This window comes from Pseudomonas sp. MF6396 (assembly GCF_002018915.1).
GTDB lineage: Bacteria > Pseudomonadota > Gammaproteobacteria > Pseudomonadales > Pseudomonadaceae > Aquipseudomonas > Aquipseudomonas palmensis.
Genome location: NZ_MVOK01000001.1, coordinates 1 through 54,190 on the forward strand (window position 1 = coordinate 1; position 54,190 = coordinate 54,190).

Genomic DNA, 54,190 nt, shown 5'->3' on the forward strand with positions numbered 1-54,190 from the left:
CCCGAACTCAGTAGTGAAACGATGCATCGCCGATGGTAGTGTGGGGTTTCCCCATGTGAGAGTAGGTCATCGTCAAGATTAAATTCCGAAACCCCTATCTGCATCTGCAGGTAGGGGTTTTGTCTTTGTGGCCTGTTCTGCGCCAAGGCTGGCTCCTGCGCGGTTGTGCTCCCACAATTGGGGCAACGACACTAGAATAGGCCCCGACGTTTTTACTCAGAACCCTTCTATGCCCGACCCTGACGATCGCGATTCACTCGCAGGCTTGCCGCTGGATCAATTGGTGGCGTGCCACGAATGCGACCTGCTGCTGCGCAAGCCCGAGCTCAAGACGGATGAAAAAGCGCAATGCCCGCGCTGCGGCTATGAGTTGTACGCCCATCGGCACAATGTGGTCGAGCGCAGCCTGGCCCTGGTACTGGCGGCCTTGCTGCTCTACGTGCCGGCGAACTTTCTGCCGATCATGCAACTCCATCTGTTGGGCCAGAACTCCGATGACACGGTGTGGAGCGGTGTGATCGGCCTGTACAACAGCGGCATGGGTGGCGTGGCGGTGGTGGTGTTCCTGTGCAGCATGGCCATTCCACTGCTCAAGCTGCTGTGTCAGCTGGTGGTGTTGCTGACCATCCGCTTGAACAGGGGCCGCAGCTACGGCCTGCTTCTTTACCGTTTTTATCACCACATGCGCGACTGGGGCATGCTTGAGGTCTACCTCATGGGCGTACTGGTCGCCATCGTCAAGCTGGTGGATATGGCCGAACTCAGCCTAGGGCTTGGCTTGCTGTGCTTTGTCAGTTTGTTGCTGGTTCAGGTCTGGCTGGAAGTGGTGATGTCCCCCCACCAGATCTGGGTAGCCTTGTCGGGAGAAGATGTGCATGCGGGCGATTGACGCAGGAATACTGATCTGTACCGAGTGTCATGAGCTCAACCGCCAGGAGGCGGACGCCAGCAGCCAGACCTGCACACGCTGCGGGGCGCTGGTGCATGCACGCCGGCCCAACAGCCTGGCCCGCACCTGGGCGCTGCTGATTACCGCGGCCATCCTGTACATACCGGCCAACGTGCTGCCGATCATGACGGTCAGCACCCTGGGGCAGGGCAGCCCCGACACCATCATGTCCGGCGTCATCACCCTGATGCAGCACGGCATGCTGCCGATCGCGGCCGTGGTGTTCATCGCCAGTATTCTGGTACCCACCTTCAAGCTGGTGGGCATCGCCCTGCTGTTGTACTCGGTGCAGCGCCACCAGCCGCTGTCGGCACGCCAGCGCATCGTGATGTATCGCTTCATCGAATTCATCGGCCGCTGGTCGATGCTGGATATCTTCGTCATCGCGATCCTGGTGGCGGTGGTGAATTTCGGCCGGATTGCCAGTGTCGAAGCCAACCTGGGGGCCGTCGCCTTTGCCAGTGTGGTGATTCTGACAATGCTTGCTGCAGTAACTTTCGATCCCCGACTGATTTGGGATAACACGGAGTCGGATGACGACCATGAGTGATTTGCCTACGGCTAAAACCCGCCCAGCTTCGAACTGGTCGGCCATCTGGATTCTGCCCCTGATCGCATTGGTGATCGGTGGGTGGCTCGGCTGGCAGGCCTACCGTGAAGCGGGGGTGAACATCGAGGTTCGCTTCGAGAGCGGCGAGGGTATCGTCGCCAACAAGACCGAGGTGGTCTACAAGGGCATGTCGGTGGGTAAGGTCAAGAGCCTGGTACTTGACGACAAAGGCCGCAACAAAGGTGTCATCGCCACCATCGAGATGAACCAGGTGGCCGAGGAGCACCTGCGCAAGAACACTCGCTTCTGGCTGGTCAAGCCAAACGTGAGCCTGGCGGGGATCACCGGGCTGGAGACGCTGGTATCAGGCAACTACATTGCCGTGAGCCCGGGCGATGGCGAGCCGAGCAAGCGTTTCAATGCGTTGAGCGAAGCACCGCCGATGTCCGACAGCGTGCCCGGCCTGCATCTGACCCTCAAGGCCGATCGTCTGGGGTCGCTCAACCGTGACAGCCCCGTGTTCTACAAGCAGATCCAGGTTGGCCGGGTGAAGAGCTACAAGCTCTCCGACGACCAGGGTACGGTCGAGATCAAGGTGTTCATCGAGCCGGGCTATGCCGACCTGGTGCGCAAGCACACGCGTTTCTGGAACGCCAGCGGCGTGAGCATCGATGCCAACCTGTCGGGCGTGAAGGTGCGCAGCGAGTCCCTGGCCAGCATAGTTGCCGGCGGTATCGCATTCGCTACCCCCGAGCACCGCAAGGACAGCCCGCCCACCGACCCGAACCTGCCGTTCCGTCTTTTCGAAGACTTCGACGCCGCCCAGGCGGGTATCCGGGTCAAGGTCAAGCTGAGCGACTTCGAGGGCCTGCAGGCGGGCCGTACGCCGGTCATGTACAAAGGGATACAGGTAGGTTCGCTGAAAGCCCTGAAGGTCGATGCCGACCTCTCCAGCGCCATGGCCGAGCTGACCCTGGACCCGCTGGCCGAGGACTACCTGGTCGAAGGCACCCAGTTCTGGGTGGTCAAGCCGTCGATCTCCCTGGCGGGTATCACCGGCCTGGAGGCGTTGGTAAAGGGCAACTACATTGCTATCCGTCCCGGCGACAAGGGCGCCTCGCCTCAGCGTGAATTCGAAGCCCGGGCCAAGGCCCCGCCCCTCGATCTGAAGGCGCCCGGCCTGCACCTTGTGCTGTTCAGCGACAACCTGGGCTCGCTCGAGGTTGGCAGCCCGATCCTGTATCGGCAGGTAAAGGTGGGTAGCGTGCAAAGCTACCAGTTTTCCAGGAAGCAGCAGCGCCTGCTGATTGGCGTGCACATCGAGCCCGAGTACGCCAACCTGGTCAATGGTTCGACGCGTTTCTGGAACGCCAGCGGCATTACCCTGACTGGCGGCCTGTCGGGCATCCAGATCAAGAGCGAGTCGCTGCAGAGTCTGATGGCCGGTGGCATCGCCTTCGATACGCCGAAACAGAATGTACCGCTCAAGCGTCGTATCCCCACCTTCCGCCTGCTGGCCAACCAGGAAGCGGCGGATCGCAAGGGCACCAGCATCACCATCAAGGTGGACCGTGCGGACGGCCTCAAGGTCGGCACCCCCATACGCTTCAAGGGGCTGGATGTCGGCAAGGTCGAAGCGGTGGACCTGGCGGAGGACCTGCAGTCGGTGACGCTCAAGGCGCAGATCACCGAGGTGCCCGAGCGTATTGCGCGTGTGGGCACGCAGTTCTGGGTAGTCAAGCCGGCGCTGGGTATCGTCAAGACGGCCAACCTGGAGACGCTGGTCACCGGTCAGTACCTGGAAGTGCAACCGGCGGCGAAGAATCAGGGCCCGCAGCGCAACTTCGTGGCCTTGCCCGAGCCACCGGACCTGACCGCTCGCGAGGCTGGCCTGCCGGTGGTGCTCAGCGCTGCTCGACGCGGGTCGATCAAGGTCGGTGTGCCGGTCACCTACCGTGAAGTGCCGGTGGGCAAGGTCACGGGGTACGAACTGGGGCAGACAGCGGATCGCGTGCTGATCCATATCCTGATCGAGCCACGCTACGCCTCGCTTGTGCGCGGTGGCAGCCGTTTCTGGAACAGCAGTGGCTTCGGCTTCGATATCGGCCTGTTCAAGGGCGCTACGGTGCGTACCGAGTCGCTGGAGACCCTGATCGAGGGTGGCATTGCCTTCGCCACGCCAGACGGCGACAAGATGGGCAACGCAGCGTTGCCGCAGCAGACCTTTGCCCTGTTCGACAAGGCCGAGGACGAATGGCTGCAATGGGCGCCGAAGATCCCGCTCGGCAAGTAGGCAAGGCATAGCCCTTCGCCGACCAGGCCGTCTCCTGCAGGAGTCAGCCTGGTCGGCGCAGGGAGCGGCCCTGTCTTCCCGGCATCATCAAATCGCAGGCAATAAAAAACCGACCCTAGGGTCGGTTTTTTAACAAGCGTCGCTTAGGCAGCTGCAGCAATCTTCAGTGCCTTGATGTGGCCATTCAGACGGCCTTTATGGCGAGCAGCCTTGTTCTTGTGGATGATGCCTTTATCGGCCATGCGGTCGATAACTGGAACAGCCAGGATGTAAGCAGCTTGCGCTTTTTCGGCGTCTTTTGCGTCGATGGCCTTGACTACATTCTTGATGTAGGTGCGAACCATGGAACGCAGGCTGGCGTTGTGGCTGCGACGCTTCTCAGCCTGTTTTGCACGTTTTTTGGCGGAAGGTGAGTTGGCCACCGTCGAGCTCCTCGAAAGACTTGGTAAATAGCAAACAAAATAGGCCGCGAATCATGCCGATGAGTTGATCGGTTGTCAAGGGCGCTTGTTAGGTTCCGCTGAGCGGTCGATTCGCTGGAGGGGATGATTCCCTTCTGGCGCATGACCTGTAAACTCGGGAGTTTTGCTCTGTCTGCTTTGCGCGGCGGAGTATCGCATACTTGGATGCCGTTTAGGCCTCTCCTTCATCCATATGGCATGAAAATCTTTCGATGAATCTCCTCAAGTCCCTGGCTGCAGTCAGTTCCATCACCATGGTGTCGCGCGTGCTGGGCTTTGTCCGCGATACCATCCTGGCGCGCATCTTCGGCGCCGGTGTTGCCACCGACGCCTTTTTCATTGCCTTCAAGCTGCCCAACCTGCTGCGGCGAATCTTTGCCGAGGGGGCGTTTTCCCAGGCGTTCGTGCCGATCCTGGCCGAATACAAAAGCCAGCAGGGCGAGGAGGCGACCCGCACCTTCGTGGCCTATGTCGCCGGCCTGCTGACCCTGGTGCTGGCGGTGGTCACGGCGCTGGGGATCCTGGCCGCACCCTGGGTGGTGTGGGTCACCGCGCCGGGCTTCGTCGACAGCGCCGAGAAGTTCGAGCTGACCACCGACCTGCTGCGCGTGACCTTTCCTTATATATTGCTGATCTCGCTGTCGTCCCTGGCGGGCGCCATCCTCAACACCTGGAACCGTTTCTCGGTACCGGCCTTCGTGCCGACCCTGCTCAACGTCGCGATGATCTTCTTCGCGCTGTTCCTCACCCCGTACTTCGATCCGCCGGTGATGGCCCTGGGCTGGGCGGTACTGGCCGGCGGCCTGTTGCAGCTGCTGTACCAGCTGCCGCACCTCAAAAAGATCGGCATGCTCGTGCTGCCCCGCCTGAACCTGCGCGATACCGGGGTATGGCGCGTGCTCAAGCAGATGCTGCCAGCCATCCTCGGGGTGTCGGTAAGCCAGATCTCGCTGATCATCAACACCATCTTCGCCTCGTTTCTGGTGGCCGGCTCGGTGTCGTGGATGTACTACGCCGACCGCCTGATGGAGCTGCCCTCCGGGGTGCTGGGCGTGGCGCTGGGCACCATCCTGCTGCCGACCCTGGCCAAGACCTACGCCAGCAAGGATCGCCACGAGTATTCGCGCATCCTCGACTGGGGCCTGCGCCTGTGCTTCTTGCTGGTGTTGCCTTGCACCTTTGCCCTGGCAATTTTGTCCGAGCCACTGACGGTGGCCCTGTTCCAATACGGCAAGTTCACCGCCTTCGATGCCGCCATGACCCAGCGCGCGCTGATCGCCTACTCGGTCGGCCTGCTCGGCATCATCCTGGTCAAGGTGCTCGCCCCTGGCTTCTATGCCCAGCAGAACATCCGTACACCGGTAAAGATCGCCATCTTCACCCTGGTGGCCACGCAACTGCTGAACCTGGTGTTCATCGGCTACCTGCAGCATGCCGGGCTGGCCCTGGCGATCAGTGTCGGCGCCTGCCTCAATGCCGGCCTGCTGTACTGGAAGCTGCGCCAGCAGAACTTGTTCGACCCGCAGCCGGGCTGGACCGCCTACCTGCTCAAGTTGCTGGTGGCCGTACTGCTGATGGCCGGTGTGCTGGTGGCCGGCATGTGGTACATGCCCGCCTGGGAGCAGGGGCACATGCTCGAGCGGTTCCTGCGCCTGGGCGTACTGATTGGCGCAGGCGTGGTGACCTATTTCGGTTGCCTTTACCTGTTTGGTTTTCGTCCACGGGACTTCGCCCGCAAGGCGCTGCACTGATGGCCGGCGCGGGTCAGGCGTCGGTTTTGTGTTTTAGACGCCCTGGCATCGCGCTGCTGCCTGTCGTCGGCGCCCGGGTGTGGTTATAATCGACCACTTTATGAGCAAGAAGCGCGTTATGCAGCTGGTTCGAGGCCTTCACAACCTTCGCCCCGAGCATCGGGGCTGTGTTGCCACTATCGGCAACTTCGACGGTGTTCACCGCGGTCACCAGGCTATCCTGGCGCGTTTGCGTGAGCGCGCGGTAGCGCTGGGCGTACCCAGCTGCGTGGTGATTTTCGAGCCACAGCCGCGTGAGTACTTTGCACCGGACACCGCGCCTGCGCGCCTGGCCCGCCTGCACGACAAGGTCGCCCTGTTGGCCGCCGAAGGCATCGACCGGGTGCTGTGCCTGGCGTTCAACCAGCGCCTGTGCAAGCTCAGCGCCGCCGAATTCGCCGACACCATCCTGGTCGACGGCCTGGGCGTGCAGCACTTGGAGGTCGGTGACGACTTCCGGTTCGGCTGCGACCGGGTGGGTGACTTCACGTTCCTGCAGCAGGCCGGCCTGCGCCACGGCTTCACCGTGGAAGCGGCGCAAACCGTGGAGCTCGAGGGCCTGCGGGTCAGCAGCACGCAGGTGCGCGAAGCACTGGCGCGTGCCGACTTTGCCGTGGCCGAGCGTCTGCTGGGCCGCCCGTTCCGCATCCGCGGCCGGGTGCTGCATGGGCAGAAGCTGGCGCGCCAGCTGGGTTGGCCCACGGCCAACATACAACTCAAGCGTCATCGCGTACCGCTCACCGGGGTGTACCTGGTCAGCGTCGAACTCGATGGCCAGGTGTGGCCGGGTGTCGCCAACATCGGCGTGCGCCCCAGCGTTGCAGGTGATGGCCGCGCCCACCTGGAAGTGCATCTCCTGGATTTTGCCGGCGATCTGTATGGCCGGCGTCTCACGGTGGAATTCCACCACAAGCTGCGCGATGAGCAGCGATTCGCCTCCCTGGAGGCGCTGAAGTCGGCGATCGATGCGGATATCGCCGCCGCACGTGCCCATTGGCACGGTCAACCGCTAACGAAGAGCCTGAAATGACCGACTATAAAGCCACGCTAAACCTTCCGGACACCGCCTTCCCGATGAAGGCCGGCCTGCCACAGCGCGAACCGCAGATCCTGCAGCGCTGGGACAGCATTGGCCTGTACCAGAAGCTGCGCGAAATTGGCAAGGATCGTCCGAAGTTCGTGCTGCACGACGGCCCGCCCTACGCCAACGGCAAGATCCACATCGGTCACGCGCTCAACAAGATTCTCAAGGACATGATCTCGCGGTCCAAGACCCTGGCCGGCTACGATGCGCCGTACGTGCCGGGTTGGGACTGCCATGGCCTGCCGATCGAGCACAAGGTCGAAGTGACCCACGGCAAGCACCTCACCGCGGACAAGACCCGCGAGCTGTGCCGTGCCTACGCGGCCGAGCAGATCGAAGGGCAGAAGAAGGAATTCATCCGCCTGGGCGTGCTGGGTGACTGGGACAACCCCTACAAGACCATGGACTTCGCCAACGAAGCCGGCGAAATCCGCGCCCTGGCCGAAATGGTCAAGCACGGTTTCGTGTTCAAGGGCCTCAAGCCCGTGAACTGGTGCTTCGATTGCGGTTCGGCCCTGGCCGAAGCCGAGGTCGAATACGCCGACAAGAAGTCCCAGACCATCGACGTGGCCTTCAACGTGGCCGACGAAGCGCGGCTGGCCCAGGCCTTCGGCCTGTCGTCGCTGGCCAAGCCCGCCGCCATCGTGATCTGGACCACCACCCCGTGGACCATCCCCGCCAACCAGGCGCTGAACGTGCACCCCGAGTTCAGCTATGCCCTGGTGGACGTCGGCGACAAGCTGCTGGTGCTGGCCGAAGAGCTGGTCGAAGCCTGCCTCAAGCGCTACTCGCTGGAAGGTTCGGTGATCGCCACCGCGCCGGGCTCTGCACTGGAGCTGATCAACTTCCGTCACCCTCTGTACGATCGCCTGTCGCCGGTCTACCTGGCCGAGTACGTCGAGCTGGGCGCCGGCACCGGCGTGGTCCACTCGGCCCCGGCCTACGGTGAAGACGACTTCGTGACCTGCAAGCGCTACGGCATGGTCAACGACGACATCCTCACCCCGGTGCAGAGCAACGGCGTGTACGTCGACTCGCTGGAATTCTTCGGTGGCCAGTTCATCTGGAAGGCCAATCCGCACATCGTCGACAAGCTCGCCGAAGTGGGCGCGCTGATGTTCACCGACACCATCAGCCACAGCTACATGCACTGCTGGCGCCACAAGACCCCGCTGATCTACCGCGCCACCGCGCAGTGGTTCGTGGGCATGGACAAGCAGCCTGACAGCGGCGAAACCCTGCGCAAGCGCGCCCTCAACGCCATCGAAGAAACCAAGTTCGTGCCGGCCTGGGGCCAGGCGCGGTTGCATTCGATGATCGCCAACCGCCCGGACTGGTGCATCTCGCGTCAGCGCAACTGGGGTGTGCCGATCCCGTTCTTCCTGCACAAGCAGACCGGCGAACTGCACCCGCGCACCGTCGAACTGATGGAGCAGGTGGCCCAGCGCGTCGAGCTCGAGGGCATCGAAGCCTGGTTCAAGATGGACGCCGCCGAACTGCTCGGTGACGAAGCCGGCCAGTACGACAAGATCGCCGACACCCTGGACGTGTGGTTCGACTCCGGTACCACCCACTGGCACGTGCTGCGTGGCTCGCACAACATCGGCCACGAAAGCGGCCCGCGCGCCGACCTGTACCTGGAAGGTTCCGACCAGCACCGCGGCTGGTTCCACTCCTCGCTGCTCACCGGCTGCGCCATCGACGGCCATGCGCCGTACCGCGAGCTGCTGACCCACGGCTTCACCGTGGACGAGAACGGCCGCAAGATGTCCAAGTCGCTGGGCAACACCATCGAGCCGCAGAAGGTCAACGACACCCTGGGTGCCGACATCATGCGCCTGTGGGTATCGGCCACCGACTACTCCGGCGAGATGGCGGTTTCCGACCAGATCCTGCAGCGCAGCGCCGACGCCTACCGGCGCATCCGCAACACCGCGCGCTTCCTGCTCTCCAACCTGTCCGGCTTCGACCCGGCCCGCGACCTGCTGCCGGCCGACGACATGCTGGCGCTGGACCGCTGGGCGGTCGACCGTACCCTGCTACTGCAGCGCGAGCTGGAAGAGCACTACGGCGAGTACCGTTTCTGGAACGTCTACTCCAAGATCCACAACTTCTGCGTGCAGGAGCTGGGCGGCTTCTACCTCGACATCATCAAGGACCGCCAGTACACCACCGGCGCCAACAGTGTCGCGCGCCGCTCGTGCCAGACCGCGCTGTACCACATCAGCGAAGCGCTGGTGCGCTGGATCGCACCGATCCTGGCGTTCACCGCCGACGAGCTGTGGCAGTACCTGCCGGGCGAGCGCAACGAGTCGGTCATGCTCAACACCTGGTACCAGGGCCTGACCGAGCTGCCGGAAGGCATCGAGCTGGACCGCGCCTACTGGGACCGCGTGATGGCCGTCAAGGCTGCGGTCAACAAGGAGCTGGAGAACCAGCGTGCGGCCAAGGCCATCGGCGGCAACCTGCAAGCCGAAGTCACCCTGTTCGCCGACGAGGCCCTGAGCACCGACCTGAACAAGCTGGGCAACGAACTGCGGTTCGTGCTGATCACCTCGGCAGCCAGCGTGGCGCCGTTCGTCGAAGCCCCGGCCGATGCCGTGGTTACCGAAGTGGCCGGCCTCAAGCTCAAGGTGGTCAAGTCGGGTCACGCCAAGTGCGGCCGTTGCTGGCACTTCCGCGCCGACGTGGGCGTGAACCCGGAGCATCCGGAAATCTGCGGTCGTTGCGTCGACAACATCAGCGGCAAAGGTGAGGTGCGTCACTATGCCTAACCCCAACGTGGGGCGCTTCGGGCGCCTCGCCTGGCTGTGGCTGAGCCTGCTGGTACTGGTCCTGGACCAGGCCAGCAAGCACTACTTCGAAGGTGCGCTGAGCCTGTACCAGCAGATCGTGGTCATCCCCGACTACTTCAGCTGGACCTTGGCCTACAACACCGGTGCGGCCTTCAGCTTCCTGGCCGACAGCTCCGGCTGGCAGCGCTGGCTGTTCGCTCTGATCGCCCTGGTGGTCAGTGCGGTGCTGGTGGTGTGGCTCAAGCGCCTGGGCCGCGACGACACCTGGCTGGCCGTTGCATTGGCCCTGGTGCTGGGCGGTGCGCTGGGCAACCTGTACGACCGCATCGTGCTCGGCCACGTGGTCGACTTCATCCTCGTGCATTGGCAGAACCGCTGGTACTTCCCGGCCTTCAACCTGGCCGACAGCGCCATCAGCGTGGGCGCCGTGATGCTGGCGCTGGATATGTTCAAGAGCAAAAAGTCCGGAGAAACCGTCCATGACTGATACCCGTATCGGCCAGAACACCGAAGTCACCCTGCACTTCGCGCTGCACCTGGAAAACGGTGATACTGTCGACAGCACCTTCGAGAAAGCTCCGGCGGTGTTCAAGGTCGGCGACGGCAACCTGCTGCCGGGCTTCGAAGCCGCTATCTTCGGCTTCAAGGCCGGCGACAAGCGCACCGTCAGCGTGGCACCGGAGAACGCCTTCGGTCAGCCGAACCCGCAGAACGTGCAGATCATTCCCCGCTCGCAGTTCCAGGACATGGAGTTGTCCGAGGGCCTGCTGGTGATTTTCAACGACGCGGCCAACGCCGAGTTGCCCGGCGTGGTGAAGGCGTTCGATGACGCGCAAGTGACCATCGACTTCAACCACCCGCTGGCCGGCAAGACCCTGAACTTCGAGGTGGAAATCCTCGCAGTCAAGGCCCTTTGAGCCAGGAGTCAGCCATGCAGATCAAACTCGCCAACCCACGCGGCTTCTGCGCCGGCGTGGACCGGGCGATCGAAATCGTCAATCGCGCCCTCGAGGTGTTCGGCCCGCCGATCTATGTGCGTCACGAAGTGGTGCACAACAAGTTCGTGGTCGAAGACCTGCGCGCGCGCGGGGCGATCTTCGTCGAAGAGCTCGACCAGGTGCCCAATGACGTCATCGTCATCTTCAGTGCCCACGGCGTTTCCCAGGCCGTGCGCCAGGAAGCGGCGGGGCGTGGCCTCAAGGTCTTCGACGCGACCTGCCCGCTGGTGACCAAGGTGCACATCGAGGTGGCCAAGTACAGTCGCGATGGCAAGGAATGCATCCTGATCGGCCACGAAGGGCACCCCGAGGTCGAAGGCACCATGGGCCAATACGACGCCAGCAATGGCGGTTCGATCTACCTGGTCGAAGACGAAGAGGATGTCGCCAACCTGCAGGTTCGTGACCCCGAACGCCTGGCCTTCGTGACCCAGACCACCCTGTCGATGGACGACACCAGCCGCGTCATCGATGCGCTGCGCACGCGCTTCCCCAGCATTGGCGGGCCGCGCAAGGACGACATCTGCTACGCCACCCAGAACCGCCAGGATGCGGTCAAGCAACTGGCTGACGAGTGCGACGTGGTACTGGTGGTGGGCAGCCCGAACAGCTCCAACTCCAACCGCCTGCGTGAGCTGGCCGAGCGCATGGCCACCCCGGCCTACCTGATCGACGGTGCAGAAGACATGCAGCGCAGCTGGTTCGACGGTGTCGAGCGTATCGGCATCACCGCCGGCGCCTCCGCCCCCGAAGTGCTGGTGCGTGGCGTGATCGCGCAGTTGCAGGAGTGGGGCGCCACAGGTGCCGACGAGCTCGATGGTCGCGAAGAGAATGTAACGTTCTCGATGCCCAAGGAGCTGCGGGTGCGTTCACTGATCTGACCCGGCGGCCGCGCACAGCGGCTGATCGGTGGCGAGGTGGCGCAGGCTGACCCGCCCGGTGCGTGACAGCACCACCTGATGCAGGCTTCGGGTTCCGGGACTTTCGCACACGTGCAGGGTCCCGGCCTGGAACGCCCCGCCGGCCTGCAGCGGTACTCCCAGCCCGCTGAAATGCACCTGCCGCGCCAGCGGCTGATTGCCCACCACCCAAACCTTCCCGCTGGCACGGTACTCGTGCAGCAAGCCTTCATCGTCGGCGCTCATTCGCCATCCCTTGCTCCAGTCGCCCTCAAGGGCCGTCAGGCTTACTCGCTGATTGCGCAGCAGGGCTTCGCTGCGGGCGCTGCGCAAGGCCTGGGCAAGGTTCTGCGCGCTGGCCTCGCGTTGTAGGCTCACGCTCATGGCGCTGTAGGCCGGCAGCCCTAACTGCGTCAGCGCCGCGATCAGCCCCAGCGCATACATCATTTGTATCAGTGTTACGCCCTGTTGCCCCATCGTGCATCCCTCCCTGGAAGTGCTTCTCTGTAGATTCAGTGCCGCTCGGTTGGGCGTCCAGTCGGCCGGGTAGGCAATCACATGGGGAAATTTCGCAGGAGGCGAACATGGCCAGGAGGCTGCAGCAGGGCATGACCCTGATCGAAGTGATGGTGGCGCTGCTGGTGCTGTCACTGGGGGGAATGGCGGCGGCTGCGCTGCAAGGGCGGGCGTTGCACGGCACCGACGGCGCGCTGCGTACCACCCAGGCGCTGTACCTGGCCCAGGCCCTGCTCGAAGGCGCGCGCGCTGCGGGCGGGCTGACGGCCGGGGAGGCCAGCGCCTTGCAGCGCGAGCTGGTGAAGGTGGCCGGCGCGTCCGCGCAGGCACAGGTGCGCCAGGCGGGCAATGGGCTCGCACTCGACCTGCACTGGCAGGGCGGTGGCCTTGCTGTGCAGGGGCAGGTGGGACCATGAGGCGCGACACCGGTTTCGGCCTGGTCGAGGCGCTGCTGGCGTTGAGCCTGGGCGTGCTGCTGGTGCTGGCCGGCAGCCGTCTGTTCATCGGTGTGCTGCAGGGTTGGCAGGCGCAGGGCGCACTTGCGCAGTTGCAGGAGGATGCGCGCTTTGCGCTGCAGCGCATGGCCCGTGACATCCGCATGGCCGGCGCATTCGGCTGCCTGCGGCGCGAGGCGATCAGCTTTGCTGACCCTGCCATTGCCGCGACATTTGCCCTGCCGATCAGTGTCAGCCTCGAGCCTGACGGCACCCTGCGCAGCCTGAGCCTGGTTGGCGTGCAGGGTGGGGAGGCCGGTGGCCCGCCCAACTGGACGCTGCTCACCGACTGCCTGAGCACCGCCCAGGTGCAGGCAGGCGAGCGGTTGCCCGGGCCACACCAGTTCGCCTTGCCCGTTCGTCAGCAGGTGTATCGCCTGGTGGACGGGCAACTGCTGCTCACCAGTGGTGGCAGCCACGCGGTGCTGATCGAACATGTCAGCCGGCTGCAGATTGACCTGGGCGTGGCGGGCGAGGGCGGTGAGCTGGCCTGGATGACGGCGGTGCCCGACCCTTCGCGCATTCGCAGCATCCGCCTGCGCCTGACCCTGGACGACCCCGCTGAACGGGTACGCGCGCAAACCTATCAGATGGTCGCCGCCGTACGTAACCGCCTGCCATGAAGCTGCAACGGGGCATGGCGCTGCTGGTGTGCCTGGTGCTGATGCTGCTGTGCGGCCTGCTGGGCGTTTCAGTGCTGCACAGTGCCGCCTTGCAGGCACGCATGGCCGGCAACCTGGTGATGGCATTGCAGGCGTTCGAAGCGGCGGAAACCACGTTGCGGCTCGCCGAGGCCCGTGTGCTGGCGGGGCTTGAGCCACCGGGCCCGTGCGTGTACTGCCTGCCGCCGCCGGAGGCACCCAGGGTATGCGCCGCCGGTGTGCAGGGCGGGGCGGGGCCAAGCTCCGGGCTGGGCTGGCAGGCGCAAGGGCCAGGTTTTTTCCTGGTACAGAACCTGGGCCGCAGCTCGCGCCCCGCGCGGCTGCCCGACGGCCTTGAGGTGCAGCTGCTTCGGGTGACTGCCGTGGGGCGTCAGCAGCAGGCGCGGGTGGTGCTGGAGAGCGTGCTGGCGCAGCCAGTGGTGTCGGCTGAATGGCCGGCGCAACGTATCTTGTGGCGGCAGATCCACTAGGGGCGCACAACATGCCGCGAACTCATCAGGGCCTGAGCCTGATCGAACTGTTGATTGTCGTCGCCGTGGTCGGCATTCTGGCGGGCATTGCCTACCCCAGCTACCGCGACACGGTGAAAAGAGCCGCACGCAGCGAGGTCGTGGGGCTGCTGTTCGACAGTGCGCAGCACCTGGAGCGCCACCGCGCCCGCACGGGCCAGTATGCCGATACCGACGCCGTGATCACCCCGTTGCCCCCCGGCACAGGCCATTACAGCCTGCACGCCAGCCGCGAGGCCGAGGGTTTCAGCCTGCTGGCCCGGCGTCATGCCGGCGGGCTGATGGCCGGCGACGCCTGTGGCGACTTCGAGCTCGATCACCAGGGTGTGCGCGGCAACCCCGGTGCCAGCAACGAGGCGGACGGGGGCTGCTGGGGTAACTGACGTCTTTCATACGGGTACTGGACCAATAGATGACCAAGCAAGTAGTGATTGTCGGCGGTGGGGTGATCGGCCTGCTGACTGCGTTCAACCTGGCGGCCGATGTCGAGCAGGTGGTGGTGTGCGACAAGGGCGCGCTCGGGCAGGAGTCTTCCTGGGCCGGGGGCGGGATCGTGTCGCCGTTGTACCCGTGGCGCTACAGCCCGGCGGTTACCGCCCTGGCGCATTGGTCGCAGGACTTCTATCCGCAGCTGGGCGAGCGTCTGTTCGCCAGCACCGGTGTAGACCCCGAGGTGCATACCACCGGCCTGTACTGGCTGGACCTGGACGATGAAGCCGAGGCGCTGGCCTGGGCGGCCCGCGAGGGGCGCCCGTTGAGCGCAGTGGATGTGGCCCGCGCCTATGCGGCGGTGCCCGTGCTGGGGCCGGGTTTCGAGCGGGCCATCTACATGGCGGGTGTGGCGAACGTGCGCAACCCGCGCCTGGTCAAGTCGCTCAAGGCGGCATTGCAGGCCCTGCCGAACGTGACCCTTCGCGAGCATTGTGAAATCACCGGGTTCAGCCGCGAGGGCGAGCGTATTTGCGGCGTTGAAACCGTCGATGGCCCGATCCACGCCGATCAGGTGGTGCTTACGGCGGGGGCCTGGAGTGGCGACCTGCTGCGCCCGCTGGACCTGGAACTGCCGGTGGAGCCGGTGAAAGGGCAGATGATCCTGTTCAAGTGCGCGGAAGATTTCCTGCCGAGCATGGTGCTGGCCAAGGGGCGCTACGCGATCCCACGGCGTGACGGGCACATTCTGGTCGGCAGCACACTGGAGCATGCAGGCTATGACAAGACGCCCACCGAAGCGGCGCTGGCGAGCCTGAAGGCCTCGGCCATCGAATTGCTGCCGGCGCTGGCCGATGCCACGCCGGTCGGGCATTGGGCGGGGTTGCGGCCAGGCTCACCGGAAGGTGTGCCGTACATCGGCCAGGTGCCCGGGCATGAAGGCTTGTGGTTGAACTGCGGGCATTACCGCAACGGGCTGGTGCTGGCGCCGGCGTCCTGCCGGTTGTTCGCCGACCTGCTGCTGGGGCGTGCGCCGATCATCGACCCGGCGCCGTACGCGCCGGGGCCGCGCCTGCTGTAACAGCAGGCATGTGGAAGCCGGCCTGGCCGGCGAAGGGCCCTCAGCCCTGGCGGGTATCGTTGGGCCCCTGCTCCAGATGCGCCGGGCTGCAATACCACAGCTGGCCCCGGTGCAAGGCACGGTCGGTGGGCAGGTGCACGCCGCAATGGGCACAGCGCACCATCTTCAGCGGGTCATCGAGGGTAGGGCGAGTATCGGCAGCAGTGCCGGCCTTGAACTTGCGCCACAACCAGAACGCAGCAGCAATCAGGGCAATCCAGAGAATTAGGCGAACCATGGTGTCCAGCTTTGTCGAATGAAGAGCCCCCAGTTTAGGGCCTGGCAACAAAAAAGGGAGGCCATCAGGCCTCCCTTTTTCATTCACCGTATGGCGTGTCAGTCGAATACGCCAAAGGTCATGTAGCTGAACCACGAACGGTCTTCGTTGTTGCCTTCGGCTTCGTGGTTTTCTTCTTCGATCACGTCGCCATTTTCGTCCTTGGGCAGCAGTTCCTGTGGGATCGCGTCTTTGGCGTCCTGGTACTGCTTCTGCACGTCCTGGTTGGCGCGGGTCTGGCCTGGCGGCAGCGGTGGCGCGCTGGAGATCAGGCCCAGGGTGGCCTTGGATAGCCACGAGCGGTTGTCCGCCTCGTCCTGCTGAGGCACGAACTGGCCGTCTTTCAGGCTCGGGTGATCGGGGTAGTTGAGTTTCAGGGTTTCCAGGCTGGTGGCTGCCAGTTCGTCCAGGTGCAGACGCATGTAGGCTTCGGTCATCACCGCCAGGCCGTCACCGACCGATGGGGTTTCCTGGAAGTTTTCCACCACGTAGCGGCCACGGTTAGCGGCGGCCACATACGCCTGACGGGTCAGGTAGTAGTCGGCCACGTGGATCTCGTAGGAGGCCAGCAGGTTGCGCAGGTAGATCATGCGCTGCTTGGCGTCCGGCGCGTAGCGGCTGTTGGGGAAGCGGCTGGTGAGCTGGGCGAACTCGTTGTACGAGTCACGCGCTGCGCCCGGGTCACGCTTGGTCATGTCCAGCGGCAGGAAGCGCGCCAGCAGGCCGCGGTCCTGGTCGAACGAGGTCAGGCCCTTGAGGTAATAGGCGTAGTCGACGTTCGGATGCTGCGGATGCAGGCGGATAAAGCGCTCGGCCGCCGACTTGGCAGCCTCGGGCTCGGCGTTCTTGTAGTTCGCGTAGATCAGCTCCAGCTGCGCCTGGTCGGCATAGCGGCCGAACGGGTACCGCGACTCCAGGGCCTTGAGCTTGGAGGTGGCGCTGGTATAGCTGTGGTTGTCCAGGTCGGCCTGCGCCTGCTGGTACAGCTCGGTTTCGCTGAGGTTTTCGTCGACGACTTCCTTCGAAGAACAAGCAGCGGTGAGTCCGAGGATGGCGATCAGCAGCAGGTGTTTCACTTGCATGGCGGCTTGCGTCCCTATGACGGCTGCTGTCTTGGGCGAGGCCGTCCTGTTATGATGAGCACCCCGTTGGAACCCTCGGGGCAAAAGACGCCGTATTTAACCACAAGCGTGCAGCTGAAACCAAAGGCTGTGCCTCCGCCTGATTCGAGCATGTCCGAGAAAATTGAACTTCGCGCAGAGGTACCGTCCGAATTGGGCGGGCAACGCCTCGACCAAGTCGCCGCCCAACTGTTTGCCGAGCACTCGCGCTCGCGCCTTTCCGCCTGGATCAAAGAAGGCCTACTGACCGTCGATGGCAACGTCGTGCGTCCGCGCGACATCGTCCATGGCGGCGCTCTGCTGGCGCTTGACGCCGAGCAGGAAGCCCAGGGCGAGTGGGTGGCGCAGGACATCGAACTGGACATCGTCTACGAAGACGAGCACATCCTGGTCATCAACAAGCCGGCCGGGCTTGTGGTGCACCCGGCTGCCGGTCATGCCGACGGCACCCTGCTCAATGCCCTGCTGCACCACGTGCCGGACATCATCAACGTGCCGCGCGCCGGCATCGTGCACCGCCTCGACAAGGACACCACCGGTCTGATGGTGGTGGCCAAGACCATTCAGGCGCAGACCCAGCTGGTAGCCCAGTTGCAAAGTCGCAGCGTCAGCCGCATCTATGAATGCATCGTGATCGGCGTGGTTACCGCAGGCGGCAAGATCAACGCCCCGATCGGTCGTCATGGCCAGCAGCGCCAGCGCATGGCGGTGATGGAGGGCGGCAAGCAGGCCGTCAGCCACTACCGCGTGCTCGAACGCTTCCGCTCGCACACCCACGTGCGGGTCAAGCTGGAAACCGGGCGTACCCACCAGATCCGCGTGCACATGGCCCACGTCAACTTCCCGTTGGTCGGCGACCCGGTATACGGCGGGCGCTTCCGCATCCCGCCGGCGGCCAGCGTGACCATGGTCGACGCGCTCAAGACCTTCCCGCGCCAGGCCTTGCACGCACGCTTCCTGGAGCTGGATCACCCGGTGACCGGTGAGCGCATGGGCTGGGAGTCGTCCCTGCCGGACGACTTCGTATGGCTGCTGTCGCTGCTCAAGCAGGACCGCGAGGCCTTCGTCGGATGAGCCCGCTGACGCACCACCTGCTGACCCCCGACTGGCCTGCGCCAGCCTGGGTCAAGGCGTGCGTCACCACCCGGGGCGGCGGCGTGAGCCTGGCGCCCTACGATTCGTTGAACCTGGGCGACCACGTCGGTGACGCCCAGGCCGCAGTGGCCGAGAACCGTCGGCGCCTGACCGCGCAGTTCGGCATCCAGCCCGCCTGGCTCAAGCAGGTGCACGGCATCGATGTGGTCGAGGCCGACCCTGCGCTGGTTGCCGAAGCCGACGCCAGCTGCACCAGCACCCCCGGCATCGCCTGCACGTCCATGACCGCCGACTGCCTGCCGGTACTGTTCTGCGACCGCGCCGGCACCCGCGTGGGCGCTGCCCATGCCGGCTGGCGCGGGCTGGTGGGTGGTGTGCTGGAGGCCACGCTCGATGCGCTGGGCGTACCGGCCAGCGAGGTGCTGGTATGGCTGGGCCCGGCCATCGGGCCCCAGGCGTTCGAGGTGGGCGGCGAAGTGCGCGAGGCCTTCATGACCGTTCATCCGGAAAGTGCCAGCGCCTTTGTGGCGGGGGCGCAGCCCGGCAAGTTCATGGCCGACATCTATGCACTGGCGCGCATTCGCCTGGCGGCCCGTGGCATCACTGCCGTGTATGGCGGCGGCCTGTGCACCGTGAGCGACCCACGCTTCTATTCCTACCGTCGCAGCCCCGTTACCGGGCGCTTCGCTTCGCTGATCTGGCTGGCGCCTCGCTGACCTGGATCAAGCCCGCTACGCTTGAATCTTCCACAATCACCCTTATCTATAGGGGTATCTCAGGCAGGTTTTTCTTCATCAGGTGTGTCCATCGCTCCGGCCTGCCCATTAAAGGAAGGTAAGTTATGCGAATAGACCGTTTGACCAGCAAGCTGCAACTGGCGTTATCCGACTCCCAGTCCCTGGCGGTTGGCATGGATCACCCCGCGATCGAGCCTGCGCACCTGTTGCAGGCGCTGATCGACCAGCAGGGTGGTTCGATCAAGCCCCTGTTGATGCAGGTGGGCTTCGACGTCAACAGCCTGCGCAAGGAACTGGGCAAAGAACTCGACCAGTTGCCAAAAATCCAGAACCCTACCGGCGACGTCAACATGTCGCAGGACCTGGCACGCCTGCTCAACCAGGCCGACCGCCTGGCCCAGCAGAAGGGCGACCAGTTCATCTCCAGCGAGCTCGTGCTGCTGGCGGCCATGGACGAGAACAGCAAGCTCGGCAAGTTGCTGCTCGGCCAGGGCGTGAGCAAGAAGGCGCTTGAAAACGCCATCAGCAACCTGCGCGGCGGCGAAGCGGTGAACGACCCCAACGCCGAGGAATCGCGCCAGGCTCTGGACAAGTACACCGTCGACCTGACCAAGCGTGCCGAAGACGGCAAGCTCGACCCGGTGATCGGCCGTGACGACGAGATCCGTCGCACCATCCAGGTGCTGCAACGCCGTACCAAGAACAACCCGGTGCTCATCGGTGAGCCTGGCGTGGGTAAGACTGCCATCGCCGAAGGCCTGGCCCAGCGCATCATCAATGGCGAAGTGCCCGATGGTCTGAAGGGCAAGCGCCTGCTGTCGCTGGACATGGGCGCGCTGATTGCCGGCGCCAAGTTCCGCGGCGAGTTCGAAGAACGCCTCAAAGGCCTGCTCAACGAACTGTCCAAGCAGGAAGGCCAGATCATCCTGTTCATCGACGAGCTGCACACCATGGTCGGCGCCGGTAAAGGCGAAGGCTCGATGGATGCCGGCAACATGCTCAAGCCTGCGCTGGCGCGCGGCGAGCTGCACTGCGTCGGTGCCACCACGCTGAACGAGTACCGCCAGTACATCGAGAAGGATGCGGCGCTGGAGCGTCGGTTCCAGAAGGTATTGGTAGAGGAGCCGAGCGAGGAAGACACCATCGCCATCCTGCGTGGCCTCAAGGAGCGTTACGAGGTGCACCACAAGGTGGCGATCACCGACGGCGCGATCATTGCCGCGGCCAAGCTCAGCCATCGCTACATCACCGATCGTCAGTTGCCCGACAAGGCCATTGACCTGATCGACGAGGCGGCCAGCCGCATCCGCATGGAGATCGACTCCAAGCCCGAGGTGCTCGACCGTCTGGAGCGTCGCCTGATTCAACTGAAGGTGGAATCCCAGGCGCTGAAGAAGGAAGACGACGAGGCGGCCCTCAAGCGCCTCGAGAAGCTGACCGAGGAGATCGTGCGGCTGGAGCGTGAGTACTCCGACCTGGAAGAGATCTGGACCTCGGAAAAAGCCGAAGTGCAGGGCTCTGCGCAGATCCAGCAAAAGATCGAGCAGTCCCGTCAGGAGCTGGAAACCGCCCGCCGCAAGGGCGACCTGAGCCGCATGGCCGAGTTGCAGTACGGGGTGATCCCGGACCTGGAGCGCAGCCTGCAGATGGTCGACCAGCACGGCAAGGCCGAAAACCAGCTGCTGCGCAACAAGGTGACCGAGGAAGAGATCGCCGAGGTGGTGTCGAAGTGGACCGGTATCCCGGTATCCAAGATGCTCGAAGGCGAGCGCGAGAAGCTGCTGAAGATGGAAAGCCTCCTGCACCAGCGCGTGATCGGCCAGGAAGAGGCCGTGGTGGCCGTGGCCAACGCGGTGCGTCGTTCGCGGGCCGGGCTGTCCGACCCTAACCGGCCAAGTGGTTCGTTCCTGTTCCTGGGCCCTACCGGTGTGGGTAAAACCGAGCTGTGCAAGGCGCTGGCCGAGTTTCTGTTCGACACCGAAGAGGCCATGGTGCGTATCGACATGTCCGAGTTCATGGAGAAGCATTCCGTGGCGCGGCTGATTGGTGCACCGCCAGGCTACGTGGGTTACGAAGAGGGCGGCTACCTGACCGAAGCCGTGCGGCGCAAACCCTATGCGGTAGTGCTGCTGGACGAGGTCGAGAAGGCCCACCCGGACGTGTTCAACGTGTTGCTGCAAGTGCTTGAAGACGGTCGCCTGACCGACAGTCATGGCCGTACCGTGGACTTTCGCAACACGGTGATCGTGATGACCTCCAACCTGGGGTCGGCACAGATCCAGGAACTGGTGGGTGATCGCGAGGCGCAGCGCGCTGCGGTGATGGACGCGGTGGGTTCGCATTTCCGCCCCGAGTTCGTCAACCGTATCGACGAAGTGGTGGTGTTCGAGCCTCTGGGTCGCGACCAGATCGCCGGTATCACCCAGATCCAGCTGTCGCGTCTGCGCAGCCGTCTGGCCGAACGCGAGCTGAGCCTGGAGCTGAGCCCCGAGGCCCTCGACAAGCTGATCGCGGTCGGTTACGACCCGGTGTATGGCGCACGGCCGCTGAAGCGGGCGATCCAGCGCTGGATCGAGAACCCGCTGGCGCAACTGATTCTGTCGGGTCAGTTCATGCCGGGCAGCAGCATCACCGCCAAGCTGGAGGGCGAAGAGATCGTCTTTGCCTGAGTTTTCGGCGGGTTACGCTAAGGCCTCGATTTTCGAGGCCTTTTTTCTTTGCATTTTGCTTCGAGTGCTTGTAAAGTGCGCCCCGCTGTATGTCACCCCGCAGGTTTCCGGCAGAAGTGGGAATCTGAAAAAAAGTTGCAAATCAGTGTGTTGAATGCAAATTAAGGGTTGACAAGGGTTTTGAAGATTGTAGAATAGCGCGCCTCAGAGACATGAACGCAGCGATGCACAAGGTCGAAGAGTTCGAAGCGGTAGCGATACAGTTTTCGAAATTGCAGCAAGTTGTACTTGAAATTGATAGTTCCGCGATAGCTCAGTCGGTAGAGCAAATGACTGTTAATCATTGGGTCCCAGGTTCGAGTCCTGGTCGCGGAGCCAAATTTCAAACCGGGGTATAGCGCAGTCCGGTAGCGCGCCTGCTTTGGGAGCAGGATGTCAGGAGTTCGAATCCCCTTACCCCGACCATATTTGGGTCGTTAGCTCAGTTGGTAGAGCAGTTGGCTTTTAACCAATTGGTCGTAGGTTCGAATCCTACACGACCCACCATTTTTGAATCCGGTTCGCTGGGTTTGAATCTTAAAAGGTTGGTACGCCATTAGCGTCCAGCCATTAAAAAAGGCACCTTAATCGGTGTCTTTTTTTTACCGGGGTATAGCGCAGTCCGGTAGCGCGCCTGCTTTGGGAGCAGGATGTCAGGAGTTCGAATCCCCTTACCCCGACCATCTTCAGAAAAAGGGCACCTTGCAAAAGGTGCCCTTTTTCGTTTGCGCGGGGTTTAGCGCGTGTGCAGCCAGCTGGCGGTACTGCCTATGCCCAGCACCTCCTGCAAGGGGCTGTAGTGCGCGCATCCGCGCCTCGTCGAAATACAACTCGCCCCGGGTCAACCGCACGCCAGTGGCCTGGCGCCCATCCGGCCCCGGCAGGGCGCCGGGGCGGACGGGGGTAGCCGTCAGTGCAGCTTGAGGCGGGGTTCGGTACCGCGGCCGATACGGCTGCCGAGCATCAGCATCAGCGTGCGGAAGGTGCCATACAGCGCCATCTGGTGCATGCGGTACAGCGACACATAGAACATCCGCGCCAGCCAGCCTTCGAGCATCACGCTGCCGGTGAGGTTGCCCATCAGGTTGCCCACTGCCGAGAAGCGCGACAGCGAGACCAGCGAGCCGTAGTCGCGGTACGCGTAGGTGGGCAACGCCTTGCCTTCCAGGCGCGCCTTGAGCCCTTTGGCCAGCAGCGAGGCCTGCTGGTGGGCGGCCTGGGCGCGCGGCGGCACATTGCGGTCGCTGCCCGGCTGCGGGCAGGCGGCGCAGTCGCCGAACGCGAAGATGTCATCGTCCAGGGTGGTCTGCAGGGTAGGGCGCACCACCAACTGGTTGATGCGGTTGGTTTCCAGCCCGTCGATGTCCTTGAGGAACGCCGGTGCGCGGATACCGGCCGCCCACACCTTAAGGCTGGCGTGGATCACCTCGCCGTTGGCGGTCTTGAGCGAGTCTGCGGTGACCTCGCTCACCGACGCGTTGGTCAGCACCGTCACGCCGAGTTTCTCCAGGGTTTTGTGCACCGGCACGCTGATGCGCTCGGGCAGCGCCGGCAACACCCGTGGGCCGGCCTCGATCAGGGTGATCTGCATGTCCTTGGGCTGGATGCGGTCCAGGCCATAGGCTGCCAGTTCGTGGGCGGCATGGTGCAGCTCGGCCGCCAGCTCCACGCCGGTGGCACCGGCACCCACGATCGCCACGCTGATCTTCTCGCTGGCAAGGTCGCCGGCGTGGGCGCGCAGGTAGTGGTTGAGCAACTGCTGGTGGAAGCGCTCGGCCTGCTTGCGGGTGTCGAGGAACAGGCAATGCTGCGCCGCACCCAGGGTGCCGAAGTCGTTGGTGTTGCTGCCTACCGCGATCACCAGCGTGTCATACGCCAGGGTGCGCGCCGGCAGCAGCTCGCGGCCATCCTCGTCGAGGGTGGCGGCCAGCTGGATCTGCTTGCTCGAACGCTCCAGGCCGCTCATGCGCCCCAGCTGGAACTGGAAGTGGTTCCACTTGGCCTGGGCCACGTAGTTGAGCTCGTCTTCGGAGGAATTGAGCGAACCAGCCGCCACTTCGTGCAGCAGCGGCTTCCAGATGTGGGTCAGGTTGGCGTCGACCAGGGTAATCGCGGCAGTGCCGCGCTTGCCCAGGGTCTTACCCAGGCGGGTCGCCAGTTCCAGGCCGCCGGCGCCGCCGCCGACAATCACGATACGGTGAGTCATGGGGATATCTCATAAGGTTTGCGGAATTTTGGGTTGGGTCCTGAGTGGCCGGCCGCGCAGGGCGGGCGGTTTGGGCGAGCGCAAGGCAGCTCATAGCACCAGGTGGCTCAGGAGGCGGCTCAACAGGCCAAGGCTGATCGTCACGCCCACCACCAGAGCAAGGAGCAGCCATGGCCTGAAAGGCTTGCGCTCGACTTGGTGTTGGGGGGCACGCAGGTATTCATCGACTCGTCGCTGGTCTTCGGGGTTCAGGCGGCTGGTCATGGAGGCCTCGTCAGGTAGACGCATGTGACTGTGGGAACGCTACAGTGTTCACTGTAGTCCGTCGCCAAAGGCTTACCTGGGGGATCGAAGCGCTCGTGACAGCGAATGATTGCGCTTTGTATCACCCGCGCCGCATTTATGCCATCCCGCTTTGGCAGGGGGCGGCGATCACAGGCTGATCCCCACGTCGAAGACGATGCTGCGCCCCAGGTTGGCGCGCAGAAAATCCGGCGCATCGGGGTGGGCGAACAGCACCCGGGCGAAGGTCGGGCCCACCAGCGACAGCGAGCGCCAGCCCTGGCGCAGGTATTCTGTGGGCGGCGGGAAGTGGCTGTTGAGGTCGAGCACTTCGCGCTTGAGGCTGGCGAAGGCAATGATGTCCAGTTCGCCCAGGTCCAGGTTGCGTTCGCGGTAGTTGTGCGACTTCTTGCGCAGGGTGGGCGCCAGGCGCTGCAGCAGCTCCTGCGCACTGATGCGTCGCGGCCGGGCCTCGCGCCTTACCAGCTGCGCGAGGGAAAACGCGCTGCGCCGGCGCTGCAGTTCTTCGCGCCATTCGTCGTTGAGCCGGCGCCCTTCGTCGAGCACGAAGAACACCTCGAAGGCGGCATCGCGAAACAGCACATCCGGTGGTTCCTGACCGGCGGCGGTGAAGTCCTCGCTGCGGTAGGGGATGTTCAGGCCTTGCAGCAGGCGCTGGCATACCCAACGCTCGCGCTCCCATTTGCGGGCATTGGACAGGAACGCATTGGCTTGTTCGGCCTGAATGGTTAGCAGGCGCAGGTAGTCTGAGTCATCCATGGGCACAAGCTTAGCGCCCAAATCATGACAACGCTGCATTCCAGGCCCGGTGGATGGCGGCAACAGGCCGTGGAACGGTGTGTAGAATGAGCCATCGTCGGGCGCAATGCACACAAGGGGCAGACAGCCGTGATTGGCGCACAAGTGTTATCGGAACAAAGCCTGCTGCTGGGCTGGCTGTGCTACGTGCCGCTGCTGCTGTGGGCGGTGTGGCGCGCGCCGTGGGTCGAGCTGTTCACCGACCGGCGGCGTCAGCACCTGCTGTTCGGCACCATCTTCGCGCTGTTCGCGTTGTGGCTGGTACGCCGCGACTTCGACACCGGCGTGTCGTACCACTTCATCGGCATGACCGCCGTGACCCTGCTGCTGGACTGGCCGCTGGCAATCGTCGGTGGCCTGGTGGCGCAGGTGGGGCTGGTGGCGCTGGGGCGTCAGGACCTGGCGGCGATGGGCGTCAACGGCCTGCTGCTGATTGGCCTGCCGGTGCTGGTGACGGAGGGGGTGGCCATACTGGTGGAGCGCGCACAGCCTAAAAACCTGTTCGTGTACATCTTCTGTTCGGGTTTTTTCGCCGCCGCGCTGGCGACCTTGCTGTGCCTGCTGGCCAGCCTTGGCTGGCTGTGGCTGGATGGTATCTTCGTGATGCCCGAATGGCTGTCGGACTTCATCGGCTACCTGTGGCTGATCATCTTCCCCGAGGCCTTCATCAACGGCATGGTAATCAGTGCGCTGGTGGTGTTCTGCCCCGAGTGGCTGGAAACCTTCAACCGGACCCGCTACCTGCAGGCCCCGTGGAAGGACGACGAACCGCGCGGCTAGTGTTCGCGCGGGTTGAAGTCGCCGGAGAACAGCTCGTCTTCGGCATCCGGTGCCACCGGAATCTTGTGCTCTTCAGCGGCCCAGGCACCCAGGTCGATCAGCTTGCAGCGGTCGGAGCAGAACGGCCGGTAGGTATTTGTGGCACTCCATTCAACAGGGGCGCCACAGGTCGGGCAGTCTACGGTCAGGGGTTGGCTCATGCTTGGCCTCCACGCAAAGTCAGGTAAAAGTGATGCAGGCGGTCGACCTCCGAATGCAGCCAGGCCAAGTCGCGGTCGTTGACGATCACGTCGTGGGCATGGCGCAGGCGCTCTTCGCGGCTGGTCTGCGCCTTGAGAATGGCCTGCACCTGTTCGGGGCTGGTCTGGTCGCGCTGCAGTGTACGTTCGATCTGCAAGGCCTGCGGCGCGTCGATCACCAGCAGGCGCTGGGTGCGCTGATACTGGCCCGACTCGATCATCAGCGGTGAAACGAACACCGCATAGGGCGACTCGGCCTTGGCCAGGTAGCTGAAGATCTCCTGGCCGATCAGCGGGTGCAGCAGGGCTTCCACCCAGCGGCGTTGCGCCGGGTCGCTGAAGATCAGCTGGCGCAGGGCGGCGCGGTCCAGTTGCCCGTCGCTTTGCAGCACCCCGGGGCCAAAATGCTCCACCAGGCTGGCCAGCGCCGGGCGCCCGGGCTCGACCACCCAGCGTGCGGCCTGGTCGGCATCCACCAGGTGTACGCCCAGCTCGATGAAGCGTTGCGCCGCGGCGCTCTTGCCACTGCCGATGCCACCGGTGAGGCCGAGAATCCAGGGTGTGAAGGCGGGTGTGGTCATTGCAGTCCGGCAAATTGCAGATAGGAAGTGGTCATTTGACCACCCCAGAGCAGCGCGATCCAGCCCGCAATGGCCAGATAGGGCCCAAACGGAATCGGCGTGCTCGCCTGCTGGTTGCGCAGGCGCAGCAGTATCAGGCCCAGCAGCGCGCCCACCAACGAGGCCAGCAGCAGCGTCAGCGGCAGGATCTGCCAGCCGCCCCAGGCGCCGAGCATGGCCAGCAGCTTGAAATCGCCATAGCCCATGCCCTCCTTGCCGGTGACCAGCTTGAACAGCCAGTACACCGTCCACAGGCTCAGGTAACCGGCCACGGCGCCCCACAGCGCCTGGTCCAGCGGCACGAACACCTCGAAGGCATTGAGTATCAGGCCCAGCCACAGCAGCGGCAGCACCAGCACATCGGGCAGCAACTGGTGCTCGATATCGATCAGGCTCATCGCCAGCAGGCCCCAGCTCAACAGCATGAACGCCGCCGCGCTGGCGCTGAAGCCGAAATGCCAGGCCGCGAACAGGCCAAGCCCTGCGCAGGCCAGCTCCACCAGCGGGTAGCGCGGGCTGATCGGTGCCTTGCAGGCCGAACAGCGCCCGCGCAGGCACAGGTAGCTCAGCACCGGTATGTTCTCCCATGCGCGGATGCGGTGCTGGCAGTGCGGGCAGTGGGAGTGGGGCAGCATCAGGTCGAAACGTGGCTCGGCCGGGTTGGGCAGCTCCAGCACTTCGCGGGCCTCGCAGCGCCATTGGCGTTCCAGCATCATCGGCAGGCGATGCACCAGCACATTGATGAAGCTGCCCACAATCAGGCCAAGCAACAGGGCGACGCATTGGTAGGCCAGCGGCTGGCGGGCCAGGGTTTCGAACAGGTCCATAGTCAGATCACATCGCCCAGCTGGAAGATCGGCAGGTACATGGCGACCACCAGGCTGCCCACCACCAGCCCGAGAATCAGCACGATCATCGGCTCCAGCAGGCTGGCCAGGTTGTCGAGCCATTCGTCGACGGCCGTTTCGTGGTGGCTGGCGATCCGGTCGAGCATATCGTCGAGCGTGCCGGATGTCTCGCCAATGGCGCACATCTGTACCGCCAGGCACGGGAACAGCGGCTCGTTGCGCATCGCCGCGCTCATCGACAGGCCGTTGCCGATGGCCTGGCGCAGCCGCAGAACGGCTTGCTCGTACAGCGTATTGCCGCACGCGGCGGCCACCGGCCCCAGGGCTTCGGTGAGCGGTACGCCGGCACTGAACGAAGTGGCCAGGGTACGCGCAAAACGAGCCAGCGCCGCATGCTGCATCACCGGCCCCAGAACCGGCATGCGCAGCCCCTGGCGCAACACCCATAAACGCACCGCCTGCTGACGCTCGAAGGCGCGGCGCAGGGCAAATCCCGTGGCCAGCATTACCCCAAGCACCCACAGCAGATACTGCCCCAGCCAGTCGGCCAGGTTGATGACACCCTGGGTGAAGGCCGGCAACGGCGCGCCGAAGCCTGCGAACATGGCTTGAAACTGCGGCACCACCTTGAGCAACAGCAGCGCCGCCACCCCCAACCCCACCAGCAGCACCAGCGCGGGGTAGGCCATGGCCTTTTTCAGCCGGGCCCGCAGCGCCTGGCGTTTCTCCTGCAGCGTTGCCAGCTGGTCGAGCAGGCTGTCCAGGCAGCCGGTTTGCTCACCCACGGCCACCAGGTTGCAATACAGGCTGTCGAACTGGCGCGGGTGCCTGCGCAGCGCATCGGCCAGGCCGCAGCCGGCGGCGATATCGTTTTTGAGGGTGCCCAGCAGGCTGCGCAGCGCTGGGTTGTTGGCGCCTTCGGCGATCATGCCCAGCCCTTGCAGCAGCGGCACGCCGGCCTTGAACAACGTTGCCAGCTGGCGGCTGAAGCGGGTGATGTCCTGGGCGCCGAGCGAAGCGGGCATTTGCAGGGTAAATCGGCGTGCCGGGCTCACCTGGGTAGGGCGTATGCCGCGACCGCGCAGCAGCGCCTTCACCAGCGCACTGTTCTGCCCGCTGCTGTGCCCGCTCACGTGGGTGCCGGAGCGGTCGATGCCTTGCCAGGCATAGGTTTTTGTCTTGTGGTTCATCGCTACCTCCATGCAGCGGTGGACAGTCACAAACCCTGTAACAGCTTCAGGGTGATAGGCTCGGGCAATCCCGCCCGGTGGCCACTAGAGTAGTCGAGCGCGGTGCTGGGTTAAGTACCCGCAGGGTGACAAAAGGTGTCTGTTCGGGCCTACTGGCGCGCTGGTCTGCGGCGGTGTCCGTGGCGGGATTTGTGAGTTTTTGCGAGGGGAGTGCCCATGAAGGGACAGCGCGGTATTACATTGATCGAGTTGATGATCGTGGTGGCGATCATCGGCATTCTGGCGACCATTGCCATGCCCATGTACACCAACCACCAGGCGCGGGCCAAGGCCACGGCGGCGCTGGCCGAGGTGTCGGCATTGAAGACCGCCTTCGAAGTGCAGATCAACCAGGGCAAGGACGTGGCCGATGTCGTCGCCCTTGGCGGCCAGCCGACCACGGCCAACTGCACCTTGAGTGCGCAGGGCGTGGCGGCGACCGGTGTGGGCACCCTTGCCTGCGTGCTGGTGGATGCGCCGGCGCCGGTGGCGGGCAAGCACCTGACCTGGGCCCGTTCGGCCACGGGGTGGACGTGCAGCACCGATATCGAGGCCGACCTGGCCCCGGCCGGGTGCACCGCGGTGCAGGCGAGTGGTGGGCAATAGCTGTTGATAAACAGTGATTTGCGAAAGCGTGGCGGCAATGGTAGCGTTGTCGCCACGCCGGTGTAGCTCAGTCGGTAGAGCAGCGCACTCGTAACGCGAAGGTCGCAGGTTCGATTCCTGTCTCCGGCACCAGTTCAGGTTCCAGCGAAGGCTACCAAAATCTTTGGAACCCCCGTAAAACCCGCCTTCTGGCGGGTTTTTTCGTTATGGCGTTCCGTCGGAATCCGACAGCTGCCAGCCTATTTAGGGGTAACGTTTGGGATAAAGTCGATTCGATAAAGGGGTTTACCCTTATGGCTCGTACTACTGCTCCCCTGACTGACAGCGCATGCCGCTCGGCAAAACCTACAGACCGCCCCTACAAGCTTTTCGACGGCGACGGTCTTTACCTCCTCGTTTACCCCAATGGCCGCAAAGGCTGGCGCTTCCGGTATGTGAAACCGGATGGGCGAGAGGGGCTGACCTCGTTTGGCAACTATCCTGTCATCGGTCTCGCAGATGCTCGGCAGAAGCGTCTGGAGACTAAGCGGATGCTGGCTGAAGGCATTGACCCGATTGCGTTCAAGCAGCAGGCCAAGGCCGAGGCGGTTGTCAGAGGGCACACCTTTGAGCGCGTTGCCTTGGACTGGCATAAGGAAATGTCCGTGAAGTGGGCGCCTGGCCATTCGAGGACTGTGCTGAGTCGTTTGAAGACTCACGTATTCCCGCTGCTAGGCGCACGGGCCATCGTTGATCTGGATACTTTCGACCTCATGCAGCCGCTTGAGGCGATCAAGAAACGCGGCACGATCGATGTGGCTTTGAGGGTACAAAACTACCTGCAAAGCATCATGCGTGAGGCGAAGCGGCTGCGGCTGATCACGGTGAACCCTGCATATGACCTTGAGGGCTTCATCAGCGCGCCACGGGTTACGCATCGGCCTGCACTCCCGCTCTCTCGTTTGCCTGAGTTGATGGACCGCATCGAGAACTACAAGGGACGTACGCTCACTCGGCTGACCGTCATGCTGTCCCTGCATGTGTTTGTCCGGTCCAGCGAATTGCGCTTCGCACGTTGGAGTGAGTTCGACCTGAAGCGAGGTATATGGGAGATACCTGACACGCGGCCCGCGTTGGACGGCGTCCCGTATTCGACTAGAGGAACGAAGATGGCGGGCGACATCCATCTGGTCCCGCTGTCGCCGCAAGCGGTGGCGTTGCTCGAACAGATTCATGCGATCACGGGGTACTTCGATTTGGTGTTTACCAGTGACGCTCGCTCGTGGAAGCCAATGTCCGAGAACACGGTCAACAGTGCTCTGCGGAACATGGGCTATGACACAAAGACCGAAATCTGCGGGCATGGCTTCCGGTCCATGGCGTGCAGTGCCTTGGTCGAATCCGGGCTGTGGTCAGAGACGGCTATCGAGCGGCAGATGAGCCACAGGGAGCGCAACAATGTTCGGGCGGCGTATATCCACAAGGCCGAGTTCTTGGAGGAGCGGCGATTGATCATGAGTTGGTGGAGCCGTTACCTCGAAGCGAACCGGCAGGAGCATATTTCGCCACATGAGTTCGCGAGTCAGACCGGGACAAACGTCTCTAGCCTTAGAGCAAGGCGTGGCGCAGTCGAGTGAGCGCACGGCTTTGAAATTTCGGTGATTCGCTTTCCATGCGGCGCCATCCAAGCAGGGCTGCAAAGCCGCCCTGCTTGGATGGCGCCAAACGCCCATGGAATAGCTTACAACCCTTCGAAATCACTAGCGTTGAGAGCTTTCTGAGGGGTGTAACCCAGGCCGATGAGCTCATTTTTGATTTGCGCCAGCTCAGCGTTCAACCGATGAATTTGGACCTCATAATGCACTTCCTTGATCCATTGCCCCATCTGCTGCGGGCTGATTCGCATCAGGGTTGCAATAGCGGACTTCGTATACTTGAACTCAGTGTGCAGCACGTACGCCATCTTCTTTTCTTTGGCGCGGTGGAGGTGATCGATCATGGCTTTGAATCTCGCTGGTGGAATGGGTTAGCGGTTATCTCGGCCGCGAATCATCTTCTGGCTGGAGATAGGCGCTACCGTACATACATAAATTATATTTGTAAATTACATATGAGAATTTATTTTGATAGCGTAGCTTTTGAGTAAGCCGAACCCGTACCAGGGTCGAGGCTTTCTTTGTAGCAGGGGGGGGCGTTTTCGTTACCCGTTAAAAAATGTCCTGACTCTGATGCGGGGCTGGTGCATTTGACGGTACAGCTACCTGGTCAGCTTACGCTTGCCCGTGAGCTGCACGTGGTCAAGGGGGGGACGCTGGTTCGCGCAGCGCTTAGCAAGGCGTGGGTCAGTCGAGTGAGTGTATGCCTTTGAGATTTCGGTGATCCGCTTTCCACGCAGGTCCATCCAAACAGGGCTGCAAAGCCGCCCTGTTTGGATGGACCTTACCTAAAAAGATCAAAAGCACCACATCGGCCACTGGTTGCCTCGGTGTTCCGCACACGCCCAGTACCATTTTCAATCGCAAAACCATGCGGGGCACATCGCTTGACCCTCTCGTATTGCGAGCGTAGAAAAGACAGTGCAAAGGCTGTCGTTGACAGCACCCCAGGTGACCCGAGCCTTCAAGGTCACGCCGCTCCTGCGGTGGTTTTTCCCCCCAAATAGCGATTCGCGTCCGGCAGCTCGCCCGGTCACCTCCCCGGTGATGGATGCCAACTTCAGATCATGGCCCTCGTGTGCCAGACAACACTTTCTATTTCGCTGCTCTGCAGCAATCTATCCGCTTGGCCGAATCTTGCGTCAACCTGCGCCCGTCTCTTTCTCCTGGAAAGAGACGGGCGCTTCTAACACTGCTGCAGCCCTCATCGCACTTGGCTTTGCGGCAACTCCACTCGTGACAATCGGCGTGACAAACGCCGATGTCACCAGCAACAGCTGTGCAGATGATGGTGCCGCAGACCAAGGAATGGACTGCACCTGACTGACAGTCAGGCATGCCCCGGTCATCGCATTACTGCGTTCACCCAGCTCAGGGTTTTCAGGCGCCGGTCTCGTCAGCCTGTGCAGCCTCCACCCGCCCACCGGTTACGGTGTTCAGGAGGCCAGATCATGAGATGCCCTTGCTCCCGGTCGTAAGGAGCCGCCCGTCCCTCGAAGAGGACATTCCCCACAGCTCGCAGGGGCCTTGATCCCTGATAACACTCAGCATTCTTGGCGGGATGACGTGGGGCGAGGACTGGAGAGCAGAAGATGGCTACGACGCAGCCACTCGCAGAATGAAGATTGCGTTCAAGCAAGGTCGCAGCTATGACTTTTGCGGTGTGCCACCTGAGGTGCATCAAGGGTTGATGAAAGCCGCATCCGTGGGAGCTCATTTTGATCGGGTCATTCGCGACCGCTATCAGTGCTGACTGTACTCCCCACTGAGAAGACCAGCTTTAGATCGATAGCTGCTGGTATTGGATGACTGCTTTCGACCCACAGCACCCGCTCGCTCGGACACTCCACAAGAGGCTGGGAATGAGCACGCTTGGCCGCGAGGACCCGCTTGTATGGAAACGTCCTTAGACGCTATGAACGCCCACGCCGAACGAGCCGTCCACAGAATATGAACGGCACCTTGAGAGCAGAATACGCTTCCACCTCGACTGATGGATACGCGGAATAAAGTCACCCTATCGGTATGGTGTGCTGAGACAAGAATTGATCAGGAGAGATTTTGAACTCCGTCATAATTGCAGCGACGTTTAACGGGGTAACAAAAAGATTGCCCTGCTCTGAAAGCCTCATACACGCGTGCTTAAGCCCTTGGGCAAGGGCCTTGCAGCCTGACTCAAGCAATACTCGAGTATTGGCCGGATAGTGAGCGTCTCGGTCCGCTTGTGAAACTTTCGCCACGGTGATCGGCGTTATTCGATCAGCGAAAACGGGATAGCATTCTTTCGCCCACTGAATGCTGTCGTGTAGCTGGCCGCTATCCCCCTTATGCAACGTTTTCTGATTTTCGCTTTTCACCTCAATCACGAACAGATGATTCCCCCAAAACCAGATCACATCCGGACCGATTGAAAAATCGATCTCGGGGCGCGTCGAGTCTGCGCCCAAGGCAATCCCCAGTTCCATTACCGACTTTTCAACTACACGAAACTTTTGGTTGAAATCAAGGGAGCCGCTAATCTTCGTTGCCTCTATTACCGCCGCATTTAGCGTTGAGAAAGCTTTGATCCAATGGCAGAACCGTTCAGCAGCAGAAACTGCTTCAACAGAAACTGGCTTTCTCGGGGTGGAGGGCGGTAATGCGGTGGACTTACAATACTGCCGAGCAGCCTGTTGAATCTTCATAGATTCTGCAGGGTCTATGGCATAAGCAATTCGGGCCACTCGTTGAAGATACAAGCCAAGCTCTTCTCCCTCCACCCCTGAATTATTCAGTGCCGTTCTGATGTTAGGAATCGCCTCCATCCCCCTGTTTGAGGAAGCGAGTCGGTATGCTTCCCGTTCTGCACTAGCTAGCTGAATCCGTTTTTCCGATGGTTCAGCCACCACCTTAGTTCCTGTACGAATTCGCGAATTATAGAAACTCTTCCATCCTGGATCGCGTCCGAGACATTGCTGGATCACTTGCGTAAACGCCGATTTTGCATCCCCACCAGCGCTTTTCATCAGTTCCGCCAACTCGACAGAGAGATCGATCTGGGCTCGAGTTTCCTGGGTTACTGCAGCTAAGACTTCTGACCGACCGATGTAGGTCGCCATGTCCTGGCCCACCAATAAAACCACCGCGTAATCAGCGTGAGATCTCACTGCGCGCCCCATACCCTGCTCAATGCGATATACGGTTTTGTTGCGTACGCCGCCCGGGCTGAAGATGAGCTGCGCATCATTCTTGTCGATCAGGCTTTCGCCGTACGGAACGCTATCGATCACCAAGATCCTGCAGGCATCATCTGCCAAATCGACACCGTCATAGCGTTGAGCGAACACCGCAAATTTGAGGCTTGAACTGGGATCCTTAAGCCTTTTTACGGCAGTGCTTACTTGATCACCAGCAAAGAACTGTGCGCCATACTTTTCCCACTCTCTACCGCTGACCTCGCTTGAAGTGAGCACAACGACGTTGTGCTTAAGGGACAGCGATTGGCATAGCGTCATCAGGTAGTCCCTGTCCATCTCGGGACTGATCAAGGCGGGCGCTAAGATCATCCGCTCTCCTAAACCCTGATCTGAAGGGGGACAAATCGCTGTAAGCGCTGCCGAGGGCATAACGCCGAGCTCTCTTACCAGCAGAGAGTCGTCTGCTAATGTCGCAGACATGAAGAGTCGATGTGATGCGTTTGCAAAAGCGCGCAGTTGATCGACAGGAAGAATTTCAGGTGAAATCTCCGCATGGGAACCTGAAAGGACACATCGGCAAAACGGGAGCAAATTTTCGAGAAACGGCCAAACAAATCGAAACCTGTCTTCAGAGGCATAGCTGTGTAGTGCTGGCCGGATTTCATCGCACAGTTCCGACCATATCCAATGAGGAACCTCTAACAAGGCTTGTGGGTCTGCAGCCTCAACATCTGACCATTTGGTGGAATGGTATGACTTGCATTGAGACTTGAGTATTTCTTTGAGAGCAATGAAAGGTTCGCCATGAAGTTGGAGGGTGAGCTGCTTTCTGACGATCTCGGATCCTGCATGGGCGTCATCTAAAACGATGGCTTCGGGTACAAGGTTAACGTCTTGACGTTGAAACGTACTTTTGGCGTTGAACAGTTTTTCATAGGTACAGACGAGTACCGCATCCCCTCTCACACACGCGGGGTGAGGAAAGGGTTCCCCGGATGGATAGTGATGAGCATCGATGCCAAGCTTTGAGGCCTCACTCAGCACCTGTTCAACGAGCTGAAGTGTCGGACACAAGTAAACCCCAGGGCGACGGGTCTTCCGCATATGCCCGACCAGATACAGCAGCCCCACACCAGTTTTACCTGCACCCGTACTGATTTTAAGGACAAGATCTTTTTCTGAGTGCCTGGCGGTGAGGGACAGCATTGCCTCTTTTTGAGTGGTGCGTGGCTCGGTGTGAGTGCTTTTGACGTCCAGAGAAGCATACAGTTTCAAGAGGTCAAAATCGGGAGATTCTTTAGCTTTCCCAGCCAAACTGGCGAAGTCAATCATTGTCAGTCCTTTGAACCATTATCTATGGCAGGCAGCGTTCACCGACGGTGGACGTCATGGAGTTCTAACCTAGTCATATGCTGGAGACTTTTCAAGGACAGCGTTCTCGATCGCATACTCCCTTATGCTTTCTCTTACGAGAGCGTTCGGCGGGCGCTTTCGCGAGGTCGGTTTGTAGTGGTCAACTAACCCCGGACACTGCGTTAAGTTTTTCTTCAACCACGGCGGGCGCTAGTCCGCCGTTGAATTGGTGTGGCCGTTGCCAGTTGTAGCGCTGCATCAAAAACCGACCAATATCCTGCTGTGCCAGGGAAGCACTCATGTATCCCACTGTTGGCACCCATTCTGTTTGAACCGATAACGCCACGGCCGCTGACGGAAGCTTCGGCTGCCGTATTGGCTGCCTTGGTCGCTGTGAAACAGCACGCTCTGTGGCCGACCACGCTGTTCATAGGCCATGTCCAATGCCTTGATCACCAGGTCGGCATCGGGCTTCGCTGAAAATGCCCAGCCCACCACGCGGCGGGCGAATAGATCGATGACGGCAGCCAAATAGTGCCAGCAACCTTGAGCCCAGACATAGGTGATGTCACCGCACCAAACTTCGTTTGGTGCCGATACGGTGAACGCTCGATCCAGCACGTTCGGAATATCTGGTCGCTCGACCGTTGCTTTTTTGTAGGCATGTGAACCGGGTTGCTTACTGATTAGCTTCATTTCGCTCATCAGCTTACGCGCCTTGACGCGCCCAATTTTTATGCCGTCCTCGCGCATCATAAACATGATGCTTCGGCTGCCCGCCGCGCTGCGGCTTTGGGTGAACAGTTCGTTCACTCGGCTGCGTAAAACCAGCCGCTCAACGTCGGGAATTCGACGTTTTCGGCAGTGCGCGTAGTAGCAAGATCGGGTGACTTCAAATACCGAGCACAACAGATCAACAGGCTCTTCAGAGCGGAGCTGATTGATTAACGCGAACGCTCGTGTTCCTCGGCCATCGAGAGCGCGGTGGCCTTTTTTAGGATCGATTTTTCCCGTTCCAGCCGATTGATTCGGGCTTCTAATTCCTGGATTTTTTGCTGCTCGGGCGTCAGCGCCTTGCTGGTCGGAGTGCCACCGCCTCGCTCTTGCTGGAGCTGGTTGACCCATCGACGCAGGGCCGACTCCAGCAAGCCGAGCGAACGGGCTGCTTCGATGTGGCTGTAGCCTTGGTCGAGCACCAGGCTGGCAGCTTCGCGTTTGAACTCGGGCGTAAAGGTACGACGTTGCTTGGTCATCAGACACCTCTCTATGGCGAGCATTCTCGCCTAAATGGGTGTCCGGAATCATTAGACCACTACACTTCAGCGTCTTCCATCATCTCGCCAAGGCATTTCACGGGGGAAATAGGCTGAGAATAATTTTAGAGATAGAGACTTCTATCCTGAAGAATAATACTGATTTAATTCATATGGTTGAGAATTGATACGACTCCTGTCTCCGCACCAAAGACCAGTTTCCAGAAGTCTATGATTGTCTACGAAACGTCCTGAAAAGCCCGCCTAGTGCAGGCTTTGTTGTTTCTGCCTGTCTCGTTTTGTCTCTTTAATGCTGGAGTTCGGAAAGTAAATTGGCCGCAAGAAGACGCCATACATCTAGGTTGTAGGAAATCAATTTTTTGATCCTCCTTCCTTCAAAACTCTAGGAAATTTCCGCCCGCCTCAGCGCTTGCGAATCGATCCCACGAGGCATAAATTCCTCCAGTCGCAGAAAAATCTGCGATCAGGTGTAGGAACCTGCTGGTAAACTTGGCGCATGCACTAGGCGCCCCCATCACAACGGCTGGCGTTTTTTTCGCTCGCTGCGATGTGTTATGGCGGCTGTGTGTGGGCAGGCTTCGGCCTGGCCGGGTTCCAAGTTTCCCGGTATTCCTACCCCATGCACAGCTGCCACCCAATCCCGTAGGAAGGATCGTGGTAGCTCCAAAATCAAACTTGGAGTCTCATGCATGCCTATCCGCATTCTGAGCAGGATCCTCGCATCCGCTCTCCGCCTTGGTACGCCGGCGGCGTATTCCACGCACCATTTCTACTCCATCTTCACGCAAGCCACTTACAAGTCACAGGGCGGAAATCCTCATGATTGACCTTGAGCGCCTGTCTATCCTCCAGCGCTACGCCTGGACCCTCGAATTGCTCGGTGAAGCGCTCGTTCAACATGACGAAGTGCTGGAGTGTGAGCACAACCCGCAACTGAGCTTCCGCAACACAGCAGGTATTCATCAGGCCATCCGGATCATCAGCCGGCTTGCCAGTGAGCAGTGTGGCAAGTTGCTTGAACTTGAAGATCCAATTTCGGGTGAGGGCGGCTGAGAACAGTTTGGTTGAACGCCATTGAATATGCCGCGCGCACAGATTAGGCGCGGCTTATCAAAGTCCTATCAATCGAACCTTTGATCAATTCCCAAAAGCACACTTCTAAAGACTCGCATCAACCAACAGCTCCGAAGGCTTGCACCCCACCGCAACTGCTATCCGCAAGATGTTGAGGAACGTGACGTTCCTTTCCCCTCGCTCGATTTTCCCCATATGCGAACGGTCCACGCCTGCCGCGTCGGCCAGCGCTTCCTGGGACAACGCAAGCGCCAGGCGTCGAGCCCGGATCGCTGCGCCGAGCTTTTTCAGACTGCCATCGGTATCGAGGGTTGCGGAGATTCTTGCCATGGAAAGAATCGTCCCGTTATGATGCCTATATGACCACGGTATTTACGACCCATCCGCGCATTGCCTGATGGCCTATACCGAGCTTCTTCCCCCTCCCTATCCCGCAAGCTGTGAAGCAGGTATCCCCATGACCGACCAAGAACGCTTGTCCACCATCCAACGCTACGCCTGGACCCTCGAACTACTCGGTGAAGCGCTCGTCCAGCATGACGAGGTGCTGGAGTGCGAGCACAACCCGCAGCTGAGCTTTCGCAACACGGCGGGTATTCATCAGGCCATCCGGATCATCAGCCAGTTGGCCAGTGAGCAGTGTGGAAAGTTGCTCAAGCCTGACGACTGATTACTGAGCGCAGACTGGCTCCATTGGCCATGAATTTAAATAGAACCGCTCTATATCGCCATGCCCATCAAACCGCAGTTTCCCAACGTTAATACACGAAGTAAAAATAACAATTATCATTGACTAATGGCCATTTGACACTATTTAAAGCTGTGCCTATAAACCCTTGCGGTCTTTTTTTGTTAAACAAAAACTGTTTAGGGGAAAGCGGCATGGATCAGGATTTTCACTTCTACGGTACTTACCACTCAGCACTGTGCGGCGGCTTCAACAAGGACGATGCAACCCTTATTGCCAAGGCAGCCAACTTCATCGACTTCTTCAGCGAGAGCACCTATGCCTCTTACTGGAGCCTGGTCAGCGACACCCAAAAATCTGCCAAGTACAACGTCGTCGCCAAGATGGACAACCCTCGCTACACCTACCAGGGCGGGCTGCTGGGCACGATGGGGGAGCCTGAAGATGGCCTGTGGTGCTCGTACCACTTCATCCCCGGCAACTACAACGACCCGGCCGGCACGCCCAGCCGAGAAGAAACCCATGGCGCCGAAGTGGCCAACTACCTGCCCAAGTTCATCAAGCGCGACACCTTCGGCGGCGAGCAGATACTGAGAAAGTACAACGCCAGCAAGGTGAAGGATCTGCAATACGGCAAGATGCTCAACCGGCCGCAAAGCGCACTCTCGCGCAGGCTTGTTCAAGATGCCGTGCTCTGCGCCACCGATGACGACCGGCTGGAGAAGATCATCAGCCTGGCCATCGGCGGGGCAGAGGTGCTGAAGGACAATCGCGCAGACGTGCTGCGCAGGTTCAGGCTGATCCTGCTGGGGGTCAGGGCGCATGTGATCGCCGACACCTGGGCCCACCAGGACCACTGCGGCCTCGACAACGTGATGAACACCTACTGGGATGCGGACTACGACCCGGACTCCTGGGAATGGTCCAAGATGGGCTACGGCCCACAGGCCATCTACTACATGGACGGCTCGTCGAAAAACTGGAACAGGAAAGTCCTGAAGTCATCCGACACTAAGGGCGTGCCGTTCGCGAACCCCAACTTCGAAGCGGCCCCCAGCGGTACCAGTTATCTGGGCCACGGCTGGCTCGGGCACTTCCCCGACTACAGTTTCGCCAAGTTCAGGTACAAGCCTTGCTGGTCCAACCCCAAGCAGATGGTCGAGCGCGATAACCCCAAGGAATATGAATCCGCCTGGCTCGAGTTGACCAGTTTGTTTTGCCAGGTAAAAACAGGCAGGAAGTTGCAGTTGGATGACCGCATCAAAGACGAAATGAGCAAAGCCCGCCAGGCCATCGAGGCCCCCTGCGACCTTACCAAGGGCACCTCGGGAAGAAAGAGTTCGGAGCTCGCCTGGAAGCGCATTCTTACCGAAAAGCCAAGTTCGGAAATCAATGTGGACCTGGAGCCCGATACCCATGCGGTTCTGGATGGCATGGTCCAGATCAGTACCGAGATCCATCGCTTCGGCACCAACTACGTGAATATCCAAAGCGATCTGTACCTGTTCCAGATTGCCGCCGACTATCACTTCCAGTTCGTGAAGCACTACGTCCAGACCAACGATATCTATCACTTCACAAGCTCGTGGTCGCGGCAGCGGAGTACGTTGTCGGACGCCATCGTGAACCTGTTCGAGTAGCGCCGGATAACGGCTATCAACCCCCCGGCGCGATGCCGGGGGGCTTGCCGTTCGGCACCGTCGCGCCATCCACCCCTTGCATTCGCCCAAGGGTCAGGAATATAGTTGACTGATTACTCAGTCTTCTTAAGCGAACCTCCCTCCATGGCACGTCCCCTCAGCCCCGAAAAACGTGAAGCCTTGCTGTTGTCGGCGATGCAGGCAGTCGCCGAGCTGGGCGTGATGGCCAGCACGTCGAGCATCGCGCGGCGCGCCGGGGTTGCCGACGGCACCTTGTTCACCTACTTCAGCAGCAAGGAGGTGCTGTTCCAGGAGCTCTACCTGCACCTCAAGCAAAGCCTGGTGACGGCCATGATGTCGGACTTCCCGGCCCAGGCCGACTACCGCCAGCGCATGGAGTACATCTTCAATCGCTATGTCAGCTGGGGCCTGAACAATGCCCTGGAGCGCGTGGTGCTGGCACGGCTGTCGGCGTCGGGGCAGGTAACCGCAGACACCCGCGCACTGGGCGCGCAGCCGTTCCAGGCCGTGTCCAGGACGATGGAGGGCGGGGTAGAGGACGGGGTTCTGATCGATGCCCCGATCAGCTTCATTTCTTCCGTGATCGAGAGTATCGCCACCACCACCATCGAACACATCGAGAAGTCCCCGGAGGAGGCCGACGGCCACCGCCAGCTGGGCTTCCATATGCTGTGGCGCGCCATTACGGCGTAAAAGCCTTGCCTTTTAACTGAGTGATTAATCACTCACAATTTGTAACAGGAGTATCTTCATGGCTGTTCAAAAGTGGTTCATTACCGGTGCTTCGGGTGGCCTGGGCCTGGCCCTTACCGAAAAGGCGCTGGCCCAGGGGCATACCGTGGTCGCCGCAGTGCGTCGGGTCGAGGCGATGCAGGCGTTGCAACAGGCGTATCCAAAGCGCCTTCATGTGGAAGCGCTCGACGTGACCGACCGCGAACAGGTACGCGCCGTTGCTGCCCGCCATCCCGATGTGGAGGTGGTGGTCAACAACGCGGGCGGGGCGGTGATCGGTGCGATGGAAGAGATGACCGACGCCGAAGTCGAGCAGCAGATCGCGCTCAACCTGATGGCGCCGATACAGGTCACCCGCGCCTTCATGGCGGCGATGCGCGCACAGCAGCGCGGTACCTTCATCCATGTCAGCAGTGTCGGCGGCCGTACCGCCTACCCGGGCGGCTCGCTGTATCACGCGGCCAAGTACGGTCTGGAAGGCTTCGCCGAAGCGGTGGCGCAAGAGCTGGCCGAGTTCGGCATCAACACCCTGATCATCGAGCCAGGTTCGATCAAGACCGGCTTCGTGGCCAACATCCGCTGGACCGAGCAGCTCGACGCCTACAAGGGCAGTGCGGTCGGCAACCTGCGCGGGTGGATCGAACAGCATGGCGAAGACACCGCCTCGGGCGACCCGCTGAAAATGGCCGACGCCATCTACACCCTCAGCCAGCTGCACAAGCCGCCGCTGCGCACCGTGCTCGGCGGGGATGCCTATGCGGCGCTGGAGGCCGGCTATGCCCGCAGCCTGGCGGACATTCAGGCACAGAAGGCGCTTGCCGAGTCGGTGATGCTGGAAGGCAAGGCCGGCTTTCGGCCCGAGTGAGCAGCCCCTCTTTTACGTTGCCCATGCGCCGCGTCGGCGCTTTGAAAAGGTTGAATGATCATGTCTGAAGTCTGGTTGATTACCGGTGCGTCCCGAGGCCTGGGGCGCGCCATTCTGGAGGCGGCGCTGCACAGCGGCGCCAAGGTGCTGGCCACTGCACGCGACATCACACGCTTCGTCGAGCTGCAGGCGCAGTACGGCGCCAACCTGGCCACGTTCGAACTGGACGTGACCGACGAACAGCAGGCAAGGCACGCCGTGGCCGAGGCCGTGCGCCGTTTTGGCCGGCTGGATGTGCTGGTCAACAACGCGGGCTTCGGCCATATCCAGCCGTTCGAGCACATCCCCACCGATGATTTTCGAGCCGAGGTCGAGACCAATCTGTTCGGCGTGGTCAACCTCACCCGTGCGGCCATCCCGGTGATGCGCGCCCAGGGCCGCGGCCATATCTTTCAGGTGTCATCGGCCGGCGGTCGCATCGCAAGCCCGGGCCTGTCGGCCTATCAGGCGGCCAAATGGGCCGTGGGCGGGTTCAGTGACGTGGTCGGCAAGGAGGTCGCGCCGTTCGGCATCCAGGTGTGCACCCTGGAGCCCGGCGGCATGCGTACCGACTGGGGCCATCAGGCCCGCAGCACGCTCACCGAGCTGGCCCCGGACTACATGGCGTCGATGGCCGCGTTCAAGGCCTTGATCGAGTCCTACGTGGGCAACGAAGTGGGCGACCCCGAGCGCATTGCGCAGCTGATCGTGGCGCTGGCCGCTCGTGAAGGGCTGCCGTCGCGTCTACTGTTGGGGTCGGACGCCTTGTATGTGGTCGAGGTGGAAGAGGCCGCCCGCAGCGAAGCGATGCAGCGCTGGAAGCCGGTCAGCCTCGCGGCCGATTTCGGCACGGCACCGCCGCAATGGCCGTCGGCATGAAGCCGGCGCACCCTTCAAACTGAGCGAGGCCAGCCTACGCCATGAACATAGTGATCTTTGGTGCATCCGGCATGATCGGCAGCGGGGTGCTGCGCGAATGCCTGGCGGCGCAGGATGTGGAGTCCGTTCGCTTGATCGGGCGCTCACGCCTGAACGCCCAGCACCCCAAGCTCCGGCAGGTGGTCAGGCCGGCCTTCGCCGATAACCCGTCCACGCTGCTCGACGACGACCTGCGCGATGTGGATGCGTGTTTCTTCTGCCTGGGCGTTTCGGCGGCGGGCATGACCCAGGCGCAGTACACCCACATGACCTACCGCCTGACCCTGGCGGTGGCCCAGCGCGTGTGCGAGCTCAACCCGCATGCCACCTTCATCTACGTCTCCGGGGCGGGCGCCGACAGCAGTGAAACCAGCTCGACGATGTGGGCGCGGGTGCGCGGCATGACGGAGAACAGCCTGCTGCGCCTGCCGTTCAGGCGTGTGCACATCCTGCGCCCGGCGGTGATTCAGCCGTTGCATGGGGCCATCTCCAGAACCCGCGCGTACCGCGTGTTCTACCGGCTCACCGGCCCGCTGCTGAGCCTGGCGCGTGCGCTGTTGCCCGAAAAGGTGCTGAGCACCGAGGTCATCGGCCAGGCAATGCTGTCGATCGCCCGCCATGGTGCCACCCAGCCCGTGCTCGATTCGGCGCAGATCTACCACACGGCCTTGCGCGAAAAACCGGCCCCCAACGGCGGGTGACGCGCTGGGGAGGTTGATGGCAGGCGCTGAAAAATCCGGTTGCAGATAACATATGGATATCCGTATATTTGGTTATCCATATGTAAGGGCCGCCCACAATGATTACCCCACCCGAGCTGTTCAAGAGCCTGGCCGACGAAACCCGCGCTCGCGCTGCACTGCTGATCGCAGAGCAGGGCGAGCTGTGCGTGTGCGAGCTGATGTGCGCCCTGGGCGACAGCCAGCCCAAGATCAGCCGTCACCTGGCGCAGTTGCGTACCAGCGGCCTGCTGCTCGACCGTCGCCAGGGGCAGTGGGTGTATTACCGTCTCAACCCGCAACTGCCCGGCTGGGTGCACGACCTGCTGCAGGTGACGCTGCGCGCCAATGCCGACTGGCTCAAGGACAACACCACACGCTTGCACAACATGGACGGTCGCCCCGTTCGTGCTGCTGCCTGCTGCTGAGCCAGGAGCGCCCCGATGCTGACTGCCATCGCTGTTTTCCTGCTCACCCTGACCCTGGTCATCTGGCAACCCCGCGGCCTGGGCGTCGGCTGGAGCGCCAGCCTCGGCGCACTGCTGGCCCTGGCGCTGGGCGCGGTGTCGCTGCACGACATCCCCACGGTGTGGGCGATTGTGTGGAACGCCACCGCCACCTTCATCGCGATCATCGTCATCAGCCTGCTGCTCGACGAGGCCGGCTTCTTCGAATGGGCAGCCCTGCACGTGGCCCGCTGGGCGCGCGGCAACGGGCGCCGGCTGTTTGCCTTCATCGTGCTGCTGGGCGCTGCGGTCTCGGCGCTGTTCGCCAACGATGGCGCGGCGCTGATCCTTACCCCTATCGTCATGTCGATGCTGCTGGCGCTGCGTTTCTCCCCGGCTGCGACCCTGGCGTTCGTCATGGCCGCAGGCTTCATTGCCGACACTGCCAGCCTGCCGCTGGTGGTCTCCAACCTGGTGAACATCGTCTCGGCCGATTACTTCGGCCTGGGCTTTGGCGAATACGCATCGGTGATGGTGCCGGTGAACCTGGTGAGTGTGGCGGCCACCTTGCTGGTGCTGTTTCTGTACTTTCGCCGCGACATACCGGCTGTGTACGAGGTACAGGCACTGAAGGCGCCGGTGCTGGTGATCCGCGACCGCGCCACCTTCCGCGTGGGCGGGGGCGTGCTGGTGGCGCTGCTGGTGGGCCTGTTCCTGCTCGAGCCGCTGGGCATCCCGATCAGCGCCGTGGCGGCGGCCTGTGCAGTGGTGCTGTTCATTGTCGCTGCGCGCGGGCATGTGATCTCCACCCGGCGCGTGCTGCGCGATGCGCCCTGGCAGATCGTGGTGTTTTCGCTGGGTATGTACCTGGTGGTGTACGGCCTGAAAAACGCCGGCCTTACCGACTTGCTCACCCAGTTGCTGGACCGTCTTGCCGCCTATGGCGTGTGGGGCGCGTCTCTGGGCACCGGGCTGCTTGCCGCGGTGCTGTCCTCGGTGATGAACAACCTGCCCAGCGTGCTGATCGGCGCGCTTTCGATCCACGCCAGCGAAGCACAGGGTGTGGTGCGCGAGGCGATGGTCTACGCCAACGTCATCGGCTGCGACCTGGGCCCCAAGATCACTCCCATCGGCAGCCTGGCCACATTGCTCTGGCTGCATGTGCTGGCGCGCAAGGGTACGCGCATCACCTGGGGCTACTACTTCAAGGTCGGCCTGCTGCTGACGGTGCCTGTGCTGTTGATCACGCTTTCGGCCCTGGCCCTGCGCCTGAGCCTTTGACCATTCTGCCTGCCAAAGGGAGTACACCACCATGCGAGTTCTGTTCATGTGCACGGCCAACAGCTGCCGCAGCATCCTCTGCGAAGCGATGTTCAATCACCTCGCCCCGGCGGGCTTCGAGGCGTTGAGCGCCGGCAGCTTCCCCAGGGGGCAGGTGTTGCCGCGCAGCCTGCTGACCCTGCAGCAGGCCGGCATCAGCACCGCGGGCCTGAGCAGCAAGGGCAACAAGGCCTTCGCGGCCAACCCGCCGGATATCGTCATCACCGTGTGCGACAAGGCCGCAGGCGAGGCGTGCCCGGTGTTTTTCGGCCCGGCGCTCAAGGCCCACTGGGGCCTGGCCGACCCTTCCGAACAACCCGGCACCGACGACGAGGTGGAGGCGAACTTTCACCATGCACTGGCGCGTATCGAGCGTCGCTGCCGGGCGTTTTTCGCGCTGCCATTCAGCCAGCTCGATGCCCACGCGCTCAAGCGTGAACTCGACCGCATTGCCACGCTCTGACCCGGAGGCCCCATGCACCACGACCTGCCCAACCTCGACCCGAGCCTGTTCGAAGGCCTGCCTACCGCCCTGCAGGCCGGCGAGCGAAAGCCGCGCATTCTGTTGCTGTACGGTTCCACCCGCGAGCGTTCCTTCAGCCGCTTGCTGACCGGGGAGGCCGCGCGCCTGCTCCAGCATTTTGGCGCCCAGACGCGCATCTTCGACCCCAGCGGCCTGCCACTGCCGGACGACGTACCGGTGGAGCACCCCAAGGTTCAGGAACTGCGCGAGCTGGTGCTGTGGTCCGAAGGCCAGGTGTGGTGTTCGCCTGAACGGCACGGCGCGATGTCGGCGGTGTTCAAGGCGCAGATCGACTGGGTGCCGCTGGCCCTCGGCGCCATTCGCCCCACCCAGGGCAAGACCCTGGCCGTGATGCAGGTGTGGGGCGGTTCGCAGTCGTTCAACGTGGTCAATCAGCTGCGCGTGCTGGGGCGCTGGATGCGCATGTTCACCATCCCCAACCAGTCGTCCGTGCCCAAGGCGTACATGGAGTTCGACGAGCAGGGCCGCATGAAGCCCTCGCCGTATTACGACCGGGTGGTGGATGTGATGGAAGAACTGGTCAAGTTCACGCTGCTGCTGCGCGACAGCCAGGCGCACCTGGTGGACCGCTACTCCGAGCGCAAGGAAACGGCGCAGGCGTTGTCCGATCGCATGCGCCAGGCGTCGATCTGACGCCAGGGCGCAACCGGCGGGCAGCCCTCAGGCAGCCCGCTCCAGCGCCCCCAGCAGGTCGACGAATTCGCGCGACAGCTTGTGCCGCGGTGCCATGTGCACCAGCGGTACCGACAGCTCGTGGGATTCGCGCATCTTCACCGAGCTGCTCAGGTACACCGGCAGCACCGGCAGGCCCTCGGCCAGCAGTTCATCAACCAGGCTCTGGTGCAGCGCGGTGCGCGCGACGAACTGGTTGGCCACCACGCCTTCCACCTGCAGTGACTCGTTGTGGTCCTGGCGCAGTTCTTCCACCTGTTCGATCACGCTGTACAGCGCCTGGCGCGAAAAGCTGTCGCAATCGAACGGAATCAGCAGGCGGTCGGCGGCCACCAGCGCGCTGAAGGTGTAGAAGTTCAGCGACGGCGGGGTGTCGATGTAGATGCGCTCGTAGTCTTCGGACAGTTCAACCAGCAGCTTGCGCAGCTTGTTGATCTTGAACTTGCTCTCCAGCTTGGGCTGCAGGTCGGCCAGGTCGGGGCTGGCGGTCACCAGGTCGAGGTTGTCGTAGCGGGTGGGGGTGATGCACACGCGCCCGCGCTTGCTGCCCGGTGCGCTGGAGAGGGTCTGCTTGAAGAAGTCGCTGATGCCGGCCGGGATGGCGTCGCCGAGCAGGCCGGTGAGGTAGTGGGTGGTGTTGGCCTGGGGGTCGAGGTCCACCAGCAGTGTCCGATACCCTTCGGTGGCGCTGACGGCGGCAAGGTTGCAGGCGATGCTGGTCTTGCCCACGCCCCCTTTCTGATTGAATACGACACGGCGCATTGAGTTTCGAGTCCTTGTCAAAGGCCCGCTGCAACAGGGCTGCAGCGGGAACAGCTTCCATACTATGACCAAAAAGTTGCAGTTTTAAGACAACTGCGGGGCGGGCACCTCAGTCGGCGAGCGGGGCAACGATGGCCTTGCGGCACACCTCGATGATTTCGTCGGCCAATGGCGCATCGTCCGGGCAGGCGCGCGACAGCATGATCGCGCCCACCGCCTGGGCAAAGCGCTCGATCATCCTGGCGCGTGCGGTGTGCGGGTCTTGATCGCCGTTTTCGACACCTGCGTGCTCGGCCCGCTTGAGCAGGCCCTCCAGGCCGTCGGCAAAGGTCGCCTTGATTGCGGCCGGCTGGCGCGCCGCGTCGCCACACAGGGCGGCCATGGTGCAGCCGGTGCTGCGTGCATCGCGGTGTTCGCGCGACAGGTAACGCTGGAAAAATTGCGCCACGTCCAGCGCTTCTTCGGCGCTGGCAGTCTTGGCCAGCCCGCAGGCAGCAGCCTCGGCCATCAGGTCGGCCTTGGAGCCGAAGTGCTTGTAGAAGCCGCCGTGGGTAAACCCTGCCGCCGCCATCAGGTCTGCCACGCCCACCCCGTCATAGCCGCGCTCGCGAAACAGTTCGGACGCGGTTTCGACGATGTGCGTGCGATTGGCTTGCGCCTGTGCCTTGGTGACCCTCATGTGCAGATTCCTCGCTGCGTGTGCCGTCAATCAGGGGCCCACTATACATTGATGTCAACCATCATCAAAACCGTTGACGATTAAGATTATGGTCATCATCATAGCGGCTCGTTACCCACCCATCGAGAGCGCAACCCCATGACTACCCTTGCCACTGTTCTCATCACTGGTGCTTCTTCCGGTATCGGCGCTACCTACGCCGAGCGTTTTGCCCGTCGTGGCCATGACCTGGTGCTGGTAGCCCGCGACAGGCATCGCCTTGACGGGCTGGCCAGCCGCCTGGCCCAGGCTCATGGCGTGGTCGTCGAGGTGTTGCAGGCCGACCTGACCCTGGCCCAAGACCTTGCCAGGGTCGAAACCCGCCTGCGCGAAGATGCCCGCATCGGCGTCCTCATCAACAACGCCGGGGCGGCGCAGTCGGGGGCCTTCGTCGAGCAGAGCGCCGACAGCGTCACGCGCATCATCACGCTCAACACCCTCGCGCTGGCGCGCCTGGCCCATGCCATCGCGCCACGGTTGGCGCAGGCCGGGGAGGGGGCCATCGTCAATATCGGCTCGGTGGTAGGGCTGGCACCGGAGCTGGGCATGACGGTGTATGGCGCCACCAAGGCGTTCGTGCAGTTCCTGTCGCAGGGGCTGAGCCTGGAGCTCTCGCCCAGCGGCGTATACGTGCAGGCGGTGTTGCCTGCGGCCACGCGTACCGAGATATGGGAGCGCTCGGGCATCGACATCAACACCCTGACGCAGGTGATGGAGGTGGACCACCTGGTGGATGCGGCGCTGGTGGGGTTCGATCGCCGCGAGGGGGTGACCATCCCGCCGTTGCATGACGCCGCCCGCTGGACGGCCTTCCAGGCGGCCCGTCACACCCTGATCTCTGACATCCGCCAGGCCGAGGTGGCGGCGCGCTATACCGAGCTTGCCTGAGGCGGGCGCGGGCCGGCGCGCCGGTGATCGGCGGCCAGCGCCCGCGCAACCTGCCGGTGGCCGAACCCACAATGATAAGTCGCTGCGCCCCTGGGGCTGAATGACCTGTTCGGGCTGGTACTGCGCCGCACCGCGCGTTACGTTAGCCAGAAACAGACGGTCTACGCCTCGCGCATCACCCACAAGGGCTGGCCCACCCGCTGGCCGATGCTGCGCTGCGAAGGGCCCTGAAGGAGCCGGCACCGATGAATCACCCCCTCACCACCCAGGCGCCCAGCGTTGCCCAGCCGTTTCGCGAAGAGGCGGCAGACGGCTTCAGCCTGGGCGGCTTCACCTGGCGCCATGGCACGGCGGACCCCACGCGGGCGGTGGTCATCATCAACGCCGCCACTTCGGTGCGCTGCCGGTTCTACTCGCGTTTTGCCGACTACCTGTTCGCCCATGGCGCCGACGTGATCACCTACGACTACCGCGGCATCGGCGAATCGCGCCCTGCCGCCTTGCGGGGTTTTCAGGCCAGCTGGTCGGACTGGGGCCGGCTTGATTTCGAGGCGATGCTCCAGCGCGCCCGGCGCGAGTTCCCTGGGCAGCCCATCGATGTGGTCGGGCACAGTTTCGGCGGTTGCGCGGTGGGCCTGGCGGCGTCGGCGGCGAGCATCCGGCGGGTGGGCACGGTGGGCGCTCAGTTCGCCTACTGGCGTGACTATGCCCCGGGCAGCCGCTGGCAACTGCTGTGCAAATGGCACCTGGCAATGCCGCTGCTGACCCGCGTGTTCGGCTACTTTCCCGGCAAGCGCCTGGGCTGGATGGAGGACACCCCGGCCGGCGTGGTGCGCGACTGGGTGACACCCGCCGCCACCTATGAACAGCGGCCCAGCGGTCGCACGCTGGGGGCGTTGGGCTTTGGCCAGGTGCAGGCCAGTATCCTGGCGATCAGCCTGACCGACGACCCGTTCGGTACGGTGCCGGCCATCGAGCGCCTGCTGGGCTACTTTACCGCCAGCGCGTGCACGCACCTGCGTATCGCCGCACAGCAGGTCGCTGCCAAGGGGGTCGGTCATTTCGCGTTCTTTCACAGCCGCTTTCAGGCGCAGCTGTGGCCCATAGCCCTGGGCTGGCTGCGCAGTGCACAACTGCCGGCGCAGGTGCCCGGGCAGGTGATCGAACCCCAGGCATGAAAAACGGCCCAGGTGGGCCGTTCTTGTGCAGCGGTGTGGCGTCAGCCCTTGCGTTGCAGCGGCGCGCCGGCGAACGTCACGCCGGCCAGGCCGTGCTGCATCAGCGCACGGATATTGGCGTGGTCGCTGCCCTCGGGGGTGGCCAGCACTGAGCGGTAGTGCTCGCCGAACGCCAGCAGCGCGTGCTGGTCGCTCAGGCCTTCGAGCAGTGCCAGGCCCAGGGTCTTGCACGACCCTTCGTTCTGCCCGGCGGCGTTTTCCACACCGCCATTGGTGAAGGCCTGTGGCTGGTAGGTGTAGCCCTGGGCGATGAACGCCAGCGTGTCGGCGAATACATGTTCGCCACTGTCGAGTTGGCTGCGCAGGGTGTTCAGGTCAGTCATGAGGTTTTCCTTTGGCGAACGCCGCTTGCTGTTCGGCGCTGGCTTCTTTCTGGTATTGGGTTTTCCACTCGGCGTAGGGCATGCCGTAGACCACTTCGCGTGCGTCATCCAGGCTAAGGTCGATCTGGCGCTCGTCGGCGGCGGCCTTGTACCACTTGGACAGGCAGTTGCGGCAGAAGCCGGACAGGTTCATCAGGTCGATGTTCTGCACATCGGTGCGCTCGCGCAGGTGCGCTACCAGGCGGCGAAAGGCCGCCGCTTCGAGTTCGAGTTGCTGTTGCGGGTCCATGGGGGTTCCCTTCACGGTGCAGCGGCTCATCCGGCCGCGATGCGGTTCTTCAAATGGCGGCCACCGTTGATGACCACGTTGCTGCCGGTGCTGTACTGGCTGTCGAGCAGGAACATCACGGCCTCGATCAGCGGCTGGGCACCGGGTTCGAATTCAAGCAGGGCCTTCTTCAGCGCCTGCTGGCGGTACTGCTCGTCGCCGTCTTCCTTGAAGATCAGCAGGCCGGGCAGGATGGCGTTGACGCGCACGCTGGGGGCGTACTTCTCGGCGAACGACAGCACCATGTTCTGCAACGCCGCCTTGGTGGCGGCATAGCCGATATGGCTCTTGCTGCCGCGCGAGGAGGTTTCGTCGCAGATGTGGATGATGTCCGACTTGTCCAGCTTGAGCAGTTGCTCACCCAGTGCCAGGTTCAGGTGGTACGGCGCTTCCACGTGCAACTTGAACATGGTGTTCAGGTTGGCCAGGTCATCGTCGAGCCACAGCGAGGCGTTGTGGATGATCGCCCGCAGGCCGTCATAGCGGCTGCGCAGGTGGTCGATCAGGGCCAGGCGGTCCTGCTCCAGGCACAGGTCGGCCTGGAACTGCACGATGTTCGGGTGGGGCGCCTGCGCGCTGATGCTGCGGCTGGCGCTGACGACCGTGTGGCCGGCCTGCGCCAGTTTGATGGCCAGCGCGAGCCCGACTCGCTGGCTGGCCCCGGTAACAAGAATTGGGCTGTTCATGTAATGGGCGGTCAACTTCAGATATTCGCTTGGGTAGGCCCCAGCATACCCGAACTCGCCGCCGTTGCACGCCCCGGGGCGCTGCGTCAGCGGGTGCCCACGGGCGGCGCGGCAACGCTCTGCGGGGCAGGCTTGGGGTGCAGCCAGCTGGCCAGCAGGTGGGTCGACAGTGGGATGAACAGGTAGACCATCAGCGGGGTCAGGGCCAGGGTGCTCAGCAGTACCCGTGGCACCAGGCCGAGCTCGCCCAGCCAGTGGCCGAACAGCAGGTTGAAGGCCAGCGACACCGGAAAGAACGCCAGCCAGATGGCCACGGCCTGTTTCCAGCGCGGTGGACGTTGTGCCAGGGCCGGGCCGAACCAGCCGTCGATGCCGCTGACCCGGTGCTCGTGGGGCTGCTGGAACAGGCCGTTGCCGCGGGCCAGCCAGGCGCTGCGCGAGGCAGAAAACTCCCAGGCATGCAGGGTTTTCTCGTCGGCGAAGCGGAAGATGATCTGGAATTCGTCGTCGTTGGGCGGTGGGGCCAGTACGCCGGAACCCAAATAGCCGGGAAAGTCGGTAGCCAGCTGTTCGCCTTCACGCAGCCAGGCGATCAGGTCTTCGTAGCGACCCTCGGCAACGCGGCGCGCCACCATCAAGGTAACCGGAGGGGTAGACATCGTGTATCTCCTGGTAAAAACCGGCGCGGCGGGTAGCCACGGCCATGCAACGCTGCCCGGGGTGGTGGGTGGCGTTCGAGTGTTCGTGTGGGAACAAGCAAGGATTATTCCGCAAATAAGCTGACTCGTCAGTGCTGATGTGTCGGCTGCCCGGCGCATGGTGCTTGCGGCGGGCTGGTACAAGGGGAGTAGAATTGCCTTTCACTACGCAATCACGGTCTTTACGGCGATGATCGAGCCTGATTCGGCTTCCCTCCCTGATGCTCCCCACCGCCAGGAGGAGCTTTTCCCCATCCGTGAAGTGGCGCGCCTGACCGGCATCAACCCGGTCACCCTGCGTGCCTGGGAGCGCCGTTATGGGCTGATCCAGCCGGTACGCACCGAAAGTGGGCACCGCCTGTATTCCCAGGCCGACATCGATGACGTGCGCAGCATTCTGGGCTGGATCGAGCGCGGCGTGGCGGTGAGCAAGGTCGGCAAGATCCTTGCGCGCAACCAGGCGACCCAGCAGCAGGCCCCCTCGGCCCAGGCGCCCGGCACCCAGGCGGACTGGAAGCAGTGGCAGGTGCAGCTGCGCCAGGCCGTCAAGGCATTCGACGAGAGGCGCCTGGAGCAGGTGTACGGGCAGGTCTTCGCCAGCTATCCGCTGGTGGTGGTGTTCCAGGACATCCTGATGCCGGTATGGCACGACCTGTGCGCGGCCGGCGAGGCATTCGGTGCGCAGAGCGAGTGGCTGTTTCTCGATGGCTTCCTGCGTGCCCGGGCCTTGCAGCGCCTGCAACTGGCCCGCGAACAGCAGGAGGTAAGCGTGGTGCTGGCGGCGATGCCGGGGCACTGCCGCGAGCTTGAGTTGCTGGTGGCGGCCCTGATGCTGGGCAGCAGCGAGGTGGTGATCAGGGTGTTGGCCGTGGGGCAGCCGCTGGAGGAACTGAGCCTGGTGTGCGAGCGCATGGCGCCGCAGGCACTGGTGCTGTTCTCCAACCATTCACCGACGGCCGAGCTGCCCAAGCGCTTGATGCGCCTGGCCCAGGGCCTGGATTGCCCGTTGCTGTTCGCGGGGGAGGCGGCGGAGCTGGCCCAGGATGCGCTGATGCGCTCGCAGGTGGCGTGCCTGGGCAGTGAGGGGCGCTTGATGCGTCGGCGCCTGCAGCAGTACCTGGCAGAGCACCTGGATACCTGAAACCCCTTCGCCGGCAAGGCCGGCTCCTGCAGGCAGTTGCAACCCTGCAGGGGCCGGCCTTGCCGGCGAAAGCCGCGCTGCGGTGTTAATCCGGATGCAATTCGGGATGCGCCAACCGGTGCTGGCGCAGGATGTACTGGCGCAACCGCTCGATCTCTTGGGGCTGGTGCTGGCTCAGCCGATACGCCGCCAGCCCGTCGGCCGTCTTGCGCTGCAAGGTGCCCTGCAGGTTGATCGGCGCGTCGGCCTCGGGGCTGAACCACAGGTTGAAGGTCTTGGGCGGCTTGCGATTGCGCGGTACCTGCACCAGCACACCGCGAAATGACATCTCGCACACCTTGAGGTCGGTGCTCAGGCCCAGCTCGTCGTCCAGCGCAACCGGCGGCTCCAGCGTGAGGCGCCAGGGGCGCATCATCGGCCCGTCTTCATAGATGCTCGGTGCGCCCAGTTGCAGGCTCACCGCATGGAACTCGTCTTCCACCAGCTGCAGCGGAAAGCTCATCTGCTGGTTCTCGAAATTCGCCTGCAGGGTCACCTGCTCCTGGGCCACCAGCCGGGTCAACAGTTGCTGCACCTCGCTGCCGCCATCAAGGCGCAGGCTGGAGGTGACGTCCGTCAGGTTCAGCTGTGGCGAACGGTGCATGGTCTGAATGAAATCCAGCTCATCCTGGGTCAGGAGGGCATCTGATTGCATGGGCGAACTCGGCAATTTCAATCGGGAATCATTTCTTCGTGGGTGATGGACAACGATTCGCTGGATTTGTTAAGACCGTCCGTCGGGTTTCTGCGCGTCGAGCAGGGCGTACGCCCGGGCCAGTTCCTGCTCCAGTTCCAGCACCCGCTGCTCGGCGGCCACCTGGCGGCTCACGTCCTTCTGGATACCGATGAAGTACTTGAGCTGGTCGGCCTCGTTGAACACCGGGGTGATCGACAGCTCGTTCCAGAACGGCGTGCCGTCCTTGCGGTAGTTGAGCAGCACTTCCCGGCATGGCTGGCCGCTGCGGATGGCGTCGCGGATGCGTGCCCGGGCCGCATCGTCGCGCGGCTCGCCCTGCAGGAAGCGGCAGTCGCGGTACAGAATGTCGTTGGCCGCGTAGCCGGTCAGGCGTTCGAAGGCCGGGTTCACATAGATCAGGATGGTGTCGTCGTCGCCTTCCTGTTCGGCTACCACGATCCC

The 54,190-nt window shown here is 62.6% G+C and carries 58 protein-coding genes, 5 tRNA genes, 1 rRNA gene and 1 pseudogene (1 of these 65 cut by a window edge); 42 read left to right on the forward strand and 23 right to left on the reverse strand.

All coding sequences use genetic code 11. The annotated features are described in order from the left end of the window. From rrf to MF6396_RS00015, 4 genes are all read left to right on the forward strand, one after another. Positions 1-78: ribosomal RNA gene (rrf, locus tag MF6396_RS29350) — 5S ribosomal RNA — on the forward strand; the annotation flags it as partial. Positions 79-229: 151 nt separating this feature from the next. Continuing rightward, positions 230-889 carry a paraquat-inducible protein A gene (locus MF6396_RS00005; protein WP_043860301.1) on the forward strand — a complete coding sequence of 220 codons (660 nt, stop codon included), beginning with the start codon at positions 230-232 and terminating at the stop codon, positions 887-889. Then, positions 876-1,499: a paraquat-inducible protein A gene (locus MF6396_RS00010; protein WP_043860302.1), complete on the forward strand. Its 624-nt coding sequence runs from the start codon at positions 876-878 to the stop codon at positions 1,497-1,499. Before MF6396_RS00005 ends, MF6396_RS00010 begins: the two co-directional genes overlap by 14 nt. Further along, positions 1,492-3,792 (forward strand): PqiB family protein, encoded by a 2,301-nt coding sequence (locus MF6396_RS00015; RefSeq protein WP_078479466.1) that lies wholly within the window; start codon positions 1,492-1,494, stop codon positions 3,790-3,792. Before MF6396_RS00010 ends, MF6396_RS00015 begins: the two co-directional genes overlap by 8 nt. Positions 3,793-3,935: 143 nt before the next feature. On the opposite strand, the gene rpsT is transcribed toward MF6396_RS00015, so the two are convergent. Beyond that, the gene (gene rpsT, locus MF6396_RS00020) at positions 3,936-4,214 is read right to left on the reverse strand and encodes a 30S ribosomal protein S20 (protein ID WP_043860304.1); all 279 of its coding nucleotides are present in this window, start codon (positions 4,212-4,214) and stop codon (positions 3,936-3,938) included. Positions 4,215-4,465: 251 nt separating this feature from the next. Here rpsT and murJ point away from each other — a divergent pair, with 251 nt between their 5' ends. The 6 genes from murJ (at position 4,466) to ispH (ending at position 11,801) form a co-directional block, all read left to right on the forward strand. After that, complete coding sequence (gene murJ, locus MF6396_RS00025; protein ID WP_078479467.1) at positions 4,466-6,004, forward strand: murein biosynthesis integral membrane protein MurJ; 1,539 nt, start codon at positions 4,466-4,468, stop codon at positions 6,002-6,004. 118 nt (positions 6,005-6,122) lie between these two features. Further along, on the forward strand, positions 6,123-7,073 hold the full coding sequence (gene ribF, locus MF6396_RS00030) for a bifunctional riboflavin kinase/FAD synthetase (protein WP_078479468.1): 951 nt from the start codon (positions 6,123-6,125) through the stop codon (positions 7,071-7,073). After that, on the forward strand, positions 7,070-9,901 hold the full coding sequence (ileS, locus tag MF6396_RS00035; RefSeq protein WP_043860307.1) for an isoleucine--tRNA ligase: 2,832 nt from the start codon (positions 7,070-7,072) through the stop codon (positions 9,899-9,901). Before ribF ends, ileS begins: the two co-directional genes overlap by 4 nt. Continuing rightward, positions 9,894-10,409 carry a signal peptidase II gene (lspA, locus tag MF6396_RS00040; protein WP_078479469.1) on the forward strand — a complete coding sequence of 172 codons (516 nt, stop codon included), beginning with the start codon at positions 9,894-9,896 and terminating at the stop codon, positions 10,407-10,409. The genes ileS and lspA overlap by 8 nt, the downstream gene beginning before the upstream one ends. After that, positions 10,402-10,839 (forward strand): FKBP-type peptidyl-prolyl cis-trans isomerase, encoded by a 438-nt coding sequence (gene fkpB, locus MF6396_RS00045; RefSeq protein ID WP_054914918.1) that lies wholly within the window; start codon positions 10,402-10,404, stop codon positions 10,837-10,839. Before lspA ends, fkpB begins: the two co-directional genes overlap by 8 nt. Before the next feature lie 14 nt (positions 10,840-10,853). Continuing rightward, positions 10,854-11,801, forward strand: coding sequence for a 4-hydroxy-3-methylbut-2-enyl diphosphate reductase (ispH, locus tag MF6396_RS00050; RefSeq protein ID WP_043860310.1), 948 nt, complete (start codon positions 10,854-10,856; stop codon positions 11,799-11,801). Here ispH and MF6396_RS00055 read toward each other — a convergent pair. After that, a complete protein-coding gene (locus MF6396_RS00055; RefSeq protein ID WP_236176789.1) occupies positions 11,790-12,266 on the reverse strand; it encodes a GspH/FimT family pseudopilin in 477 nt (158 codons plus the stop codon). The genes ispH and MF6396_RS00055 overlap by 12 nt on opposite strands. Before the next feature lie 137 nt (positions 12,267-12,403). Here MF6396_RS00055 and MF6396_RS00060 point away from each other — a divergent pair, with 137 nt between their 5' ends. The 5 genes from MF6396_RS00060 to thiO are packed head-to-tail and all read left to right on the forward strand — an operon-like array spanning position 12,404 to position 15,510. Continuing rightward, complete coding sequence (locus MF6396_RS00060) at positions 12,404-12,751, forward strand: type IV pilus modification PilV family protein (RefSeq protein ID WP_078479471.1); 348 nt, start codon at positions 12,404-12,406, stop codon at positions 12,749-12,751. Beyond that, the gene (locus MF6396_RS00065) at positions 12,748-13,452 is read left to right on the forward strand and encodes a PilW family protein (protein ID WP_078479472.1); all 705 of its coding nucleotides are present in this window, start codon (positions 12,748-12,750) and stop codon (positions 13,450-13,452) included. The genes MF6396_RS00060 and MF6396_RS00065 overlap by 4 nt, the downstream gene beginning before the upstream one ends. Continuing rightward, positions 13,449-13,961, forward strand: a complete 513-nt coding sequence (locus MF6396_RS00070; protein ID WP_078479473.1) for a pilus assembly PilX family protein — start codon at positions 13,449-13,451, stop codon at positions 13,959-13,961. Before MF6396_RS00065 ends, MF6396_RS00070 begins: the two co-directional genes overlap by 4 nt. Positions 13,962-13,972: 11 nt before the next feature. Beyond that, positions 13,973-14,383, forward strand: a complete 411-nt coding sequence (locus MF6396_RS00075; protein WP_054914914.1) for a type IV pilin protein — start codon at positions 13,973-13,975, stop codon at positions 14,381-14,383. A 29-nt stretch (positions 14,384-14,412) separates the two neighbouring features. After that, a complete protein-coding gene (gene thiO / locus MF6396_RS00080) occupies positions 14,413-15,510 on the forward strand; it encodes a glycine oxidase ThiO (protein ID WP_078479474.1) in 1,098 nt (365 codons plus the stop codon). A 40-nt stretch (positions 15,511-15,550) separates the two neighbouring features. Here thiO and MF6396_RS00085 read toward each other — a convergent pair whose 3' ends face one another. Next, entirely contained in the window at positions 15,551-15,787 is a 237-nt protein-coding gene (locus MF6396_RS00085) for a PP0621 family protein (protein WP_043860316.1), read from the reverse strand. A 98-nt stretch (positions 15,788-15,885) separates the two neighbouring features. Continuing rightward, on the reverse strand, positions 15,886-16,908 hold the full coding sequence (locus MF6396_RS00090) for an outer membrane protein assembly factor BamD (protein WP_043860317.1): 1,023 nt from the start codon (positions 16,906-16,908) through the stop codon (positions 15,886-15,888). Positions 16,909-17,058: 150 nt separating this feature from the next. Between MF6396_RS00090 and rluD the strand changes: the two genes are divergently transcribed. The 7 genes from rluD (at position 17,059) to MF6396_RS00125 (ending at position 22,170) form a co-directional block, all read left to right on the forward strand. Further along, positions 17,059-18,021 (forward strand): 23S rRNA pseudouridine(1911/1915/1917) synthase RluD, encoded by a 963-nt coding sequence (gene rluD, locus MF6396_RS00095; RefSeq protein WP_043860318.1) that lies wholly within the window; start codon positions 17,059-17,061, stop codon positions 18,019-18,021. Further along, positions 18,018-18,758, forward strand: coding sequence for a peptidoglycan editing factor PgeF (gene pgeF / locus MF6396_RS00100; RefSeq protein WP_078479475.1), 741 nt, complete (start codon positions 18,018-18,020; stop codon positions 18,756-18,758). The genes rluD and pgeF overlap by 4 nt, the downstream gene beginning before the upstream one ends. Positions 18,759-18,883: 125 nt before the next feature. Continuing rightward, complete coding sequence (gene clpB, locus MF6396_RS00105) at positions 18,884-21,448, forward strand: ATP-dependent chaperone ClpB (protein WP_043860320.1); 2,565 nt, start codon at positions 18,884-18,886, stop codon at positions 21,446-21,448. A gap of 302 nt (positions 21,449-21,750) precedes the next feature. Next, positions 21,751-21,826: transfer RNA gene (locus MF6396_RS00110), tRNA-Asn, on the forward strand. Between the two features lie 10 nt (positions 21,827-21,836). After that, a tRNA-Pro gene (locus tag MF6396_RS00115) sits at positions 21,837-21,913 on the forward strand. Between the two features lie 5 nt (positions 21,914-21,918). Continuing rightward, positions 21,919-21,994 (forward strand) — tRNA-Lys (locus MF6396_RS00120). A gap of 99 nt (positions 21,995-22,093) precedes the next feature. After that, positions 22,094-22,170 (forward strand) — tRNA-Pro (locus MF6396_RS00125). 227 nt (positions 22,171-22,397) lie between these two features. Here the strand turns inward: MF6396_RS00125 and MF6396_RS00130 are convergent. The 3 genes from MF6396_RS00130 to MF6396_RS00140 form a co-directional block, all read right to left on the reverse strand. Then, a complete protein-coding gene (locus MF6396_RS00130) occupies positions 22,398-23,693 on the reverse strand; it encodes an NAD(P)/FAD-dependent oxidoreductase (protein ID WP_043860321.1) in 1,296 nt (431 codons plus the stop codon). Between the two features lie 90 nt (positions 23,694-23,783). Beyond that, positions 23,784-23,957, reverse strand: a complete 174-nt coding sequence (locus MF6396_RS00135; protein ID WP_043860322.1) for a DUF3094 family protein — start codon at positions 23,955-23,957, stop codon at positions 23,784-23,786. Positions 23,958-24,125: 168 nt separating this feature from the next. Beyond that, entirely contained in the window at positions 24,126-24,755 is a 630-nt protein-coding gene (locus MF6396_RS00140) for a DUF1780 domain-containing protein (RefSeq protein WP_043860323.1), read from the reverse strand. Between the two features lie 129 nt (positions 24,756-24,884). Here MF6396_RS00140 and MF6396_RS00145 point away from each other — a divergent pair, with 129 nt between their 5' ends. After that, positions 24,885-25,574 (forward strand): energy-coupling factor ABC transporter permease, encoded by a 690-nt coding sequence (locus tag MF6396_RS00145; protein WP_043860324.1) that lies wholly within the window; start codon positions 24,885-24,887, stop codon positions 25,572-25,574. On the opposite strand, the gene yacG is transcribed toward MF6396_RS00145, so the two are convergent. The 4 genes from yacG to MF6396_RS00165 are packed head-to-tail and all read right to left on the reverse strand — an operon-like array spanning position 25,571 to position 28,471. Next, positions 25,571-25,774, reverse strand: a complete 204-nt coding sequence (gene yacG / locus MF6396_RS00150; RefSeq protein ID WP_043860325.1) for a DNA gyrase inhibitor YacG — start codon at positions 25,772-25,774, stop codon at positions 25,571-25,573. The two genes, MF6396_RS00145 and yacG, sit on opposite strands and share 4 nt — an antisense overlap. Next, the gene (coaE, locus tag MF6396_RS00155) at positions 25,771-26,394 is read right to left on the reverse strand and encodes a dephospho-CoA kinase (protein WP_078479476.1); all 624 of its coding nucleotides are present in this window, start codon (positions 26,392-26,394) and stop codon (positions 25,771-25,773) included. Before coaE ends, yacG begins: the two co-directional genes overlap by 4 nt. Further along, positions 26,391-27,260, reverse strand: coding sequence for a prepilin peptidase (locus tag MF6396_RS00160; protein ID WP_058540806.1), 870 nt, complete (start codon positions 27,258-27,260; stop codon positions 26,391-26,393). The genes coaE and MF6396_RS00160 overlap by 4 nt, the downstream gene beginning before the upstream one ends. Positions 27,261-27,262: 2 nt before the next feature. Beyond that, positions 27,263-28,471 (reverse strand): type II secretion system F family protein, encoded by a 1,209-nt coding sequence (locus MF6396_RS00165; protein WP_078479477.1) that lies wholly within the window; start codon positions 28,469-28,471, stop codon positions 27,263-27,265. A gap of 216 nt (positions 28,472-28,687) precedes the next feature. On the opposite strand from MF6396_RS00165, the gene MF6396_RS00170 reads away from it, so the two are divergent. The 3 genes from MF6396_RS00170 to MF6396_RS00180 all read left to right on the forward strand — a co-directional run bounded on the left by MF6396_RS00170 (position 28,688) and on the right by MF6396_RS00180 (position 30,732). Further along, positions 28,688-29,116, forward strand: coding sequence for a pilin (locus MF6396_RS00170; RefSeq protein ID WP_078479478.1), 429 nt, complete (start codon positions 28,688-28,690; stop codon positions 29,114-29,116). 56 nt (positions 29,117-29,172) lie between these two features. After that, positions 29,173-29,248: transfer RNA gene (locus MF6396_RS00175), tRNA-Thr, on the forward strand. 161 nt (positions 29,249-29,409) lie between these two features. Continuing rightward, positions 29,410-30,732, forward strand: coding sequence for a tyrosine-type recombinase/integrase (locus tag MF6396_RS00180; protein WP_161493019.1), 1,323 nt, complete (start codon positions 29,410-29,412; stop codon positions 30,730-30,732). A gap of 104 nt (positions 30,733-30,836) precedes the next feature. Here MF6396_RS00180 and MF6396_RS00185 read toward each other — a convergent pair whose 3' ends face one another. Continuing rightward, on the reverse strand, positions 30,837-31,094 hold the full coding sequence (locus tag MF6396_RS00185; protein ID WP_078479480.1) for a hypothetical protein: 258 nt from the start codon (positions 31,092-31,094) through the stop codon (positions 30,837-30,839). Positions 31,095-32,311: 1,217 nt separating this feature from the next. Between MF6396_RS00185 and MF6396_RS00195 the strand changes: the two genes are divergently transcribed. Then, complete coding sequence (locus tag MF6396_RS00195; RefSeq protein ID WP_078479481.1) at positions 32,312-32,503, forward strand: KTSC domain-containing protein; 192 nt, start codon at positions 32,312-32,314, stop codon at positions 32,501-32,503. Positions 32,504-32,762: 259 nt separating this feature from the next. Here the strand turns inward: MF6396_RS00195 and MF6396_RS00200 are convergent, their stop codons facing one another. Both MF6396_RS00200 and MF6396_RS00205 read right to left on the reverse strand, forming a co-directional pair. Continuing rightward, complete coding sequence (locus tag MF6396_RS00200; protein ID WP_078479482.1) at positions 32,763-35,258, reverse strand: DEAD/DEAH box helicase; 2,496 nt, start codon at positions 35,256-35,258, stop codon at positions 32,763-32,765. A 181-nt stretch (positions 35,259-35,439) separates the two neighbouring features. Continuing rightward, positions 35,440-36,532, reverse strand: a pseudogene (locus MF6396_RS00205) (IS3 family transposase). An 840-nt stretch (positions 36,533-37,372) separates the two neighbouring features. Between MF6396_RS00205 and MF6396_RS00210 the strand changes: the two are divergent. Further along, positions 37,373-37,606, forward strand: coding sequence for a hypothetical protein (locus tag MF6396_RS00210; protein ID WP_078479483.1), 234 nt, complete (start codon positions 37,373-37,375; stop codon positions 37,604-37,606). Positions 37,607-37,711: 105 nt separating this feature from the next. On the opposite strand, the gene MF6396_RS00215 is transcribed toward MF6396_RS00210, so the two are convergent. Continuing rightward, positions 37,712-37,957 (reverse strand): helix-turn-helix domain-containing protein, encoded by a 246-nt coding sequence (locus MF6396_RS00215; protein WP_054914897.1) that lies wholly within the window; start codon positions 37,955-37,957, stop codon positions 37,712-37,714. Between the two features lie 127 nt (positions 37,958-38,084). On the opposite strand from MF6396_RS00215, the gene MF6396_RS00220 reads away from it, so the two are divergent. The 10 genes from MF6396_RS00220 (at position 38,085) to arsH (ending at position 46,192) form a co-directional block, all read left to right on the forward strand. After that, a complete protein-coding gene (locus MF6396_RS00220; protein WP_078479484.1) occupies positions 38,085-38,297 on the forward strand; it encodes a hypothetical protein in 213 nt (70 codons plus the stop codon). A gap of 212 nt (positions 38,298-38,509) precedes the next feature. Continuing rightward, positions 38,510-39,955: a DUF6765 family protein gene (locus MF6396_RS00225; RefSeq protein WP_078479485.1), complete on the forward strand. Its 1,446-nt coding sequence runs from the start codon at positions 38,510-38,512 to the stop codon at positions 39,953-39,955. Positions 39,956-40,099: 144 nt separating this feature from the next. After that, positions 40,100-40,669, forward strand: coding sequence for a TetR/AcrR family transcriptional regulator (locus MF6396_RS00230; protein ID WP_078479486.1), 570 nt, complete (start codon positions 40,100-40,102; stop codon positions 40,667-40,669). A gap of 58 nt (positions 40,670-40,727) precedes the next feature. Beyond that, positions 40,728-41,573, forward strand: a complete 846-nt coding sequence (locus MF6396_RS00235) for an SDR family NAD(P)-dependent oxidoreductase (protein ID WP_078479487.1) — start codon at positions 40,728-40,730, stop codon at positions 41,571-41,573. A 60-nt stretch (positions 41,574-41,633) separates the two neighbouring features. After that, entirely contained in the window at positions 41,634-42,491 is an 858-nt protein-coding gene (locus MF6396_RS00240) for an SDR family NAD(P)-dependent oxidoreductase (RefSeq protein ID WP_043860446.1), read from the forward strand. A 41-nt stretch (positions 42,492-42,532) separates the two neighbouring features. Further along, a complete protein-coding gene (locus tag MF6396_RS00245) occupies positions 42,533-43,231 on the forward strand; it encodes an epimerase (RefSeq protein ID WP_043860441.1) in 699 nt (232 codons plus the stop codon). Positions 43,232-43,329: 98 nt separating this feature from the next. Beyond that, complete coding sequence (locus MF6396_RS00250; RefSeq protein WP_043860440.1) at positions 43,330-43,677, forward strand: metalloregulator ArsR/SmtB family transcription factor; 348 nt, start codon at positions 43,330-43,332, stop codon at positions 43,675-43,677. Between the two features lie 15 nt (positions 43,678-43,692). Next, positions 43,693-44,976 carry an arsenic transporter gene (locus MF6396_RS00255; RefSeq protein WP_078479488.1) on the forward strand — a complete coding sequence of 428 codons (1,284 nt, stop codon included), beginning with the start codon at positions 43,693-43,695 and terminating at the stop codon, positions 44,974-44,976. A gap of 31 nt (positions 44,977-45,007) precedes the next feature. Next, positions 45,008-45,478, forward strand: a complete 471-nt coding sequence (locus tag MF6396_RS00260) for an arsenate reductase ArsC (protein WP_078479489.1) — start codon at positions 45,008-45,010, stop codon at positions 45,476-45,478. 12 nt (positions 45,479-45,490) lie between these two features. Beyond that, positions 45,491-46,192: an arsenical resistance protein ArsH gene (gene arsH, locus MF6396_RS00265; protein WP_078479490.1), complete on the forward strand. Its 702-nt coding sequence runs from the start codon at positions 45,491-45,493 to the stop codon at positions 46,190-46,192. A 27-nt stretch (positions 46,193-46,219) separates the two neighbouring features. On the opposite strand, the gene MF6396_RS00270 is transcribed toward arsH, so the two are convergent. After that, complete coding sequence (locus MF6396_RS00270; protein WP_043860436.1) at positions 46,220-46,993, reverse strand: ParA family protein; 774 nt, start codon at positions 46,991-46,993, stop codon at positions 46,220-46,222. 109 nt (positions 46,994-47,102) lie between these two features. Then, a complete protein-coding gene (locus tag MF6396_RS00275; protein WP_043860435.1) occupies positions 47,103-47,672 on the reverse strand; it encodes a TetR/AcrR family transcriptional regulator in 570 nt (189 codons plus the stop codon). A 138-nt stretch (positions 47,673-47,810) separates the two neighbouring features. Here MF6396_RS00275 and MF6396_RS00280 point away from each other — a divergent pair, with 138 nt between their 5' ends. The 3 genes from MF6396_RS00280 to MF6396_RS00285 all read left to right on the forward strand — a co-directional run bounded on the left by MF6396_RS00280 (position 47,811) and on the right by MF6396_RS00285 (position 49,777). Then, the gene (locus MF6396_RS00280) at positions 47,811-48,599 is read left to right on the forward strand and encodes an SDR family NAD(P)-dependent oxidoreductase (protein WP_043860434.1); all 789 of its coding nucleotides are present in this window, start codon (positions 47,811-47,813) and stop codon (positions 48,597-48,599) included. A gap of 120 nt (positions 48,600-48,719) precedes the next feature. Further along, positions 48,720-48,830, forward strand: a complete 111-nt coding sequence (locus MF6396_RS28340; protein WP_229590057.1) for a hypothetical protein — start codon at positions 48,720-48,722, stop codon at positions 48,828-48,830. A gap of 14 nt (positions 48,831-48,844) precedes the next feature. Next, positions 48,845-49,777: an alpha/beta hydrolase family protein gene (locus MF6396_RS00285; RefSeq protein ID WP_078479491.1), complete on the forward strand. Its 933-nt coding sequence runs from the start codon at positions 48,845-48,847 to the stop codon at positions 49,775-49,777. Between the two features lie 41 nt (positions 49,778-49,818). On the opposite strand, the gene MF6396_RS00290 is transcribed toward MF6396_RS00285, so the two are convergent. The 4 genes from MF6396_RS00290 to MF6396_RS00305 all read right to left on the reverse strand — a co-directional run bounded on the left by MF6396_RS00290 (position 49,819) and on the right by MF6396_RS00305 (position 51,833). Then, the gene (locus tag MF6396_RS00290) at positions 49,819-50,160 is read right to left on the reverse strand and encodes a HopJ type III effector protein (RefSeq protein WP_043860432.1); all 342 of its coding nucleotides are present in this window, start codon (positions 50,158-50,160) and stop codon (positions 49,819-49,821) included. Continuing rightward, positions 50,153-50,449 (reverse strand): DUF1244 domain-containing protein, encoded by a 297-nt coding sequence (locus MF6396_RS00295; RefSeq protein WP_043860431.1) that lies wholly within the window; start codon positions 50,447-50,449, stop codon positions 50,153-50,155. Before MF6396_RS00295 ends, MF6396_RS00290 begins: the two co-directional genes overlap by 8 nt. 26 nt (positions 50,450-50,475) lie before the next feature. Then, positions 50,476-51,174, reverse strand: a complete 699-nt coding sequence (gene folM / locus MF6396_RS00300; RefSeq protein ID WP_054914885.1) for a dihydromonapterin reductase — start codon at positions 51,172-51,174, stop codon at positions 50,476-50,478. Between the two features lie 86 nt (positions 51,175-51,260). Beyond that, positions 51,261-51,833 (reverse strand): antibiotic biosynthesis monooxygenase, encoded by a 573-nt coding sequence (locus MF6396_RS00305; protein WP_043860429.1) that lies wholly within the window; start codon positions 51,831-51,833, stop codon positions 51,261-51,263. A gap of 229 nt (positions 51,834-52,062) precedes the next feature. Between MF6396_RS00305 and MF6396_RS00310 the strand changes: the two genes are divergently transcribed. Then, the gene (locus tag MF6396_RS00310; RefSeq protein WP_043860428.1) at positions 52,063-53,013 is read left to right on the forward strand and encodes a MerR family transcriptional regulator; all 951 of its coding nucleotides are present in this window, start codon (positions 52,063-52,065) and stop codon (positions 53,011-53,013) included. Positions 53,014-53,098: 85 nt separating this feature from the next. On the opposite strand, the gene MF6396_RS00315 is transcribed toward MF6396_RS00310, so the two are convergent. Continuing rightward, a complete protein-coding gene (locus MF6396_RS00315) occupies positions 53,099-53,707 on the reverse strand; it encodes a hypothetical protein (RefSeq protein WP_043860427.1) in 609 nt (202 codons plus the stop codon). A 69-nt stretch (positions 53,708-53,776) separates the two neighbouring features. Continuing rightward, positions 53,777-54,190: the 3' portion of a PAS domain-containing protein gene (locus tag MF6396_RS00320; RefSeq protein ID WP_078479492.1), read on the reverse strand. The gene runs 48 nt beyond the window's last position; only the last 414 of its 462 coding nucleotides appear in the window; its start codon lies off the right edge, out of view; the stop codon is at positions 53,777-53,779.

Coding starts and splice junctions, on each gene's coding strand:
- MF6396_RS00185 (WP_078479480.1), bottom strand. CDS start 31,094: ATGATCGATCACCTCCACCGCGCCAAAGAAAAGAAGATGGCGTACGTG.
- ileS (WP_043860307.1), top strand. CDS start 7,070: ATGACCGACTATAAAGCCACGCTAAACCTTCCGGACACCGCCTTCCCG.
- MF6396_RS00235 (WP_078479487.1), top strand. CDS start 40,728: ATGGCTGTTCAAAAGTGGTTCATTACCGGTGCTTCGGGTGGCCTGGGC.
- MF6396_RS00295 (WP_043860431.1), bottom strand. CDS start 50,449: ATGGACCCGCAACAGCAACTCGAACTCGAAGCGGCGGCCTTTCGCCGC.
- MF6396_RS00010 (WP_043860302.1), top strand. CDS start 876: ATGCGGGCGATTGACGCAGGAATACTGATCTGTACCGAGTGTCATGAG.
- MF6396_RS00250 (WP_043860440.1), top strand. CDS start 43,330: ATGATTACCCCACCCGAGCTGTTCAAGAGCCTGGCCGACGAAACCCGC.
- MF6396_RS00245 (WP_043860441.1), top strand. CDS start 42,533: ATGAACATAGTGATCTTTGGTGCATCCGGCATGATCGGCAGCGGGGTG.
- MF6396_RS00280 (WP_043860434.1), top strand. CDS start 47,811: ATGACTACCCTTGCCACTGTTCTCATCACTGGTGCTTCTTCCGGTATC.
- MF6396_RS00090 (WP_043860317.1), bottom strand. CDS start 16,908: ATGCAAGTGAAACACCTGCTGCTGATCGCCATCCTCGGACTCACCGCT.
- MF6396_RS00290 (WP_043860432.1), bottom strand. CDS start 50,160: ATGACTGACCTGAACACCCTGCGCAGCCAACTCGACAGTGGCGAACAT.
- MF6396_RS00220 (WP_078479484.1), top strand. CDS start 38,085: ATGACCGACCAAGAACGCTTGTCCACCATCCAACGCTACGCCTGGACC.
- thiO (WP_078479474.1), top strand. CDS start 14,413: ATGACCAAGCAAGTAGTGATTGTCGGCGGTGGGGTGATCGGCCTGCTG.
- murJ (WP_078479467.1), top strand. CDS start 4,466: ATGAATCTCCTCAAGTCCCTGGCTGCAGTCAGTTCCATCACCATGGTG.
- MF6396_RS00135 (WP_043860322.1), bottom strand. CDS start 23,957: ATGACCAGCCGCCTGAACCCCGAAGACCAGCGACGAGTCGATGAATAC.
- MF6396_RS00180 (WP_161493019.1), top strand. CDS start 29,410: ATGGCTCGTACTACTGCTCCCCTGACTGACAGCGCATGCCGCTCGGCA.
- MF6396_RS00195 (WP_078479481.1), top strand. CDS start 32,312: ATGACGTGGGGCGAGGACTGGAGAGCAGAAGATGGCTACGACGCAGCC.
- MF6396_RS00210 (WP_078479483.1), top strand. CDS start 37,373: ATGATTGACCTTGAGCGCCTGTCTATCCTCCAGCGCTACGCCTGGACC.
- MF6396_RS00285 (WP_078479491.1), top strand. CDS start 48,845: ATGAATCACCCCCTCACCACCCAGGCGCCCAGCGTTGCCCAGCCGTTT.
- pgeF (WP_078479475.1), top strand. CDS start 18,018: ATGAGCCCGCTGACGCACCACCTGCTGACCCCCGACTGGCCTGCGCCA.
- MF6396_RS00260 (WP_078479489.1), top strand. CDS start 45,008: ATGCGAGTTCTGTTCATGTGCACGGCCAACAGCTGCCGCAGCATCCTC.
- clpB (WP_043860320.1), top strand. CDS start 18,884: ATGCGAATAGACCGTTTGACCAGCAAGCTGCAACTGGCGTTATCCGAC.
- MF6396_RS00140 (WP_043860323.1), bottom strand. CDS start 24,755: ATGGATGACTCAGACTACCTGCGCCTGCTAACCATTCAGGCCGAACAA.
- MF6396_RS00005 (WP_043860301.1), top strand. CDS start 230: ATGCCCGACCCTGACGATCGCGATTCACTCGCAGGCTTGCCGCTGGAT.
- MF6396_RS00165 (WP_078479477.1), bottom strand. CDS start 28,471: ATGAACCACAAGACAAAAACCTATGCCTGGCAAGGCATCGACCGCTCC.
- folM (WP_054914885.1), bottom strand. CDS start 51,174: ATGAACAGCCCAATTCTTGTTACCGGGGCCAGCCAGCGAGTCGGGCTC.
- MF6396_RS00240 (WP_043860446.1), top strand. CDS start 41,634: ATGTCTGAAGTCTGGTTGATTACCGGTGCGTCCCGAGGCCTGGGGCGC.
- coaE (WP_078479476.1), bottom strand. CDS start 26,394: ATGACCACACCCGCCTTCACACCCTGGATTCTCGGCCTCACCGGTGGC.
- MF6396_RS00255 (WP_078479488.1), top strand. CDS start 43,693: ATGCTGACTGCCATCGCTGTTTTCCTGCTCACCCTGACCCTGGTCATC.
- MF6396_RS00160 (WP_058540806.1), bottom strand. CDS start 27,260: ATGGACCTGTTCGAAACCCTGGCCCGCCAGCCGCTGGCCTACCAATGC.
- MF6396_RS00070 (WP_078479473.1), top strand. CDS start 13,449: ATGAAGCTGCAACGGGGCATGGCGCTGCTGGTGTGCCTGGTGCTGATG.
- MF6396_RS00060 (WP_078479471.1), top strand. CDS start 12,404: ATGGCCAGGAGGCTGCAGCAGGGCATGACCCTGATCGAAGTGATGGTG.
- MF6396_RS00055 (WP_236176789.1), bottom strand. CDS start 12,266: ATGATGTATGCGCTGGGGCTGATCGCGGCGCTGACGCAGTTAGGGCTG.
- arsH (WP_078479490.1), top strand. CDS start 45,491: ATGCACCACGACCTGCCCAACCTCGACCCGAGCCTGTTCGAAGGCCTG.
- fkpB (WP_054914918.1), top strand. CDS start 10,402: ATGACTGATACCCGTATCGGCCAGAACACCGAAGTCACCCTGCACTTC.
- ribF (WP_078479468.1), top strand. CDS start 6,123: ATGCAGCTGGTTCGAGGCCTTCACAACCTTCGCCCCGAGCATCGGGGC.
- MF6396_RS00215 (WP_054914897.1), bottom strand. CDS start 37,957: ATGGCAAGAATCTCCGCAACCCTCGATACCGATGGCAGTCTGAAAAAG.
- MF6396_RS00170 (WP_078479478.1), top strand. CDS start 28,688: ATGAAGGGACAGCGCGGTATTACATTGATCGAGTTGATGATCGTGGTG.
- MF6396_RS00305 (WP_043860429.1), bottom strand. CDS start 51,833: ATGTCTACCCCTCCGGTTACCTTGATGGTGGCGCGCCGCGTTGCCGAG.
- MF6396_RS00015 (WP_078479466.1), top strand. CDS start 1,492: ATGAGTGATTTGCCTACGGCTAAAACCCGCCCAGCTTCGAACTGGTCG.
- MF6396_RS00270 (WP_043860436.1), bottom strand. CDS start 46,993: ATGCGCCGTGTCGTATTCAATCAGAAAGGGGGCGTGGGCAAGACCAGC.
- MF6396_RS00275 (WP_043860435.1), bottom strand. CDS start 47,672: ATGAGGGTCACCAAGGCACAGGCGCAAGCCAATCGCACGCACATCGTC.
- lspA (WP_078479469.1), top strand. CDS start 9,894: ATGCCTAACCCCAACGTGGGGCGCTTCGGGCGCCTCGCCTGGCTGTGG.
- MF6396_RS00075 (WP_054914914.1), top strand. CDS start 13,973: ATGCCGCGAACTCATCAGGGCCTGAGCCTGATCGAACTGTTGATTGTC.
- MF6396_RS00065 (WP_078479472.1), top strand. CDS start 12,748: ATGAGGCGCGACACCGGTTTCGGCCTGGTCGAGGCGCTGCTGGCGTTG.
- MF6396_RS00230 (WP_078479486.1), top strand. CDS start 40,100: ATGGCACGTCCCCTCAGCCCCGAAAAACGTGAAGCCTTGCTGTTGTCG.
- MF6396_RS00310 (WP_043860428.1), top strand. CDS start 52,063: ATGATCGAGCCTGATTCGGCTTCCCTCCCTGATGCTCCCCACCGCCAG.
- MF6396_RS00200 (WP_078479482.1), bottom strand. CDS start 35,258: ATGATTGACTTCGCCAGTTTGGCTGGGAAAGCTAAAGAATCTCCCGAT.
- yacG (WP_043860325.1), bottom strand. CDS start 25,774: ATGAGCCAACCCCTGACCGTAGACTGCCCGACCTGTGGCGCCCCTGTT.
- ispH (WP_043860310.1), top strand. CDS start 10,854: ATGCAGATCAAACTCGCCAACCCACGCGGCTTCTGCGCCGGCGTGGAC.
- MF6396_RS00225 (WP_078479485.1), top strand. CDS start 38,510: ATGGATCAGGATTTTCACTTCTACGGTACTTACCACTCAGCACTGTGC.
- MF6396_RS00315 (WP_043860427.1), bottom strand. CDS start 53,707: ATGCAATCAGATGCCCTCCTGACCCAGGATGAGCTGGATTTCATTCAG.
- rluD (WP_043860318.1), top strand. CDS start 17,059: ATGTCCGAGAAAATTGAACTTCGCGCAGAGGTACCGTCCGAATTGGGC.
- MF6396_RS00085 (WP_043860316.1), bottom strand. CDS start 15,787: ATGGTTCGCCTAATTCTCTGGATTGCCCTGATTGCTGCTGCGTTCTGG.
- MF6396_RS00130 (WP_043860321.1), bottom strand. CDS start 23,693: ATGACTCACCGTATCGTGATTGTCGGCGGCGGCGCCGGCGGCCTGGAA.